Source organism: Nocardia barduliensis, assembly GCF_013315795.1.
In the GTDB taxonomy this organism is placed as follows: Bacteria; Actinomycetota; Actinomycetes; order Mycobacteriales; family Mycobacteriaceae; genus Nocardia; species Nocardia barduliensis.
Genome location: NZ_JABLTE010000024.1, coordinates 1 through 57083 on the forward strand (window position 1 = coordinate 1; position 57083 = coordinate 57083).

At 68.2% G+C, this 57083-nt stretch carries 53 protein-coding genes and 3 tRNA genes (1 of these 56 running past the window's edge); 30 read left to right on the plus strand and 26 right to left on the minus strand.

Translation table 11 applies throughout. From position 1 onward, the window contains the following. Positions 1 to 79: 79 nt before the first annotated feature. The 4 genes from HOV91_RS12880 to HOV91_RS12895 form a co-directional block, all read right to left on the minus strand. The gene (locus HOV91_RS12880) at positions 80 to 2110 is read right to left on the minus strand and encodes an ABC transporter ATP-binding protein (protein ID WP_174185615.1); all 2031 of its coding nucleotides are present in this window, start codon (positions 2108 to 2110) and stop codon (positions 80 to 82) included. 2 nt (positions 2111 to 2112) lie between these two features. Further along, complete coding sequence (locus tag HOV91_RS12885; RefSeq protein ID WP_174185616.1) at positions 2113 to 3924, minus strand: ABC transporter ATP-binding protein; 1812 nt, start codon at positions 3922 to 3924, stop codon at positions 2113 to 2115. 294 nt (positions 3925 to 4218) lie between these two features. Continuing rightward, entirely contained in the window at positions 4219 to 6147 is a 1929-nt protein-coding gene (gene fadD32, locus HOV91_RS12890; protein ID WP_174185617.1) for a long-chain-fatty-acid--AMP ligase FadD32, read from the minus strand. Between the two features lie 108 nt (positions 6148 to 6255). Further along, positions 6256 to 7506 (minus strand): KasA/KasB family beta-ketoacyl-ACP synthase, encoded by a 1251-nt coding sequence (locus HOV91_RS12895; RefSeq protein ID WP_174185618.1) that lies wholly within the window; start codon positions 7504 to 7506, stop codon positions 6256 to 6258. Between the two features lie 334 nt (positions 7507 to 7840). On the opposite strand from HOV91_RS12895, the gene HOV91_RS12900 reads away from it, so the two are divergent. The 7 genes from HOV91_RS12900 to HOV91_RS12930 all read left to right on the plus strand — a co-directional run bounded on the left by HOV91_RS12900 (position 7841) and on the right by HOV91_RS12930 (position 12578). Continuing rightward, positions 7841 to 8974 carry a DNA cytosine methyltransferase gene (locus HOV91_RS12900; protein ID WP_174185663.1) on the plus strand — a complete coding sequence of 378 codons (1134 nt, stop codon included), beginning with the start codon at positions 7841 to 7843 and terminating at the stop codon, positions 8972 to 8974. Beyond that, positions 8971 to 9399, plus strand: coding sequence for a very short patch repair endonuclease (locus HOV91_RS12905; RefSeq protein WP_174185619.1), 429 nt, complete (start codon positions 8971 to 8973; stop codon positions 9397 to 9399). The genes HOV91_RS12900 and HOV91_RS12905 overlap by 4 nt, the downstream gene beginning before the upstream one ends. A gap of 218 nt (positions 9400 to 9617) precedes the next feature. Then, positions 9618 to 10316: a DUF998 domain-containing protein gene (locus tag HOV91_RS12910; RefSeq protein WP_312884581.1), complete on the plus strand. Its 699-nt coding sequence runs from the start codon at positions 9618 to 9620 to the stop codon at positions 10314 to 10316. A 103-nt stretch (positions 10317 to 10419) separates the two neighbouring features. Continuing rightward, positions 10420 to 10812 carry a RidA family protein gene (locus HOV91_RS12915; RefSeq protein WP_174185621.1) on the plus strand — a complete coding sequence of 131 codons (393 nt, stop codon included), beginning with the start codon at positions 10420 to 10422 and terminating at the stop codon, positions 10810 to 10812. Positions 10813 to 10878: 66 nt separating this feature from the next. Then, positions 10879 to 11604, plus strand: coding sequence for a maleylpyruvate isomerase family mycothiol-dependent enzyme (locus HOV91_RS12920; protein ID WP_174185622.1), 726 nt, complete (start codon positions 10879 to 10881; stop codon positions 11602 to 11604). Between the two features lie 227 nt (positions 11605 to 11831). Next, positions 11832 to 12299, plus strand: a complete 468-nt coding sequence (locus HOV91_RS12925) for a TrmO family methyltransferase domain-containing protein (protein ID WP_174185623.1) — start codon at positions 11832 to 11834, stop codon at positions 12297 to 12299. 141 nt (positions 12300 to 12440) lie between these two features. Continuing rightward, positions 12441 to 12578, plus strand: coding sequence for a hypothetical protein (locus HOV91_RS12930; protein WP_174185624.1), 138 nt, complete (start codon positions 12441 to 12443; stop codon positions 12576 to 12578). A gap of 74 nt (positions 12579 to 12652) precedes the next feature. On the opposite strand, the gene HOV91_RS12935 is transcribed toward HOV91_RS12930, so the two are convergent. The 3 genes from HOV91_RS12935 to HOV91_RS12945 form a co-directional block, all read right to left on the minus strand. Next, positions 12653 to 12725, minus strand: a tRNA-Arg gene (locus HOV91_RS12935). Positions 12726 to 12758: 33 nt separating this feature from the next. Continuing rightward, positions 12759 to 12848: transfer RNA gene (locus HOV91_RS12940), tRNA-Ser, on the minus strand. Positions 12849 to 12937: 89 nt separating this feature from the next. Further along, positions 12938 to 13645, minus strand: a complete 708-nt coding sequence (locus HOV91_RS12945; protein WP_174185625.1) for a dienelactone hydrolase family protein — start codon at positions 13643 to 13645, stop codon at positions 12938 to 12940. 117 nt (positions 13646 to 13762) lie between these two features. On the opposite strand from HOV91_RS12945, the gene hisC reads away from it, so the two are divergent. Further along, positions 13763 to 14836 (plus strand): histidinol-phosphate transaminase, encoded by a 1074-nt coding sequence (gene hisC / locus HOV91_RS12950; RefSeq protein ID WP_174185626.1) that lies wholly within the window; start codon positions 13763 to 13765, stop codon positions 14834 to 14836. Here the strand turns inward: hisC and HOV91_RS12955 are convergent. Both HOV91_RS12955 and nicT read right to left on the minus strand, forming a co-directional pair. Next, positions 14833 to 15783 carry an alpha/beta hydrolase gene (locus HOV91_RS12955; RefSeq protein ID WP_312884582.1) on the minus strand — a complete coding sequence of 317 codons (951 nt, stop codon included), beginning with the start codon at positions 15781 to 15783 and terminating at the stop codon, positions 14833 to 14835. The genes hisC and HOV91_RS12955 overlap by 4 nt on opposite strands. A gap of 194 nt (positions 15784 to 15977) precedes the next feature. Beyond that, positions 15978 to 17027, minus strand: coding sequence for a Nickel transporter NicT (gene nicT / locus HOV91_RS12960; RefSeq protein ID WP_498072311.1), 1050 nt, complete (start codon positions 17025 to 17027; stop codon positions 15978 to 15980). Positions 17028 to 17536: 509 nt separating this feature from the next. Here nicT and HOV91_RS12965 point away from each other — a divergent pair. After that, complete coding sequence (locus HOV91_RS12965) at positions 17537 to 18610, plus strand: nitric oxide synthase oxygenase (protein ID WP_174185665.1); 1074 nt, start codon at positions 17537 to 17539, stop codon at positions 18608 to 18610. An 81-nt stretch (positions 18611 to 18691) separates the two neighbouring features. Here HOV91_RS12965 and HOV91_RS12970 read toward each other — a convergent pair whose 3' ends face one another. The 4 genes from HOV91_RS12970 to HOV91_RS12985 form a co-directional block, all read right to left on the minus strand. After that, entirely contained in the window at positions 18692 to 18913 is a 222-nt protein-coding gene (locus tag HOV91_RS12970) for a hypothetical protein (protein ID WP_174185628.1), read from the minus strand. 498 nt (positions 18914 to 19411) lie between these two features. Next, positions 19412 to 19496 (minus strand) — tRNA-Ser (locus HOV91_RS12975). A 24-nt stretch (positions 19497 to 19520) separates the two neighbouring features. Then, complete coding sequence (locus HOV91_RS12980; RefSeq protein ID WP_174185666.1) at positions 19521 to 19931, minus strand: MarR family winged helix-turn-helix transcriptional regulator; 411 nt, start codon at positions 19929 to 19931, stop codon at positions 19521 to 19523. Positions 19932 to 20061: 130 nt separating this feature from the next. Beyond that, on the minus strand, positions 20062 to 21240 hold the full coding sequence (locus tag HOV91_RS12985; RefSeq protein ID WP_174185629.1) for an alpha-hydroxy-acid oxidizing protein: 1179 nt from the start codon (positions 21238 to 21240) through the stop codon (positions 20062 to 20064). Between the two features lie 131 nt (positions 21241 to 21371). On the opposite strand from HOV91_RS12985, the gene HOV91_RS12990 reads away from it, so the two are divergent. After that, complete coding sequence (locus tag HOV91_RS12990) at positions 21372 to 22376, plus strand: zinc-binding dehydrogenase (RefSeq protein ID WP_174185630.1); 1005 nt, start codon at positions 21372 to 21374, stop codon at positions 22374 to 22376. Between the two features lie 15 nt (positions 22377 to 22391). Here HOV91_RS12990 and HOV91_RS12995 read toward each other — a convergent pair whose 3' ends face one another. Beyond that, positions 22392 to 23594, minus strand: a complete 1203-nt coding sequence (locus HOV91_RS12995; protein ID WP_174185631.1) for a cysteine desulfurase-like protein — start codon at positions 23592 to 23594, stop codon at positions 22392 to 22394. Between the two features lie 241 nt (positions 23595 to 23835). Between HOV91_RS12995 and HOV91_RS13000 the strand changes: the two genes are divergently transcribed. From HOV91_RS13000 to HOV91_RS13030, 7 genes are all read left to right on the plus strand, one after another. Next, positions 23836 to 24441, plus strand: a complete 606-nt coding sequence (locus HOV91_RS13000; RefSeq protein ID WP_174185632.1) for a bacterial proteasome activator family protein — start codon at positions 23836 to 23838, stop codon at positions 24439 to 24441. A gap of 273 nt (positions 24442 to 24714) precedes the next feature. After that, a complete protein-coding gene (gene wzm / locus HOV91_RS13005) occupies positions 24715 to 25548 on the plus strand; it encodes a galactan export ABC transporter permease subunit Wzm/RfbD (protein ID WP_174185667.1) in 834 nt (277 codons plus the stop codon). 10 nt (positions 25549 to 25558) lie between these two features. After that, positions 25559 to 26395: a galactan export ABC transporter ATP-binding subunit Wzt/RfbE gene (wzt, locus tag HOV91_RS13010; RefSeq protein ID WP_043717973.1), complete on the plus strand. Its 837-nt coding sequence runs from the start codon at positions 25559 to 25561 to the stop codon at positions 26393 to 26395. Beyond that, entirely contained in the window at positions 26392 to 27420 is a 1029-nt protein-coding gene (gene glfT1 / locus HOV91_RS13015) for a galactofuranosyltransferase GlfT1 (protein WP_217440266.1), read from the plus strand. Before wzt ends, glfT1 begins: the two co-directional genes overlap by 4 nt. A 251-nt stretch (positions 27421 to 27671) precedes the next feature. Then, the gene (gene rsgA / locus HOV91_RS13020; RefSeq protein ID WP_174185633.1) at positions 27672 to 28718 is read left to right on the plus strand and encodes a ribosome small subunit-dependent GTPase A; all 1047 of its coding nucleotides are present in this window, start codon (positions 27672 to 27674) and stop codon (positions 28716 to 28718) included. A gap of 56 nt (positions 28719 to 28774) precedes the next feature. Beyond that, complete coding sequence (locus HOV91_RS39850; RefSeq protein ID WP_246350035.1) at positions 28775 to 29491, plus strand: hypothetical protein; 717 nt, start codon at positions 28775 to 28777, stop codon at positions 29489 to 29491. A 143-nt stretch (positions 29492 to 29634) separates the two neighbouring features. Then, positions 29635 to 30486, plus strand: a complete 852-nt coding sequence (locus HOV91_RS13030; protein WP_174185634.1) for an SDR family oxidoreductase — start codon at positions 29635 to 29637, stop codon at positions 30484 to 30486. A 116-nt stretch (positions 30487 to 30602) separates the two neighbouring features. Here HOV91_RS13030 and HOV91_RS13035 read toward each other — a convergent pair whose 3' ends face one another. Then, the gene (locus tag HOV91_RS13035) at positions 30603 to 32519 is read right to left on the minus strand and encodes a glycosyltransferase (protein ID WP_174185635.1); all 1917 of its coding nucleotides are present in this window, start codon (positions 32517 to 32519) and stop codon (positions 30603 to 30605) included. 134 nt (positions 32520 to 32653) lie between these two features. Then, positions 32654 to 33190 carry a GtrA family protein gene (locus HOV91_RS13040; RefSeq protein WP_312884583.1) on the minus strand — a complete coding sequence of 179 codons (537 nt, stop codon included), beginning with the start codon at positions 33188 to 33190 and terminating at the stop codon, positions 32654 to 32656. A gap of 144 nt (positions 33191 to 33334) precedes the next feature. Here HOV91_RS13040 and HOV91_RS13045 point away from each other — a divergent pair, with 144 nt between their 5' ends. Together HOV91_RS13045 and HOV91_RS13050 are read left to right on the plus strand one after the other, a co-directional pair. Beyond that, complete coding sequence (locus HOV91_RS13045; RefSeq protein ID WP_174185636.1) at positions 33335 to 34321, plus strand: glycosyltransferase; 987 nt, start codon at positions 33335 to 33337, stop codon at positions 34319 to 34321. After that, positions 34318 to 35913 (plus strand): DUF2142 domain-containing protein, encoded by a 1596-nt coding sequence (locus HOV91_RS13050; protein WP_246350036.1) that lies wholly within the window; start codon positions 34318 to 34320, stop codon positions 35911 to 35913. Before HOV91_RS13045 ends, HOV91_RS13050 begins: the two co-directional genes overlap by 4 nt. A gap of 57 nt (positions 35914 to 35970) precedes the next feature. Here HOV91_RS13050 and rfbB read toward each other — a convergent pair whose 3' ends face one another. Beyond that, positions 35971 to 36987: a dTDP-glucose 4,6-dehydratase gene (gene rfbB, locus HOV91_RS13055; protein WP_174185637.1), complete on the minus strand. Its 1017-nt coding sequence runs from the start codon at positions 36985 to 36987 to the stop codon at positions 35971 to 35973. Positions 36988 to 37293: 306 nt separating this feature from the next. Between rfbB and HOV91_RS13060 the strand changes: the two genes are divergently transcribed. Continuing rightward, complete coding sequence (locus tag HOV91_RS13060; protein WP_174185638.1) at positions 37294 to 38004, plus strand: DUF8020 domain-containing protein; 711 nt, start codon at positions 37294 to 37296, stop codon at positions 38002 to 38004. A gap of 324 nt (positions 38005 to 38328) precedes the next feature. Here HOV91_RS13060 and HOV91_RS13065 read toward each other — a convergent pair whose 3' ends face one another. Further along, positions 38329 to 39318: an alpha/beta hydrolase gene (locus tag HOV91_RS13065; RefSeq protein ID WP_174185639.1), complete on the minus strand. Its 990-nt coding sequence runs from the start codon at positions 39316 to 39318 to the stop codon at positions 38329 to 38331. Between the two features lie 227 nt (positions 39319 to 39545). Between HOV91_RS13065 and rfbA the strand changes: the two genes are divergently transcribed. Beyond that, positions 39546 to 40418: a glucose-1-phosphate thymidylyltransferase RfbA gene (gene rfbA / locus HOV91_RS13070; protein WP_174185640.1), complete on the plus strand. Its 873-nt coding sequence runs from the start codon at positions 39546 to 39548 to the stop codon at positions 40416 to 40418. Between the two features lie 2 nt (positions 40419 to 40420). After that, complete coding sequence (locus tag HOV91_RS13075) at positions 40421 to 40969, plus strand: dTDP-4-dehydrorhamnose 3,5-epimerase family protein (RefSeq protein WP_174185672.1); 549 nt, start codon at positions 40421 to 40423, stop codon at positions 40967 to 40969. Positions 40970 to 41256: 287 nt separating this feature from the next. On the opposite strand, the gene HOV91_RS13080 is transcribed toward HOV91_RS13075, so the two are convergent. Beyond that, on the minus strand, positions 41257 to 42723 hold the full coding sequence (locus tag HOV91_RS13080; RefSeq protein ID WP_174185641.1) for an MFS transporter: 1467 nt from the start codon (positions 42721 to 42723) through the stop codon (positions 41257 to 41259). An 85-nt stretch (positions 42724 to 42808) separates the two neighbouring features. Between HOV91_RS13080 and HOV91_RS13085 the strand changes: the two genes are divergently transcribed. Beyond that, on the plus strand, positions 42809 to 43237 hold the full coding sequence (locus HOV91_RS13085) for a MarR family winged helix-turn-helix transcriptional regulator (protein WP_174185642.1): 429 nt from the start codon (positions 42809 to 42811) through the stop codon (positions 43235 to 43237). A 20-nt stretch (positions 43238 to 43257) separates the two neighbouring features. On the opposite strand, the gene HOV91_RS13090 is transcribed toward HOV91_RS13085, so the two are convergent. Then, a complete protein-coding gene (locus HOV91_RS13090) occupies positions 43258 to 44133 on the minus strand; it encodes a helix-turn-helix domain-containing protein (protein WP_174185643.1) in 876 nt (291 codons plus the stop codon). 208 nt (positions 44134 to 44341) lie between these two features. Further along, positions 44342 to 44902: a DUF4282 domain-containing protein gene (locus HOV91_RS13095; protein WP_174185644.1), complete on the minus strand. Its 561-nt coding sequence runs from the start codon at positions 44900 to 44902 to the stop codon at positions 44342 to 44344. A 430-nt stretch (positions 44903 to 45332) separates the two neighbouring features. Between HOV91_RS13095 and HOV91_RS13100 the strand changes: the two genes are divergently transcribed. From HOV91_RS13100 to HOV91_RS13110, 3 genes are all read left to right on the plus strand, one after another. Beyond that, a complete protein-coding gene (locus HOV91_RS13100) occupies positions 45333 to 45812 on the plus strand; it encodes a hypothetical protein (RefSeq protein WP_312884584.1) in 480 nt (159 codons plus the stop codon). A gap of 189 nt (positions 45813 to 46001) precedes the next feature. Next, positions 46002 to 48188, plus strand: coding sequence for a molybdopterin-dependent oxidoreductase (locus HOV91_RS13105; RefSeq protein WP_174185646.1), 2187 nt, complete (start codon positions 46002 to 46004; stop codon positions 48186 to 48188). A gap of 232 nt (positions 48189 to 48420) precedes the next feature. Next, positions 48421 to 49053, plus strand: a complete 633-nt coding sequence (locus tag HOV91_RS13110; protein ID WP_174185647.1) for a pyridoxamine 5'-phosphate oxidase family protein — start codon at positions 48421 to 48423, stop codon at positions 49051 to 49053. Positions 49054 to 49089: 36 nt separating this feature from the next. Here the strand turns inward: HOV91_RS13110 and HOV91_RS13115 are convergent, their stop codons facing one another. Beyond that, positions 49090 to 49935 carry an SDR family NAD(P)-dependent oxidoreductase gene (locus HOV91_RS13115; protein WP_217440273.1) on the minus strand — a complete coding sequence of 282 codons (846 nt, stop codon included), beginning with the start codon at positions 49933 to 49935 and terminating at the stop codon, positions 49090 to 49092. Between the two features lie 104 nt (positions 49936 to 50039). On the opposite strand from HOV91_RS13115, the gene HOV91_RS13120 reads away from it, so the two are divergent. Continuing rightward, positions 50040 to 50684 carry a TetR/AcrR family transcriptional regulator gene (locus HOV91_RS13120; protein ID WP_174185648.1) on the plus strand — a complete coding sequence of 215 codons (645 nt, stop codon included), beginning with the start codon at positions 50040 to 50042 and terminating at the stop codon, positions 50682 to 50684. 26 nt (positions 50685 to 50710) lie between these two features. On the opposite strand, the gene HOV91_RS13125 is transcribed toward HOV91_RS13120, so the two are convergent. The 4 genes from HOV91_RS13125 to HOV91_RS13140 form a co-directional block, all read right to left on the minus strand. Beyond that, positions 50711 to 51331, minus strand: coding sequence for a DUF3558 domain-containing protein (locus tag HOV91_RS13125; protein ID WP_174185649.1), 621 nt, complete (start codon positions 51329 to 51331; stop codon positions 50711 to 50713). A gap of 22 nt (positions 51332 to 51353) precedes the next feature. Continuing rightward, positions 51354 to 51842, minus strand: coding sequence for a hypothetical protein (locus HOV91_RS13130; protein WP_312884585.1), 489 nt, complete (start codon positions 51840 to 51842; stop codon positions 51354 to 51356). Further along, complete coding sequence (locus HOV91_RS13135; RefSeq protein ID WP_174185650.1) at positions 51839 to 53086, minus strand: type VII secretion target; 1248 nt, start codon at positions 53084 to 53086, stop codon at positions 51839 to 51841. The genes HOV91_RS13130 and HOV91_RS13135 overlap by 4 nt, the downstream gene beginning before the upstream one ends. A 260-nt stretch (positions 53087 to 53346) precedes the next feature. Further along, positions 53347 to 53865 (minus strand): GtrA family protein, encoded by a 519-nt coding sequence (locus tag HOV91_RS13140; RefSeq protein WP_312884586.1) that lies wholly within the window; start codon positions 53863 to 53865, stop codon positions 53347 to 53349. Positions 53866 to 53983: 118 nt separating this feature from the next. Between HOV91_RS13140 and dprE1 the strand changes: the two genes are divergently transcribed. From dprE1 to HOV91_RS13155, 3 genes are all read left to right on the plus strand, one after another. After that, complete coding sequence (dprE1, locus tag HOV91_RS13145) at positions 53984 to 55471, plus strand: decaprenylphosphoryl-beta-D-ribose oxidase (protein WP_246350038.1); 1488 nt, start codon at positions 53984 to 53986, stop codon at positions 55469 to 55471. Continuing rightward, positions 55468 to 56229 (plus strand): decaprenylphospho-beta-D-erythro-pentofuranosid-2-ulose 2-reductase, encoded by a 762-nt coding sequence (dprE2, locus tag HOV91_RS13150; RefSeq protein WP_174185651.1) that lies wholly within the window; start codon positions 55468 to 55470, stop codon positions 56227 to 56229. Before dprE1 ends, dprE2 begins: the two co-directional genes overlap by 4 nt. A gap of 272 nt (positions 56230 to 56501) precedes the next feature. Further along, positions 56502 to 57083, plus strand: partial view of a galactan 5-O-arabinofuranosyltransferase gene (locus HOV91_RS13155; RefSeq protein ID WP_246350047.1) — the beginning only. Its footprint extends 1320 nt past the window's final position; the window shows 582 of its 1902 coding nt (coding positions 1-582); its start codon is at positions 56502 to 56504; its stop codon lies off the right edge, out of view.

Genomic DNA, 57083 nt, shown 5'->3' on the forward strand with positions numbered 1-57083 from the left:
GCTCTCGGGGTCGGGGGCTGGGGTCGTCACGTATCTACCGTAAGCGACACCCAGCCCCGGCCCGCACAACCGCCGCCCATCACACGAGCGACTCCCGCCATGCCGCGTGCAGGTCGGCGAACCGGCCGGTTCCCGCGATCAGGGCTTCCGGGGCGCCGTCCTCGACGACCCGGCCGGACTCGAGCACCAGCACCCGGTCCGCGATCGCCACCGTGGACAAGCGGTGCGCGATGATCACCGCCGTGCGGCCGCGCAGCACGGTCTCCAGCGCCCGCTGCACGAGCCGCTCGCTGGGAATATCCAGGCTGGAGGTGGCCTCGTCCAGGACGATCACAGCGGGATCGGCCAGGAACACCCGCGCGAACGCGACCAGCTGCCGCTGGCCCGCCGAGAGCCTGCCACCGCGCTTGCGCACGTCGGTGGCGAAGCCCTCGGGCAGCGCTCGCACGAAGTCGTACAGACCGACGGCGCGCGCCGCGGCGAAGACCTCGTCGTCGGTGGCCTCCGGCCTGCCCAACCGGATGTTGTCGGCCACCGAACCGGAGAACAGGTAGGACTCCTGGGTGACCATGACCACGTTGCGGCGCAGATCGGCGTCGGACAGGTCGCGCAGATCGACGCCGTCCAGGGTGACCACGCCGCCGGAGGGGTCGTAGAACCGCGTCAGCAGCTTCGCCAGCGTCGACTTGCCCGCACCGGTCGCGCCCACCAGCGCGATCACCTGCCCCGCCGGGATGTCCAGGGTGAATTCCGGCAGCACCGGCCGGGTCCGGCGATCGGGCTCACCGGAGGCTCCCGCGTCGCTGGACGGCGCTGGCTGGGCATCCTGCGAGGTCCGATCACCCGCCGAATTCCCAGCGGACCGACCCGCCCCACCGGCAGGCGCATCGCCGACGGAGGCACCGGAAACGGAATCGGCCGTGGACGCCGTGCCGTAGCCGAACCACACCCGCTCCATCCGCACCGCGCCGGACGCCTTCTCCAGCGCCACCGGCCGGGCGGGCTCGGGCACCGACGGCTCCTCCTCGAGCACGCCCGAGATCTTCTCCAGCGCCGCCGCTGCGGACTGATAGGCGTTGAACACCTGCGCCAGTTGGTCCAGCGGCCCGTAGAACTCGTTGAGATACAGCAGGTAGGCCGCGAGCACGCCGACCGCGAGATCGCCTTCGATCACCCGCCAGGCTCCGACCACGATGATGACCAACGTGGTCAGGTTGCCGAGCAGTTTGGTCAGGCCCGCGTAGTCACCCATGCCGCGCATGGCCGCGGTGGTCGCGTGCCGGTATTCGGCGTCCTCGGTCGCGAGCACCGACTCGTTGCGCTGCTCACGGCGGAACGCCTGCACCGCCCGCATGCCGCCCATCGACTCGACGAACTGCACGACCACCTTGGCGATCGCGGCGCGCGTGCGGCGGTAGCCCGCCCGCTGCCTGCGCTGCGCCCAGCGGGTGACCACCACCAGCGGGACGAATCCGGCCAGCACGATCGCGGCCAGGGCCTGGTCGAGGTAGATCAGCAGCGCCGCGATGGTGAGCACCGACAGGATCGCGCTCAGCGCCTGGTTGAGCGCGCTTTCCAGCAGTTCCTGCAGCGTCTCGATATCGCCGGTGAGCCGCGCGACCACCTTGCCCGAGGTGTACTTCTCGTGGAAGGCGACGCTGAGCCGCTGCACATGCGTGAACGCGCGCACCCGCAGGTCGAACAGCACGCTCTGACTGAGCCTGCCGGACACCCGGAGGAAGGAGAACGTGCAGACCACACCGAGCAGGACCGAGCCGAGGTAACCGGCCACGCTCCAGGTCAACGGCGCCCAGTTTCCCTCGACGCCGCGTGCGATGCCGGTGTCCAGCGCGTGCGCGACGAACAGCGGCGCCGACACCATCGCGATGTTGTCCAGCACGATGAGCACCAGTGCGAGCGCTGCGAGCTTGCGGTACGGCTTGACCAGGTCGAGCAGCAGCCGCCGGGAACGTCCGGCCAGCACCAGGTTGCCGGTCTCGGTGACCGCTTTGTCCTCGCCCGCGATGCCGCGCCAGTCCGCCGCCCCTTCCGCACGTGTCGCGACAGTCTCCGGCGCATCGTCGTCCGAGACGGTGGTCGGGGTACTCATCGCTACTCACCTCCCATCAGTTCGCGGTAGCTACGGCTGGTACGCAGCAGTTGATCGTGGGTTCCCTCGGCGACGATCCGGCCGTCGGCCAGCACCGCCACCCGGTCGGCCAGCGCGGCCGTGGACGGACGATGCGCGACGAGCAGCGTCGTCGCGTCGGCCAGCACGGTGCGCAGGCGAGCCTGCACCCGCTCCTCGGTCTCCACGTCCAGCGCGGACAGCGGATCGTCGAGCACCATGATCTGGCCGCGCATTCCCCCACCCGCGCCGGTGAGCACCGCACGAGCCAGCGCGAGACGTTGCCGCTGACCGCCGGACAGGCTCAGGCCCTGCTCGCCGATCCTGGTGTCCAACCCCCAGGGCAGGTCGTCCACGAACTCGGTGGCCTGCGCGACCTCCAGCGCCCGGCGCACATCGGCGTCCGTGGCGGCCGGATCGCCGAGCGCGACGTTCTCCCGCACGCTCGCGGAGAACAGCACCGGGTCCTCGAACGCGGTCGACACCAGCGAGCGCAGATCGGCGACCCGCATTGCCGCGATGTCGATACCGTCGATGGTGATCGCGCCGCCGGTCACGTCGTACAGCCGCGGGATCAGGTTCAGCAGCGCCGTCTTGCCGCTGCCCGTTGCCCCGACCAGCGCGACCGTCTCGCCGGGCCGCACGCGCAGCGACACATCCCGCAGCACTTCATCTTCGGCGTCGGGGAAGGCGAAATGCACACCCTTCAAACGCAATTCGCCCCGCACATGCTCCGGCAAATCCACTGGCTCGGCCGGATCGGTGATGTCGATGGGCGTGTCGATGATCTCCCAGTACCGATCGGCCGCGGTGCGCGCGTCGTTCAGTTCGGCGAGCAGGAAGCCGGTCCAGATGATCGGCCACTGCAGGAAGGTCGCCAGCGTGATGCCCGCGATCAAGGTGCCGAGCGTCATCGTGCCGTGTGCCACGGCGTATCCGCCGTAGCCGAGCGCGAACGCGATGGCCAGTTGCGGCAGGCTCACCATGCTCGACCACAGCGTGGCGTCCAAGCGCGCTTTCAGCAGTTCGGTCTGCCGCAGCTCGTGCGCCTGCGCGGTGAAACGGCGGCCGAAGAACACGCCGCGCCCGAACGCTTTGAGCACCCGCACGCCCTGCGCCGATTCCTCGGCCGTGGTGGCCAGGTCGCCGGACTGGTCCTGCGAACGCCGGGAGGCCACCGCGTACCGGCGCTCGAAGCGAATGCAGACGATCACCAGCGGGATCGAGACGATCGCGAAGATCAGGCCGATCGGCGGGTTCAGCCCGATCAACACGAGCAGGCCGACCGGGATGATCACCATGTGGATGAGCAGGAACGGCCCCGCGAAGGAGACGAACCGGCGCATGGTGGCCAGGTCGTCGATCGCCCGCGACAGCAGCTGCCCCGACTCCCACGCGTCGTGCCTGCCGATCGACAGCGCCTGTAATTTGCGAAAGATCTTGGCGCGCAGCGTTATCTCGAAGCGAGTGGCGGGCGCGGCGATCAGCCAGCGGCGTCCCCACACCCCACCGGCCTCCAGCAGGCCGAGCGCCAGGACCACGGCCACCGGCCCCAGCACGCCCGCGAAATCCCGGTGGGCGATCGGGCCGTCGATGATCCGCGCGATCATCAGCGGGATCACGATCGCCGTCAGCCCGGCGAGCAACGCGAGTCCGCTGGCGGCGAGCAGGATGCCGACATGCGGACGCAGATAGGGCCAGAATCGGCGCAAGGAATGCAATCGACCCGTGGCGGCGGGCCGTTCCGCTCTGTCGGCCTCCGGTTCGGCCGACGAAACGTCCAGTGCGACAGACAAAACTCCCCCTCGAGGTACGTGACTGGCGGCGGAGAGCGAGACCTCCGGCGATGTTCGCACCGGGGTCCGACATTCCAGGGTCGCACCGCAGCGTGCGTCGACCAACCGATTTTCCGGCGGTGCGAACGCATCCGTGCTGGACAGCGCGCTCGGCGCGGTGACGGGTTCGACACTCACGCACCCAGCCAACAACCTGAAGCGACCTCGAGGTCAAGCCACGCGGATCAGAACCCCGCTACCTCGACCACGGCGGTGACGCTCCCCGCGCCACCGAAGCTGCCCGGACCTGTGGCTCTAGCCGACCACCACGGTCTCGGACTCCCACTCCTGCGGCGCGTCCGGGAAGTCCTGCTGCTGGTGGCCGCCGCGCAGCGTGCCCTCCAGATAGGCCGCACGGCACGCCCGGCGGGCGATCTTGCCGCTGGACGTGCGCGGAATCGAACCCGCGGGCACGAGCAGCACGTCGCGGACCATGACGCCGTGGCGCCGCGCGATCGCGGCGCGCACCGTGTCGGCCACCGACTCCGACTCGAGCTTCCCGGCGCCGGTATTGCGCTCGGCGACGATCACCAACTGCTCGGAGGTGTCCTCGGCGTCGAACGTCAGGCCCGAGTGGCTGCCCTGTTCGAAGACGAGCGCGGGCAGTTCGTTGGCCGGCACCGAGAACGCCGCGACGAAGCCGGGGCGCAGCGCCGTGCTGGATTCCTGGGCGGAGAACTCGAGATCCTGCGGATAGTGATTGCGACCGTCGACGATGACCAAGTCCTTGACCCGTCCGGTGATGTACAGCTCCCCGTCGAGATACGCGCCGAAATCGCCGGTGCGCATCCAATTGGCGTCCTGCCGCGTGCCTTCCGCGTGACTGCCCTCGGGCAGGCGTGCGGCCAATTCGGCGCGGAAGGTGGCCTCGGTCTCCTCGGGACGGCCCCAGTAACCGATGCCCATGTTCTCGCCGTGCAGCCAGATCTCGCCGACTTCGCCGTCGCCCCGCTCCGTGCCGTGTTCCGGGTCGACGATCACCGCCCACTGCGACCGCGCGACGTACCCGCAGGACACCTGCGCGATGGCGTTGTCGGCGTCCGCGGCGACCTCGACCATCCGCCCGGCGTTCAACTCGGTCCGGTCGACGTAGACGACCTTCGCCTTGTCCTCCGCCCGGGTGGCGGAGACGAACACCGTCGCCTCGGCCATGCCGTAGCAGGGCTTGATCGCCGTCTCCGGCAAGCCGTACGGCGCGAACGCCTCGTTGAACTTCTTCATCGACGACACCGAGACCGGTTCGCTGCCGTTGATCAGCCCGATCACGTTGGAGAGATCCAATTGCTCCCCCGGCTTGGGCTTGCCCCGCGCCGCCGCGTGCTCGAACGCGAAGTTCGGTGCGGCGGCGAACGTCCCGGCGCCGTCCGAGGCGGCGGCCAGTTCCTTGATCCAGCGGTAGGGGCGGCGTACGAACGCGCTCGGCGACATGATGGTGATGAACCCGCCGCCGACGGTCGGCAGGATCACGCAGAGCAGGCCCATGTCGTGGAACAGCGGCAACCAGGTGACCCCGCGGGAATGCTCGGTGACGCCGATCGCGTCGATCATCTGCAGCAGATTCGTGCCCACCGCGCGGTGGGTGATCGCCACGCCGGTGGGGGTCCGGGTGGACCCCGAGGTGTATTGCAGGTAGGCGACGCTGTCGATGTTGATGTCCGGGCGCGTCCAGGAGGCGCCGACGCTGTCCGGGATCGCCTCCACCGCGATGATCCGCGGACGCCGCGGCGGCGGCAGGTGGCGGAAGAATTTCCGCACGCCACCGGCCGCGGAGCCCACCGTGAGGATCACGGCGGGGGCGCAGTCGCCCAGCACCGCGTGCAGACGGTCGGTGTGGCCGTGCTCCTCCGGATCGAACAGCGGAACCGCGATACTGCCCGCGTACACCGCGGCGAACAGCGAAACGACGTAGTCGAGCCCTTGCGGAGCGAGGATCGCCACCCGATCGCCCGGCCGGGTGACCTGTTGCAGCCGGGCCGCCACCGCCCGCAGGCGCACACCGAACTGCCGCCAGGTGAGTTCGTGGTATTCACCGTCCCGTTCCCGGGAATAGTCGATGAAACGGTAGGCGAGGTCGTCGCCGTTCTCCACGCTGTGCTTGTCGACGAAGTCGATCAGGGTCTTGTCCCCGCGGATCTCGATATTGCCCTGATCATCCAGATAGTCGTCGAAAGTTTCGTCGATCATCGCCTTATCCTTTTCCAGCGCACAGACACTCGGGCCGTGCAATGACACCGAACACAGGTCGATAACGAAGCGTCGGGAAGGCTAGCAGGTGTCCCGGCCACCTGGCGGTCAGTAGCGGCCGAAGGCGAGCGCCACATTGTGCCCGCCGAATCCGAAAGAGTTGTTCAGGGCGTAATCGATACGGCCGGGCCGGGAACCACCGCGTACCACGTCCAAATCGATCTCGGGATCCAGCTTGTCCAAATTCAGCGTGGGCGGCACGATCTCGTCCCGCACGGTGAGCACGGTGAGCACCGATTCGAGCGCGCCGACCGCGCCGATGGAATGGCCGAGGGCCGATTTGGGCGCGTAGACCGACGGGTGGTCGCCCACCGCTCGGCGGATCGCGCGCGCCTCCGCCGTGTCGCCGATCGGAGTGGCGGTCGCGTGCGCGTTGACGTGCGTGACATCGTCCTCGGCCAGCCCGGCCGTCCGCATCGCCCGCGTCATCGCGCGCGCGGCGCCGGTGCCATCGGGGTCCGGGGCGACAAGGTGGAAACCGTCGGAGGTGATGCCCGCGCCCATCAGCCGGGCGTGGATGGTCGCCCCGCGCGCCTTGGCGTGCTCCTCGGTCTCCAGCACCATCAGCGCGCCCGCCTCACCGAAGACGAAGCCGTCGCGGTCGGCGTCGAACGGGCGCGAGGCGCACTTCGGCGCGTCGTTGCGGGTGCTCATGGCACGCATCATGGTGAACGCCGCGATCGCCAAGGCCTGGATGGAACCCTCCACGCCGCCGGTGACCACCACGTCGGCGTCGCCCATGACGATCATCCGCCACGCGTTGGCGATCGCCTCCGCACCGGAGGAGCAGGCCGACACCGGCGTGGTCACCCCGGCTCGCGCGCCGAGTTCCACCGCGACGCAGGCCGCGGCGCCGTTCGGCATCACGGCCTGGACGGTGTACGGCGAGACCTTGCGGTAGCCCCCGTTGTGCAGCTTGTCCCGGGCGTGGATCATCGCCTCGGCACCGCCGAGCCCCGTGCCGACGGACACCCCCAGACGGTGCTTGTCCACCTCGGGGCTGCCTGCGTTGCGCCAGACCTCACGCCCGAGCACGAGGGCCAGTTGCTCCACATAGGAGAGCCTGCGAGCCTCCGCCACGTCCAGGTAAGTGGTGGGCGGAACCTTGAGATGCCCGCCGATGCGGACCGGCAGCTCGAATTCCGCGATGAAATCGTCTTCCAGGACGTCGATGCCGCTGTCGCCGTTGAGCAGGCCCTTCCACGTGGAATCCACGTCACCCGCGATGGACGTGGTCGCCGCGAGGCTGGTCACCACCACAGAGGGGAACTGTCCGTTTTTCGTGGAAGGCATCTGCATGTTTCGCTCACTTTCCCTAGCGTCGCTCTGGAAACTTCGTCGAGCAAAAGCAATGCGCGAGCGCCACAGGATCGTGGGCGGCCCGCACGGATGGCACTGGAGCGCAGGCGGAACGGCCGGTCATCACGTCCGTGTGCGACCACCCTTGTGCATTATCGGAAACGCGCACCGATCGCACTGCGTGACACGCGGACGGTACCAGGTGCCGGAGACGATGGTCGCCTACTTGGGGGATCACCCCGGACGACTCGAGTAACCTGCTCCCCGGGCACGGGACGCGCGGGCGGCGTCCGGTGTGGACGCGAGAAAGGGAAGGTCGTTGACGGGCGCGCGGATGGTCGGGCTGTTCGCCGGGATCGGCGGACTCGAGCTCGGCCTCGGCAGGCACGGCTGGCACACCGAACTGCTGTGCGAGATCGAGCCCGGCGCCCAAGGCGTGCTCGCCGCCCGTTTCCCGGACGTACCCCTGCATGCCGACATCACCCGGCTGCGCGCGATCCCCGCGGGCACCGAGCTGGTCGCGGCCGGATTCCCGTGCCAGGACCTCTCCCAGGCCGGGCGCACCGCGGGCATCACCGGCACGCGCTCGGGTCTGGTCGACGAGGTGTTCCGGCTGGTGCGCCGCAAGCGCGGCCCACGCTGGCTGCTGATCGAGAACGTGCCGTTCATGCTGCAACTGGGCCGCGGCGCGGCCATGCGGCACATCACCGGCGCGCTCGAGGAACTCGGCTACACCTGGGCCTACCGGGTGGTGGACGCCCGCGCTTTCGGCTTGCCGCAGCGCAGGCAGCGAGTGCTGATGCTGGCTTCCCGCACCGAGGACCCGCGCGCGGTGCTGTTCGGCGAGGACGCCGGTCCGCGCACGATCGGCGATCCCGAGGTCGATCCGTGCGGCTTCTACTGGACCGAAGGGGTGCGCGGGCTGGGCTGGGCGGTGAACGCGGTGCCGACGCTGAAGGGCGGCTCCGCGCTCGGCATCGCCAGCCCGCCCGCGGTGCGGCTGCCGTCCGGGGAGATCGTCACGCCGGGCATCGCCGACGCCGAACGCCTGCAGGGCTTCGACGCGGGCTGGACGGTGCCCGCGACCGAGGTGCCCGGCGTGCGGAAGGGCCACCGCTGGAAGCTGGTCGGCAACGCGGTGAGCGTGCGGATGGCGGCCTGGGTGGGGTCGCGGCTGGCCGCCCCGCTCGATCCGATACCCGGCGATCAACCCCTGCCTCCGGGCACGCCGTGGCCGGTCGCCGCGTGGGGGCACGGCGGTGTGGCCTATCGGGTGCCGGTGTCCACCTGGCCGGTGCACGAGCCGTACGAGGACCTCGCCCACTTCCTCGCCGAGGCACAGTTGCTCTCCGCCCGCGCCACGGCCGGATTCCTGCGCCGCACCACCATGGGCAGCCTGCGTTTTCCGCCCGGTTTCCTCGCCGACGTGGAAAGCCATCTGGACCGGATGGGCGGCTGGGCGGCATGAACCGGCGGCCCACCACCGACGCGGTGACCAGCGCGCGGATGGCGCGCCAGCGGCGCACCGGAACCGATCCCGAACTCGCCCTGCGCCGGGAGCTGCACCGCCGCGGTCTGCGGTATTTCGTCGACCGCGCACCGATCCGCGGGCAGCGCAGGCGCGCCGACCTGGTGTTCCCGCGGCGGCGGGTCGCGGTCTACGTGGACGGCTGTTTCTGGCATCGCTGCCCGCAGCACGCCACCGATCCGAAGAACAACGCCGAGTGGTGGGCCGCCAAACTGGCAGGCAACGTCGCCCGCGATCGAGCCACCGACGCGGCGCTGATCGCGGCGGGATGGCACGTGATCCGCGTCTGGGAGCACGAGGACCCCCTCAGCGCGGCCGACCGCGTCCAAGCGGTGCTGTCAGCGGTGTCGCACCCGCACGAGTGAACGAGGGGCGTGCGCGGCCAGGTAGCCGGACATCACCATCACCGTCATGACCGCGATTCCAGCGGCGGCAGTCGCGAATCCGAGCATGGGGACCTCCTCGAGTTGCAGCTGACGTCCAGCGTGCCGGGCGAAGCTGACAAGACCCTGTGTCCCGGATGGTAACGACATGTGCGGCCTGCCGCGGTCCGGCGCGCTCTAGCAACCAGCACAATGGGGACGTGACGGGTGGCGCGGAGATCGCCGTACGGCGCGTGCGGCCGACAATACTGCTGGTCGCCGCGGCGATCGCGCTCGCGGGGCTCTGCTATTCGTCCTGGGTTCTGCAATTCGCGCTGCCGATCGACATCGACCCGGTCGATACGTTCCTCAGCGAATTGGACGCGGAAGGAAAGCCATACCGGGAGGTGTTCGCCACGGCGGACCTGCTCGCCGGGGTGATGCTCATGCCCGCGGCACTCGCCGGGTGGTTGTCGTTTCCGCGGCGCAGGCTGACCACCGTCGGCTGGATCGCGCTGTTCTGCTTCGGCACGGCCACCATCTTCGACGTCCTGCTGCCGCTGCGTGACTGCGCTCCCGGCGAGAGTGGATGCGGCGGTCCGAGCGAACTGTTCCCGCAGTTGCGTCAGCCGCACGCGTTGACGAGCACACTGGCCGTCACTTCGATCGCGATCGCCGCGTTCGCGTTCAGCCTCGCTGCCTTCCGCTACCGGCACTGGCGGGTGCTGCGCGAATTCGGTGCGGTCGTTTTGCTGATCGGGTCGCTGGCGACGGTGTGGATGCTGGTCGCCGACAACCTGCCCGGCAACTACGCGTTGGGGATCGCCCAGCGTATCCAGGTGGGGGCGATGTCGCTGTGGTTGATCGCGCTGGCCGCGGCAGTGATCGCGGAGGGGCGGCAGCCGGCCGAGCAGGGCTGATTTCGGGGTCGGCCCAGCCAACGCCGACCGACCGAAGGCGGGGGGTTGGAACCCCAGCTGTCCGCCGAGTCGCCGTGCCGAGCGCCGTGCGATGCTGTCGCGCATGAGTGATCGCGTGAACATCTCCTCGGGTTCGGAGTTCGAAGACATCGTCGGCTACTCGCGGGCGGTCCGGCTCGGAAATGTCATCGCGGTCAGCGGGACGACCGCCTCCGCTCCCGGCGGCACGGCGGTCGGCGGCGACGACATCGGCGAGCAGACCAGGGAAACCCTGCGGCGCATCGCCTCCGCGCTCGAGGAAGCGGGCGCGAGCCTGGCCGACGTCGTGCGCACCCGCATCTTCGTCACCGATATCGCGCGCTGGCCCGAGGTCGCCGAGGCGCACGCGGAGGTGTTCGGCGCGATCCGTCCCGCGACGGCCATGTACGAGATCAAGGCGCTGATCACCCCCGCCCTGCTGGTCGAGATCGAAGCCGACGCGATGGTCGGCGGGTAGGCGAGATTCCCGAACCCGGCCCGTCGCGCGCGGCGAGCCGGGTTCTCGCTCGCTAGGGTCGAAACCGTGACCACCGCCGCCTCGCAGACCCCCGTGCAGCTCGACACCGTCGCCGAGGCGACCACCCGCCTGCTCGACACCATCCGCGGCCTCGACGAGCGCGCCGTCACCGAACCGTCCGCGCTGCCCGGCTGGACCCGCGGCCATGTCCTGGCCCATCTCGCCCGCAACGCCGACAGCCTGGTGAACCTGCTGCTGTGGGCACACACCGGCATCGAAATCCCCCAATACGCCAGTGCTTTCCTGCGTGACCACGACATCGAGGCGGGCGCGTCCCGTCCACTCCCCGAACACCTTGCCGACAACACGGCCGCCACCACGCGTTTCCTCGCCCTCGCCCGCTCACTCACCGGCGACGCCTGGCGAGCACAGGTCCGCACCCGGCAGGGCCGCCCGATTCCAGCGGCCGAAGTCCTCTGGATGCGCCTGCAAGAGGTGGAGATTCACCACGTCGACCTGGACGCGGGTTACCGTCCCGCCGACTGGCCCACGTCCTTTGTCGCCCGCATCCTCCCCCAGGCCACCGCCGACCTCACCCGCCTCACCGCGGATAGCCCGCTCGAGCCATTCACCCTCCGCGCCACGGACTCCGACTACACCGCCACCATCGGCACCGCCTCCCCCACCCACACCATCTCCGGCCCGGCCTCATCCCTCGCCGCTTGGCTACTCGGCCGCGACACCGGCTCCGACCTCACCGGCGACCTGCCGCCCCTTCCGGCCTGGAAGTAGCCCCCGGCGAGCGGCACACCGCCGCGGCATCGGCCGGACCGCTCCGGTCAACGCAAGGAAGACGCGCCTGACAGTTGCTCGGCGACCCTCGATCGTTAGCCGAGCATCAGCGTGAGCCACCTTCATGTCGGTTTCAGTACCAAATATGTCGTTTCCGACAGTATGCTCGGCCGCCCGAGGCAACTAGCGTGATGTTTGCGCCGCCAATGGGAAGTAGGACAAGGTCAATGGCAGACGAAGTGTTCGAGGTAGCGCCAGTTGCCCAAGTCATTGGTGGTCGCCGCGAAGCTACGGACGATCACTGGGGTACCGAGGCGATCATCCGTATCGATGATCGGCGGTTCACCGTGAAGTCGGTGCAAGGCTTGGAGGAGTTCAGCCATCTCGAGATCGTGTTCCGGTTCCGCCTGACCGACCCCACGGATCTGGGTTTCGGTGGTTCCCGTGCACGGGATAAGCCGACATGGCCGGAGATCGGCATCTTCGGCCATCGGGACATGCCGCGCATCAACTGGCTCGGGGTATCCCGCGCCCGACTGCTCCGAGTGGACGGCCTGGACCTCCACGTAGCTGACCTGGACGCGGTAGACGGCACACCCGTGTTGGACATCCAGCCCTGGTTTGCCCAGTGCGGTCCACGGGGAGACATCCGGCAAGCCCGGTGGTCCACCGAGACGCTGGACAACTATTCCTAAACCGCACGCGCATACGCGCACTCGTCGGGCAGGCGGGCTCATATCTTCGGGATCGGGTCCGCCTCCATGCCGAAGCCCTGCCTTCGTATAGAACAGGTGACGAGTCTGCGGACGCAGATACACCGTGTACGGGCCAGCTCTGTGCCGGATCAGCGCGCGTGTCGTTTCCGTGGCACGGCTGCGCCACAGGTCGATCACCGTGACGACGGGCACTACATGGACGTGATCGACGCCGTGCAGCGCGACGCGGTGACCGGGATGGACGCGCTGTTCGAGTGACATTGTCGTCAAATGGTGTCGTCACAGATGCGAGAAGGCCCCTCCGCTGATACCGGAGGGGCCTTCTACCTGCGTGCGCCCGAAGGGATTCGAACCCCTAACCTTCTGATCCGTAGTCAGATGCTCTATCCGTTGAGCTACGGGCGCAGGTGTTATTCAGTTGTACCGGTTTCCCGGGTGTGGCGGAGGCGAGAGGATTTGAACCTCCGGTCCCCGTGAAGGGACAACTCATTAGCAGTGAGTCCCATTCGGCCGCTCTGGCACGCCTCCTGGAGCCTTCTCTTCCGAGGGCACCGGTCCTTTCGAACCGCCGAGCCAAAAGGTTACAGGAGCTACCGTCCAGATCACAAAACGGCTGGTCAGCGCAGGTTACTGTCGAACCAGTCGAAGATTCTGGTCTGCGAATCGACGGTCTCGTCGCCGTCGTCCGCCTCGGAGGTGTCGGCGCGGTGGTGCAGGCCGGGGTAGGTGACGACCAGGCTGGCGACGGCGGCGCGAGCGGTCGCGTCGCGGAGTTCGTCCACCTGAGCGGGCGGGGTGGCCGGGTCGTCCACGCCGAACAGGCCGAGCCACGGAGCCTGCAGGTGCGGGGCGGCCCGCACCAGGGCGTCGGCCTGGTCGGTGAGCGGCTCGGTGATGCCGGGCGACGCGACGCTGACCGCGGCGCCTATCGGACGGTTGGTCGCGACCAGGAACGCGGCGGTGCCCGCCGTGTCGAACCCGAGCACGCCGATGGTGTCGGGGAACACCCCGCGCCGGGTGAGCCAGTCGAAGCAGGCGTCGAAATCTTCGAACAGTTCGTCGCCGAAGACTCCACCGCCCGGTTGGCGGCCGCCCCGATGGAACAGTTTGGGCGCGACAACCGTCCAGCCCTCGCCTGCCAGCGCGTCCATCAGGTCGCGTAACGCGCCGGTGAACTCGCCGGACTCGTGCAGCAGCACGATTCCGCCGCGGGCGTTTCCCTCTGGCTCCACCACCGTGATGGGCACCTGCCCACCGCTGGCCGGCCGCTCGTCTTCCTGCTCGCTACCCCGCAGCGGGGCCATATCGTCGTAGGTGCCCGACATGAAACCAGCGTAGGGCGAGTTGCTGATCTTCGGTAGAAATTGCACGTGAGGGCCTATAGCCCAGAGAATTTCCGGTACGCCGCCTGGCCCCTGCGCGGCGCCGATTAGGGTTGGAGTGTGACAGCGCAGATCCGGCCGGACCTCGAATCGATCCCGGCGTACACCCCCGGCCGCAGCAATCCCGGCGCGGTCAAGCTGGCCAGCAACGAGACGACCGTCCCTCCGCTGCCCGCGGCGGCCAAAGCCATCGCCGAGGCGGCCGAGCTGGCCCACCGGTATCCGGACAACCAGGTCACCGGGCTGCGGACGGCGCTGGCCGAGTTCCTCGGGGTCGGCTTCGAGCATGTCGCGGTGGGCTGCGGCAGTGTCGCGCTGTGCCAGGAGCTGGTGCAGATCACCTGCGCGTCCCCGTCCGACGAGGTGCTGTTCGCCTGGCGCTCGTTCGAGGCGTACCCGATCGTCACCAAGGTTGGCAACGCCACGGCCGTGCAGGTACCGCTCACGGCGGGTCAGGTGCACGATCTGGACGCGCTGGCCGCCGCCGTCACCGAGCGGACCAAGTTGATCTTCGTCTGCAATCCGAACAACCCGACCGGCACCGCTGTCGGCAAGGCCGAGCTGGTCCGGTTCCTGGACGCGGTGCCATCCCACGTGCTGGTGGTGCTGGACGAGGCGTACTACGAATACGTGCGGCTGGCCGATCACCCCGATGGCGTCGAGATCGGCCGCACCAGGCCCAATGTGGTTGTGCTGCGCACCTTCTCCAAGGCATACGGCCTGGCCGGGCTGCGGGTGGGCTACGCGGTGGGCGACCCGGCCGTGATCACGGCGCTGCTGAAGGTGCACATCCCGTTCAGCGTGAACCGGCTCGCGCAGGCGGCGGCGATCGCGTCGCTGGAGGCCCGCCACGAATTGCTGGACCGCACCGACCTCCTGGTCACCGAACGCGAACGGGTGCGCGACGCGCTGGTCGCCGCCGGGTACGCGGTGCCGCCGAGCGAGGCGAACTTCGTCTGGCTGCCGCTGGGCGCGCGCAGCGCCGAGTTCGGCGAGGCCAGCGCGTCCGCCGGGGTGCTGGTGCGGCCGTACGGGACCGACGGGGTGCGCGTCACCATAGGCGACCCGCACGAGAACGACCTGTTCCTGAGCTTCGCCGGTGCGCCGGAGGTGCTCGCGCGTTTCCTCGGTTAGCGGACGCCGATCGCGGGCGCGATCGTGGGCCAGGACAGGGCCAGCTCGTCTTCCCAGTACGGCCAGGAGTGCGTGCCGGTGGCCCGGAAGTGCGCGGTGACCGGGATGCCGAGGGACCGCAACCGGTCGGTGAGCCGCCGGGTGCAGGCATTGGTCGCGGCCTCCAGCGGGCCGCCGAACGTGATGGCGCTGGGCAGGTCGACGTTCGGGGTCCCTGGCACGTCGTGCACGCCGGGCAGGCCACTGCCGACCGACAGGTAGATCGTCTTGCCCCGCAACGCGTCCGCGTGCAGGGTGACGTCGTGCGCAAGCCAGGCGGGATCGTCCTGCTTGCCGAACATGTTGTCCGGCTCGCCCATGTAGGTGGCCACCACGGCCCGCGCCTGCGCCTGGCCGATGTCGGTGCCCATCGAGAAGCAGCCGCTGTGCGCCGCGATCGCCTTGTAGAGGGACGGCTGGCGGAACGCCAGCATCATCGCGGCCTCCGCGCCCATCGAGACGCCCATGACCGCGTTGGTGCCGTTGCCGTCGAACCGGGCGTCGATCAGCGGGGGCAGTTCCTTGGTCAGGAACGTCTCCCACTTGTTGGTGCCGAGCACCGGGTCGGGCTGCTGCCAGTCGGTGTAGAAACTGGCCGGACCGCCGACGGTGAGCACCACGTTGACGTCCTTGTCCGCGTAGAAGCGGTCGGCGTGCCCGAGTTCGGTCCAGTTGTTGCTGTCGGGGCTGGCGCTGCGTCCGTCGAGCATGTAGACGGTCGGACGCGGGTGCGACTGGTCGCGCGGCAGCAGTACCTGTACCTCGACCACCCGGCTCATCGCGGGCGAGGCGACGAAGACCCGCAGCCACCGATCGTTGATCGGTTCGACGCGCTCGATCCGCGGGGTGGAGGGTTGCTTACTGGTCGGCTCGGCCGGACCGGGGCCGTCCGAGGACCCGGTGTTCACGGGCGGAGGCTTGCCAGGCGCCGCAATGACTTGAGGGGCGCCGAACCCCACCGCACCGGAAACAAGTGCGGCGCTTATCAGGGCGTTGGAAACCCAACGCCGCACGCCCCGCCGAGACAGCATGCGACCCATCCTGCCAGAGCCACCGAGGGCGGGTGGCAGGCCATTGCCATGTCGATGCCGGTGCGCGGCGCTCACCGTGCGGCCAATCCGTCCTGCCAGCGCCGCTCCACTCCGGCGAACCGCCACACCGCGATGGCGACCGCCCAGGTGAGCACGAACAGTCCCACGATGATGTAACCGAGATCACCCAGATCGAGATTGCCGATCCAGGCGACGATGCCGGATTCGACTTCGAGCTTCTCGGCGAAGATCGAGACGATCTCCTGCCCGCCGATCAGCAGCGCCACCGCGACCGACAGGCCGGTGATCACCAGGTTGTAGTAGATCTTGCGCACCGGCGCGGCGAAGGCCCAGTCGTAGGCGAAGCTCATGAACGAACCGTCCAGCGAGTCGAACAGCGCCATGCCCGCCGAGAACAGCACGGGCAGAACCAGGATCGAATACCAGGGCAGCCCGGTCGCCGCCGCGCCGCCCGCGATCACCAGCAGTCCGACCTCGGTGACGGTGTCGAAACCGAGCCCGAACAGCACACCGACCAGGTACATGTGCCTCGGCCTGCGCACCAGGCCGAGCACCGGCCGCAGCACCCGGTTGAGCAGGCCCCGGCTGTCCAGCTGCCGTTCCAGCTGCGCCTCGTCGTACTCGCCACGGCGCATCTCCCGGAACACCCGCCAGATGCCCACCAGCGACGCCAGATTGAGCAGGCCGATCAGGATCAGGAACGTGCCCGACACACTGGTGCCCCACAGGCCCGTCCAGCGTTGCAGGGCCGAATTCTCGTCCTCCAGGTCGGACGCCAGCGCCCGCACGCCGAACGCGAGCAATGCCACGAGCACGACGACCACGCTGGAGTGGCCGAGCGCGAACCAGAAACCGACAGTCTGGACTTTCCGCTTCCCGTTCTCCGCAACCAGCTTCCGCGTGGTGTTGTCGATCGCGGCGATATGGTCGGCGTCGAACGCGTGCCGCATGCCGAGCGTGTACGCCGTCACCCCGAGACCGACACCGAAGACGGCGCCCTCGATCACATACTGCCCCGGCACGACGAACAGCAAGAGCGTGCCCCAGCCGAGGATATGAAGTGCTACTACGGTGGCCGCCATACCGATGACACTGCGCACGAGCGAACCCCTCCACCCTCGAAAAGCAAATCATGTCAACGATACTCGACAGGGCCGATTCCGCTCTCCGCCTTCGGGCGATCCAGCAAATCCAGCAAATCATGGCACACCGTCAGCACACCCGCCGTACGCTGGGCGTCGGTCCATTTCCGGGTATCGAGCCAGGACGGGCATGATCGCGTATACATCGCACTGGAGCCGAGGTCACCCGGCCGTTCTCGGGCACACCGAGCGGACCGGCCGCTCGGTTCGCAGTCGCGACAGTCCATCGAGACTTCGTTTATTTGTCGGACAGAGGCTATTTCGTGGCATCTGTCCCGGCCGCCTTCGTGGGCTACCCGCCACACAGCCGGTGCCCGCTGCGCTCGCGCGCTGATTCTCTGCTCGACCAACTGTTTCAGCACCGCACCTATGCCCGACCGGAGAAAACCGTGAATCCAGTGTCACCAGTCTCCTCGATCGAGAACGAATCGAATCCGCAGCCTTTCCCGCCCGATCTGCCACGCCGGATGCGGGAGTGCGACGAGTTCTTCCGGCTGCCCGAACTGGGGCACCTGAATCCCCAGCGCAGGCGCAGCGCGCTGGAACAGCTCGAGCAGACCGGCGCCTATCCGCAGACCGCCGAGGAGATCCTGATCGGAGCCAAGCTCGCCTGGCGCAATCACGCCCGATGCGTGGGTCGCAAGCATTGGCGCTCCCTGAAATTGCTCGACGCCCGGCGCGTGCGCACGGCGCGTGAGCTGGCCGAGGTCTGCTGGCAGCATCTGCACATGGCCACCAACGGCGGCGCCATCCAGTCGATGATCACCGTCGGCCCGCCGCGGCAACCGGACGGTCGCGAGTTCCGCATCGTCAGCCCGCAGATCATCCGCTACGCGGGCTACCGCAACGGGGACGGCACGGTCACCGGTGACGCCGCGAATGTCGAGCTCACCGAATTCGCGACGCGGCTCGGTTGGCGCGGCGCCGGAACGCCTTTCGACATCCTCCCACTGTTGATCAGCACGCCGGACGAGCCGATTCGCTGGTTCGACATCCCGCCCGAACTCGCGCGCGAGGTGGAACTCGAGCACCCCGAGTTCGAGTGGTTCGCCGGACTGGGTCTGCGCTGGCACGCGCTGCCCGCGGTGTCCGACATGAACCTCGAGATCGGCGGCATGACATATCCGTTCGCACCGTTCAACGGCTGGTACCTGGGGGCGGAGATCGGTGCGCGCAACCTCAGCGACACCAACCGCTACAATATGCTCCCGCTGATCGCGGAGATGATGTGCCTGGACACCAGGTCCGAGCGCAGCCTGTGGCGGGATCAGGCCCTGGTCGAGCTCAACCGCGCGGTGCTGCACAGCTTCCGGAAGGCGGGCGTGTACATCGTCGACCACCACACCGTGGCCAAGCAGTTCTGCGATCACGTCAAGCGCGAGGAAGCCGCCGGCCGCGCCTGCCCCACCGACTGGTCCTGGATCAACCCGCCCATTTCCTCCGGGCTGACCCCTACCTTCCACCGCTACTACGACCCGCCCGACCTGGACATCCGGCCGAACTTCGTCCGCAGGGACTTCGGGGCGAACGCGACACTGTGACCGCCCCGCGCGGGGCGCGGGAGACAGTAGGGCTTTCGGAAACCGCCTGCCGAGCGCAGGCGGTTTCGGAAAAGCGACCGACTATGTGCGCTGCCAGTGCCAGCCTTCTCGATCGTTGTAGGTGCACACCCAGCCTTGCCCGCTGTATCCGGGGCCATCGTAGGACTTCCAGTTCGCAGTTTCCTTGGTGCACGCGATGTGCGTGGGATATGCGTTGGCGCTCGGTGCCGCTAGCGCCGACGACCCGGTGACGACCGCCGCGGCGGCAAGAATGAATGGGACCTTCTTACGAAGGGTGGTCATGAATCCTCCCCAGAATATGCGAGTTACTCGGTCATCAGGCACCTGCCACAACAGCCGGTTCGACTGCTCGGCGAAAGACCGGAATTTCCCGGAATCCGTCGCCCCACCGCAACTGCCTGAAACCGTTTCCATTACTCATCGACCGATGCGCAACCGCGCAATACATGGCCGATCACAAAGACACTTGCCGTCATCCCCCTTTCCCCGTCGACCATCTTAGGGACGGAGGCGCGAAAGAGCCAGCCGCTCCACCGCTTTCACCACGGGGAAGCTCCGTGTCACAGCCCTGGGCCACACGACTGCCCTGGACCGTCTCCGCGCGGTGTCCGTCCCAGGCTCGCCACCTGCCACGACGACAAACCGACCACCTGGGGAGCAAGCCCCGAGTCGAGCGAACCACCTGCGGCCGACGTTCGGCCGATGCGGACGCAAATCGGAACCGATATCAGAAACCGCAGGTCGGCACCTGGCTTCGGGCTCACCCGCGGTCTTCGGATGCGGAGACGGAGGGATTTGAACCCCCGGTCGCTCTCGCGACGCTCGCTTTCAAGGCGAGTGCATTCGGCCGCTCTGCCACGTCTCCAGAGACCTGATCGTAGCGGACTCCTCAGCGGGAGCGCTTACCGATTTCCTCGTCGACGCGACCGAAGACCTCGCCGATCACCTCGAGCTGGGCCGGAGCCAGCAGGTCGATGAAGTGGCGGCGGACAGCTTCGACGTGGCCGGGAGCCGCGGCTTCCAGGCGGCGCATGCCCTCCTCGGTGAGTTCGGCGAGCACACCGCGCCCGTCCTCCAGGCAGGTGTTGCGCCGGACCATCCGCTGGGCCTCCAAGCGCCGGATCTGATGGGTCAGCTTGCTGCGCGAGGACAGCACGCCGTCGGCCAGCTCGCTCATCCGCAGCGAGCGGTCGGGAGCCTCGGAGAGCAGCACCAGGATCCGGTACTCGGCGACGGTCAGGTCGCTGTCGCGCTGCAATTGACGATTCAACGCCGTCATCAGGCGCTGGTGACCGTCCATATAGGCGCGCCAGGCGCGCTGCTGTGCCGGGGTGAGCCAGCGGGGCTCGGCCAGGACGCGACCGCTCGGTTCGGGATGCACGAGGCCATTCTAAGCGCGGCGAACTGCGGAAATGAGCGGGTATCGCAGGTCAGCGCACCGTGGACAACAGCGCGCGACTCACCGCGGCCGGGTTCGCGCAGCCGGACAGGCCGAGCGCGGAGTCGAAATCCGCGAGCAGCACGCGCAGCGCGTGCCGAGCGCCCGCCGCGCCCGCGAGGCCGAGGCCGTAGGCCCACGGTCGCCCGTAGAGCACCGCCTTCGCGCCCAGCGCCAGTGCGACGAGCACATCCGAACCGGTGCGCACACCGGAGTCGAACAGCACGTCGGCCCGGTCGCCGATGGTGGCGACCACCGCGGGCAGCGCGTCGAGCGCCGCGATGGAACCGTCCACCTGGCGGCCGCCGTGATTGCTCACCACGACCGCGTCGGCGCCGGCATCCACCACCTGGCGCGCGTCGTCGGGATGCAGGATGCCCTTCACCGCGATCGGCAGATCGGTCCACTCGCGCAAACGTGCGAGGTCGGTGGGCCGCAGCGTGTGGTTGCCGAACAGTCCGACCCAGGTGAGGATGGCCGTGCGCATCGCGTCCTCGCTCTCCTCCGGCGCCGCGGGCAGCTTGGCCCGGAACACCGGATCGGACAGGTAGTTGGCGATGCCCTTGCCGTGCAGGAACGGCAGGTGCGCCTGCTCCAGGTCGCGCGGCCGCCACCCGAGGGTCGGGGTGTCGACGGTGACCACGATCGCCGAGGCACCGGCCCGCTCGGCGCGCCGGACGAAGGAGCAGGCCAGCTCGTCGTCCGCGGGCCAGTACAGCTGGTACCACCACGCGCCTGCCGCCGCGCCGACGTCCTCGATGGTCGAGGAGGCCGCGGTGGACAGCACCGTGCCGATACCCAGCTCCTTGGTCACCTCGGCCACGATCACCTCGCCGCCCTCGTGCAGCAGTTCGAGCACCCCGATCGGCGCGGTGAGCACGGGCGCGGCCAGCTTCGTGCCGAGTACCTCCACCGACAGATCGCGGGCGCCGGGCCCGGTGGAGCCGCGCAGCATCCGCGGCAGGAGACGGTAGCGCTCGAAGGCCGACCGGTTGGCGGCGGCGGTGCGCTCCGCGGACGCACTGCCCGCGACGTAGGCGAAGGCGGCCGGATCCAGCCGCTCCTGCGCCAGCGACGCCAAACCCGCGGCGGTCATGGGCAATTCGGGCCGCACGCCACCCAGTCCGCCCAGATAGATCTCGTTCTGAAAATCGATGAAGCCGCCGCTCACCACCGGAACGGTAGTCCGTGCCGCCGGTCACCGCAGGCGGCTTGCCGGATTGCCCGGCGCGGCCGCGGCCCGGAGGGCGACTCGAGGGGGGCAGCGCGCAGCCGTCCGTCCGGGCGGAGCACTATGGCACGGTGCGTGCGATAGATCTGAACGGTTTCGGCGGACCCGAGGTGATGTCATCGACGGAGGTGCCGGATCCGAAGCCCGGACACGGCGAAGTGCTGATCGAGGTGGCCGCGGCGGGCGTCAACCGCGCCGATCTATTGCAGCGTCAGGGCCACTATCCGCCCCCGCCCGGCGCCAGCCCGCTGCTGGGGCTCGAGTGTTCGGGCGTCATCGCCGAAATCGGCGACGGAGTGCGGGAGTGGGCGGTCGGCGATCGGGTCTGCGCGCTGCTGTCCGGCGGAGGTTATGCCGAACGGGTCGCGGTGCCCGCCACCCAGGTGCTTCCGGTTCCGGACGCCCTCGACCTGGGCGCGGCGGCCGGGCTGCCCGAAGTGGCGGCGACCGTGTGGTCGAACCTGGTGATGACGGCCGATCTGCGAGCCAACCAGCTGGTGCTGATCCACGGCGGCGGCAGCGGGATCGGCACCCACGGCATCCAGGTCGCCAAGGCCCTCGGCGCGCGCGTCGCGGTGACCGCCGGTTCGGCCGAGAAGCTGGCGCGCTGCGCGGAACTCGGGGCGGACGTGCTGATCAACTACAACGAGGACGATTTCGTCGCCGTCGTGCGCGCCGAGCGATCGGGCGCGGGTAGCCCCGGCGCGGACGTGATCCTCGACAACATGGGCGCGGCCTACCTGGGACGCAATGTCGAGGCGCTGGCCGAGCACGGCCGCCTCGTGGTGATCGGCATGCAGGGTGGCCTGACCGCCGAGCTGAATCTGGGCGCACTGCTGCGCAAGTGGGGCACGGTCCACGCCACCAACGTGCGCGCGCGGCCCGCGACCGGCGTCGGCAGCAAGGCCGAGATCGTCGCCGAGGTGCGCAGGCAGCTGTGGCCGTTGCTCGCCGACGGGACGGTGGCGCCGGTCATCGCCGCCGAGCTGCCGATCGAGGAGGCCGCCGAAGCGCATCGGTTGCTGGACTCCGGCGAGGTGTTCGGCAAGGTGGTACTGCGGGTGCGGGAGCTCTGAGCGCGGCGACGCCGCTCACTCCAGCGCCAGCAGTGCCCTGCCCAGCTGATCGATCTCGAACTTGGTGGTGTAGGGCGCGAGGCCGATGGTCACCGCGCCGCCCTCGTCGTTGACGCCCAGCGCGTCCAGCAGCCTGCTGCCGCCGTGCACGCCGCTCACCGTGCCGATCCGGTTGTCGGCGAGCTTGGCCGCGACCTTCTCCGCCTGCATGCCCGCGAGCGTGAAGCTGACCGTGGGAATGCGGGTGGACGCGCGGCCGATCACGGTGAGGCTGGGGATCGAGTCCAGCATGCTCATCAAGTGCTCGAAGAGCTGATCGTGGTAGTCCTGCAGCGAGGTGATCGACATCTCCAGCCGCTCACGCCGGGTGCCGTGCGCCCGCTCGTCCAGTCCGGCCAGGAAGTCGATCGAGGTGGTCAGGCCCGCCAGCAGCGCGTACTGGTGTCCGCCGACCTCCAGTCGTTCGGCGCCCTTCGCGTAGGGGTTCAACGACATGGACGGGATCCGGTCCAGGAACGCGGGGTCGCGGAAGACCAGCGCGCCGATCTGCGGACCGCCCCATGCCGGTGCGCTCAACGCGACGACGTCGGCGTTCAGTTCATCGATGTCGATCAGGGCATACGGCGCGGCGCCGAACGCGTCGGCCACCAGCAGGCCGCCCACCTCGTGCACCCGGTCCGCGGCCACCCGCACGGCGGGCGCCGAGCCGACGATCGGCGAGGCGGCGGTGAGCGCGACCAGCCGCGCGGTGGGCCCGATCAGTTCCTCGAACTGCCAGGACGGCATCTCGCAGGTCTCGATCTCCACCTCGGCCCAGCGCACGTGCGCGCCGTAGCGGTTGGCGATGCGCAACCAGGGCGCGACGTTCGCCTCGTCGTCCAGCCGGGACAGTACGATGCCGGTGCCGAGGCCGAGGCGGGAACTCAGCGATTCGGCGAGCCAGGCCAGCAGGACCGCGCGGTCGGGGCCGAGCACCACACCCGCCGGGTCGCCGCCGACCAGGTCGGCCACCGCCTCGCGGGCGGCGTCCAGAATCGCCGCGCTGCGCACGGCGGCGCCGTTGCGGCCGATATGGGAAAAGGAAGAGGTTCGAAAACCCGTCGATACGGCGCGGGATACCGCGTCCGGAACCAGCATGCCCGCTTGCGGGTCGAGATGGATCCAGCCGTCGCCCAGGGACGGTATCAGGCCCCGAACCCTCGCGACGTCGTAAGTCATGCTGGCCACTCTAAGGGCAGCAGGCGAGCCTGTGTAACCGCGTTCCCCTCCACATCGTGGCGGGAGCACAGCGACCTGGGACTCAGCATGGCGACCGACTTTCGACAAATCCGAACCACACGACCCGAACAGAATAGAACGCCTGCCCCTTCCGGCGACGTGGACCGGCGACGCGCGCCGCACCCCCACCACCGGACCACCGGCTTAGCGCGTTCGAACCGAACACGACATGATAGGGACCATGACGCACTCGGATGAGGCACCGGACCACATCGTCGTTGTCGGACCCGACGGCAGGCCGTTGGCCATTCCGGCGGCAGCCGGCTCGGAGGCGCCCCTCACCGCGCAGGTGGTGACCGACGACAGTGACAAGGACACGTCGGACGACCGCGACGACTCCGGCGAATCACTCGCCGACATGGTCGAGCAGCCCGCGAAGGTGATGCGGATCGGCACCATGATCAAGCAGTTGCTCGAGGAGGTGCGAGCGGCTCCGCTGGACGAGGCCAGCCGCAATCGCCTCAAGGAGATCCACAAGTCCTCGGTGCGGGAGCTGGAGCAGGGCCTCGCCCCCGAACTGCGGGAGGAACTCGAACGGCTCACCCTGCCGTTCACCGACGACGGCGTTCCGACCGACGCCGAACTGCGGATCGCGCAGGCGCAGCTGGTCGGCTGGCTGGAGGGCCTGTTCCACGGCATCCAGACCGCGCTGTTCGCCCAGCAGATGGCCGCACGCGCGCAGCTCGAACAGATGCGGCAGGGCGCGTTGCCGCCCGGCATCCACGCCGTCGACCCGCGCGGCGGCCAGTCCAGTCACGTGACCGGCGGTTCCGGCCAGTACCTGTGAGACCGTCGACGCGCGTGTGCCGCACGGTGATGGGATGCCGCAGGGGTAGTCTCGTGCACCGTGCCCGCCGCTGCCGCTCGCTCCGACTCGGTCTCCGACCCGGGATCGGTGCGCCCTGAAGAGAGCTCAGTTGGTTCCGATGACCAAGCGCGTTCAGATGACAGTTCGCCGACCTCCCCGGCCGAGCACACGACGCCTTCCGGCGACGACTCGCAGGAGGCTCCGGTGAGCGCGGCCACACCGGAGGCGCAGACCCTGCACGCCGGCGCCACCATGGCGAAGATCGTGCCGGACTCCCAGACGTTCCGGCGCGCGTTCCAGGATTTCGCGGGCGGGTTCGCCCAGCGCGAGCTGTGGCTGTCGCTGGGCTGGCAGGACATCAAGCAGCGCTATCGCCGGTCGGTACTCGGCCCGTTCTGGATCACCATCGCCACCGGCCTGCAGGCCATCGCGATGGGCGTGCTGTACGCGGCCCTGCTCGGCCAGCCGCTGCGCGAGTACCTGCCGTACGTGACGGTCGGGCTGATCATCTGGAACGTGATCAGCGCGAGCATCCTGGAGGGCTCGGAGGTCTTCATCGCCAACGAGGGCCTGATCAAACAGCTGCCCTCCGCGCTGAGTGTGCACGTCTACCGGATGGTGTGGCGGCAACTGCTGTTCTTCGCCCACAACATGGTCATCTACCTGGTGATGCTCGCCGCGTTCGGCGTCTGGCGCCACCTCGGCGTGGCAAGCCTGATGGCGATCCCGGCGATCCTGCTGATCTTCCTGAATTCCATGTGGGTGTCGATCGTGTTCGGCATCTTCAGCACCCGCTACCGCGATATCGCGCCGATTCTCGGCAGCACCACGCTGATGCTGTTCGTGCTGACTCCGGTCATGTGGACGACCAAGACCCTGGAATCGCAGATCGGCGACGGCGACCGCGCGAAACTGGCCGAAATCGTGCCGACGTTCCACTATCTCGAAATCGTCCGGGCGCCCCTGCTCGGCGAGCCGCAGGAACTGCGCCACTGGGTGATCGTCGGCGCGATCACCCTGGTCGGCTGGATCGTGGCGATCTTCGCCATGAAGCAGTACCGTTCGCGCGTACCGTACTGGGTATAGGAGCGCCCCGATGAGTCGTGTGAGTATCGAGACCCAGGAGGCGTGGGTCGAATTCCCGATCTTCGACGCCAAATCGCGGTCGTTGAAAAAGGCGTTCCTCGGTAAAGCGGGCGGCGCAATCGGGCGCAATCAGTCCGACGTCGTCGTGGTCGAGGCCCTGCGTGACATCAATCTCTCGTTGCGGGAAGGCGACCGGGTCGGCCTGGTCGGGCACAACGGCGCGGGCAAGTCGACGCTGTTGCGCCTGCTCTCCGGTATCTACGAGCCCTCGCGCGGCAGTGCGCGCATCCGCGGACGGGTGGCGCCGGTGTTCGACCTCGGCGTCGGCATGGATCCGGAGATCTCCGGCTACGAGAACATCATCATCCGCGGCTTGTTCCTCGGGCAGACGCGCAAGCAGATGTTGTCGAAGATCGATGAGATCGCCGATTTCACCGAGCTCGGCGAATACCTGTCCATGCCGCTGCGCACCTATTCCACCGGTATGCGGGTGCGCTTGGCCATGGGCGTGGTCACCTCGATCGATCCGGAGATCCTGCTGCTCGACGAGGGCATCGGCGCGGTGGACGCGGAATTCATGAAGAAGGCCCGGCTGCGGTTGCAGTCGTTGGTGGCGCGTTCGGGAATCCTGGTCTTCGCCAGCCATTCCAACGAATTCCTCGCGCAGCTGTGCGATACGGCGCTGTGGATCGACCACGGCCAGATCCGCTTGCGTGGCGGCATCGAAGAAGTGGTGCGAGCCTATGAGGGGCCGGAGGCGGGGAATCACGTCGCGACGGTGCTGCGCGAGATGGAAGCCGAACGGGCCGGTGCTACCGAACGAGAATTGGAGAAGAATCAGGCATGAGTGAGCCGACCGGGCAGGACACCCCGATCGACGAAGGGGCGCAGGCCCGGATCGGCTCCGTGCCGGAGCAGGCCGCCGAGCTCGACGCCTCCGCCTCCCCGTCGGCGGCGAAACCCGCTGCGGAGGACAACGATTCGCAGCCGCGCGTCGTGGCCGTCGTCGTCACGCACAAGCGCCGCGAGCTGCTCGCCGAGTCGCTGAAGGTGGTCACCTCCCAGTCCCGGCCGGTGGATCACTTGATCGTGATCGACAACGGCAACGAGCAGGAGGTCGCCGACCTGGTGCGCGACCAGCCGGTGGAAGCCACCTATCTGGGTTCGGCGCACAACCTCGGCGGCGCGGGCGGGTTCGCGCTGGGCATGCTGCACGCGCTTAGCATCGGCGCGGACTGGGTGTGGCTCGCCGACGACGACGGCAGGCCGGAAGGTCCCGACGTGCTCTCCATCCTGTTGGACTGCGCGAACCGGCACGGCCTGGTCGAGGTCTCGCCCGTGGTCTGTGACATCGATGAACCCGACCGCCTGGCCTTCCCGCTGCGCCGTGGCGTGGTCTGGCGCAGGCTGCGCTCGGAGCTCGGCGACGAGGACTTCCTGCCCGGCATCGCCTCGCTGTTCAACGGCGCGTTGATCTCCGCGCAGGCGGTCGACGTGATCGGCGTGCCGGACCTGCGCCTGTTCGTGCGCGGTGACGAGGTGGAGGTGCATCGCAGGCTGGTGCGCTCCGGGCTGCCGTTCGGCACCTGCCTGCAGACGGCGTACCTGCATCCCAACGGCGCGGCCGAGTTCAAGCCGATCCTCGGCGGCCGGATGCACACGCAGTACCCGGACGACCCGGTGAAGCGCTACTTCACCTACCGCAACCGCGGCTACCTGATGTCCCAGCCGGGCATGCGGAAACTGCTTCCCCAGGAATGGATTCGTTTCTCCTGGTTCTTCCTTGTCACCCGCCGCGACCCGGCCGGCCTGCGCGAATGGTTCCACCTACGCTCACTGGGCCGCCACGAGCAGTTCGGCAAACCCGACTAGTCGCTGCCGGGTCGTCCCGGCAGGGACCGCCGGAATCCGTGCGGTCGGAAATTCGGTTGTGCGCGACGGGGACAAGTGCGAAAGTGGGTGGACTGCGAGAGCGGAAGGAGGTGTGGACCGTGACGAGGAACGTGCGGATTGTCGTGTCCGGGCGAGCTGACCTCAGTCGCGCCGCCACACGAAACTCCACCTCACTCTCCGCTCGCTGAACCCTGGTCGGGTTCAGCGCCCGACGAAGGATTCCATCCACCATGGTCGACTACGACCTGCTCGTCCCTTACGGCTGGACCGAAGCCGTTTCCGCCCATTACGCCTCGATGATCGAGGAAGACTGTGTGCCCGCGCGAGTGATCCGCATGGATCGCAGTGAATGCGACGTGGCCACGCCGAACGGGCTCGCTCGCGCCCGCTGCCCGCGCCCGGATGCCGAAGTCAGCGGTTTGTGCACCGGCGACTGGGTGACCGTCGACGCCGCGTCGGCGGTGCGCGGTCTGCTTCCGCGCCGATCGGCGATCATGCGGTCGTCGGCGTCCGGCCGCTCGCAGGGCCAGGTGCTGGCCGCCAACGTCGACACCGTCCTGATCTGCACCGCCGCCGACGGTGATGTGGACCTCGGGCGGATCGAGCGCATGCTCGCGCTGGTCTGGGAGAGCAACGCCCAGCCGATCGTGCTGCTCACCAAGGCCGACGCCGCGACCGACCTACCGCTTGATGAGGTGCGCGCCATCGCGCCGGGCGCTGCCGTGCTGGAGGTGAGCGCGAACACCGGCCTCGGGCTCGAGGTGCTCACCGCGATGCTCGACGGCACCGTCGCGCTGCTCGGACCCTCCGGTGCTGGGAAGTCGACTCTCGCCAACGCGCTGCTCGGCGCGGAGATCTTCGCGACGAACGCGGTCCGCGACGCGGACAAGAAGGGCAGGCACACCACGGTGCACCGGGAACTGCGCCCGCTGCCGGGTGGTGGCACCCTGATCGATACGCCCGGGTTGCGCGGTGTCGGATTGTGGGAGGCCACCGAAGGTATCGAGAAGACCTTCAGCGATATCGAATCCCTTGCCGCTCAGTGCCGTTTCGGCGACTGCGCGCACCGCGGCGAGCCGGGCTGCGCGGTGCGGGCGGCGATCGAGGACGGCGAACTCACCCAGCGCAGACTCGACAGCTACCACAAGCTGGCGCGGGAGAACGAGTGGATGCAGGCGCGCACCGACAAACGTCTGCAAGCCGAACGCGATCGGGTGTGGCGGGGCATCACCAAACAGCACCGCAAGATGTTCCGGGAGAAGAACTCGCGACGCTGATCGAGCAGGGGCACGGTAGGGTGCCCCTCGCATCGTTCGCTATCTGGGAGGGATAGATGAGTCATCCAGGCGGGTACCCGCCACACGGCCAGCAGCCCGGGCAATGGCCCGGGCAGCCGGCGTTCGGTCAGCAGCCGCCCGTCGGGCAGTACCCGCCGCCGCAGGCGCCCGCGCAGTACGCGCCGCCCGCGGGGCAGCATCCGAGCCAACCGCATCTCGTCCAACCCCAGGTCGGTCAGCCGCCGTACGGGCAGCCCGCGCCCCAGTTCGGGCAGCCCGCACCGCAATACGGCCAGCCGCAGCCATACGGTGCGCCGCAGCAGTTCGGGCAGCCGCAACCGTACGGGCAGCCGCAGCAGTTCGCTCCGCAGCAGGGCTACGGCCAACCCGCCGACCCGCCGGGCATCACCATCGATGCCTCGTACTCGGTCTGGACGTTCCTGCTCGCGCTGACCAAGCCGAAGATCCTGGTCAACGGCCAGCGGGTGCCCAACACCCGCTGGGGAGCCAACCACATTCCGGTCGGCCCCGGGCAGTACCACGTCCGGGTCACCACTCCGTGGTTGTTCGACATGGGTCCGGCGAACGTGACCGTGCCGATCGCCGACGGACAGGCCACCCGGTTCTACTACAAGGCCCCCGTGGTGATCTTCCTCAACGGCGCGATCGGACCGGTTCCGCAGAAGGCGCCGGGCATGCTGTTCCTGTACATCGTCTGGGCACTGGTCGGACTGATGTTCCTGCTGAACATCGTGCTCATCGCCTCGATCTGAGCCGAGAGAGGGCACCGGCACGCCGGTGCCCTCTCTTCGCACACCCTATGCAACTGGTTGCATAGGAGCGGGGTCTACGCTTAGTCTGCAAGCGCGTACAGCCGCGGGCTGCTGCCTGCGGCGGAAACGAAGGAGCAGGTCACATGACGGAACCGGGATCCAAGCCGCTGGCGGGCCGAACGATGATCATGTCCGGCGGCAGTCGCGGCATCGGGCTGGAGATCGCCAAGCGGGCCGCGGCCGACGGCGCCAACATCACCCTCATCGCGAAGACCGATCAGCCGCACCCCAAGCTGCCCGGCACCATCCACACCGCCGCCGCGGAACTCGAGGCGGCGGGCGCGCAGGTGCTGCCGTTCGTGGGCGACGTCCGCATCGATGATTCGGTGGCCGAGGCGGTGCGCCGGACTGTCGAGCGCTTCGGCGGCATCGACATCGTGGTGAACAACGCCTCCGCGATCGACTTGTCCCCCACGGACGCCCTGCCGATGAAGAAGTACGACTTGATGCAGGACATCAACTGCCGGGGCAGCTTCCTGCTGTCCAAGCTGAGCATCCCGCATCTGCGGGAATCGGCGAAGGCGGGGCGCAACCCGCATATCCTCACGCTGTCCCCGCCGCTGAACCTGGACCCGAAATGGGCGGGCATGGCGCTGGGCTACACCATCGCCAAATACGGCATGTCGCTCACCACCCTGGGGCTGGCCGAGGAACTCAAGGGCGACGGCATCGGCGTCAACTCGCTGTGGCCGCGCACCACCATCGCCACCGCCGCGGTGAAGAACCTGCTCGGCGGTGATGAGATGGTTTCCACCTCGCGCACCCCCGACATCTACGCCGACGCCGCCTACCTGGTGCTCACTTCACCCGGCAAGGAGACCAGCGGCAACTTCTTCATCGACGACGAGGTGCTGGCCGCTCACGGCATCACCGATCTGGACAAGTACCGCGTCACCCCCGGCGACGGCGAACTCACCACCGACCTTTTCCTCTGACAAGCTCGTCGCCGCGACGAGAACGCGTACGCGGTAACAGTTTCCGAAAGAGGGCCGAGTACCCCCGAGAGCGATCAGGGATCTGAACGCTACGTCGGGGGTACCCGCGGTTCGGCCTAGGCGCGCGGAGCGCCGGGCCCTTCGATCCCGTACAGCCGCTCCCAGTTCTCGCGGCTGGTCAGTTCCGGCATGGCGGCGCGGTACTGCTCCTGCAGAGCGGGCAGTTCCCGCCGCAACCGGCGCAGCACCCGAACCATCCGGCGCAGCAGCTGACGCGCGCGGGCCTTGTCGCGCCTGCGCACCCGGACACCGGACTGCGAGGCGTCGGTCACCACCACGTGATCGAACAGCGAGACGTGCCACCAGTAGGCGTCTTCCCTGGTGACGCCGATGATGCCGTGCTGGGTACGGCCCAGCCACTGGTTGATCGCGCGCTTGACCAGCACCAGCAGCGCGCGGCTGGGTTCCCCGCCGGCCCGGCGCAATTGGATGTCCGCCGAGCGGACCGGCGGCGTCGCGGCCGGGTGCTTGATCGTCTCGGGGTAGTCGGCCCGGCTGGTGCGCGCGGCGGCCAGCGCTTCGATGCCGCCGTCGCGCAGCACCTGCGGTCCCTTCAGGAAGTCCTCGATGCCCTGCAAGGTGGTGTGCACAAGGCCGTACTGCATCGCGACGAGCTGCTCGGACATCTCCCGGAACAGCTTGCGGGTGATCTCCTTCCCGTCCAGCTCGGTGTGCAAGGAGCCGACGATCAGCGAGTTGCGCGTGCTGAAGTAGCGCGCCCAGTCGTCGTAGTCCTTCCAGTAGAAGTCCGCGTGCCACACCGCGGCGTTGGGCAGCGTGACGGTGACGAAACCGTGCTCGCGCGCCCGGACGCCGTATTCCACGTCGTCCCACTGGAAGAAGATCGGGATCGGCAGGCCGATCTTCGCGACCACCTCGGCCGGGATCAGGCAGGTCCACCAGGCGTTGTAGCCCGCGTCCACGCGGCGCTCCTGGTTCTTCTTCAGCATGCTCGTGTTGCGCAGCGCCTTTGGCACCTTCTGGCCGTGCCGCAGCCGGTGCAGGTGCACCTCCTCGGCGCCGACGTTGAGGTAGTCGGGGTTGAGCAGGAACAGCATCTGCGCGCCGACCAGGGTCGGTTCCACGGTCAGGTTGGCGAACGCGTTGAGCCGCAGCACGGTTTCGGGTTCGCAGAGGATGTCGTCGTCCATCAGGATGACGTCGGCGTGCTCGTTCACCGCGGACACCTCGTACAGGCCGCGGGTGAAGCCGCCCGCGCCGCCGAGGTTCGGCTGACGCAGGTAGCGCAGCTTCTCGCCGAAGACCGGGACGACCTCCTGGTAGCGCGGCCGGTTCTCGACCAGATCGGTGCCCTGGTCGACGACGTACACCGCGTCGATGGCGGCCAGCACGACGGGATCGGAGGCCAGCGCGGCGACCGTCTCGGCGCAGTCCGCGGCGCGGTTGAAGGTGCAGATGGCGATGGCGACCGGACGCACCCGCTCCGGCGCGACGGCGGTCCAGGTCAGCTCCGCTATGCCGAGCGCGCCGCCGATGGCGTCGAACTCCACCCACAGCGCGCCGCCGTCGACGTACTGGTCGAGCGGGGCATTCAGCGTCACCGGGCCGCTCGCGTCGACCCGCGCGGTGTCGATGATCCGCCGGTGGCCCGCGATGTCGGAGGCCACCAGCCGGATCCGGGCCTTGGCGGCCACGTCGAGCACCATGGTGACCCGCACTTCGGTGACCGTGGTCCAGCGCTGCCAGTAGCTGGCGGCGAACCGGCCGAAGTAGGTGTTGGTGTGCGCGGTCGCGCCCTTGTCCAGGCGCAGCGTCTGGCGTTCCCGGTGCGCGCCGCCCTTCACCACGGCGTACAGCTCGTCGCTCACCTTCGCCGACGGGCCGGTGAAGATGCCGCGCTGTAACACGAGCCGGTCCGGCGCCCGATGGTCGGCGCGCAGCGCGGCAGGCGCCTCAGCGGCCGTCGAGCGATCGTTTGTTTCGGTAACGGCCTCGATAGCCGACTGATCCATGAAATCCTCGAAATTCTCATTGTGCCGGACGGGACAGACACGCCCCTCGATGCCTTCACGGCGGGGGTGAGGATATCAACCGCTGTGTGCGCTTGCCCGCCGTGCAGCAACGCCGACGTGTGGTCGAACCATTGCTAAACGTTCGCCGATTCGTTGTCGGTGGCGCTGCCATTGCCCGTGCGTGCCCCGGTGAAGACGAATTTGTCGTAGGCCCAGTACCGGAACACCACGGCCACGATCTGCCCGATCAACGTACCGGAAAGGTTGTCCGACAGCGGGCTGGACAGGTCGAGCACGTAGCGGGAAAAGCCGAGACAGCCCAGTTGCAGGCCGATCGCCACGACGTTGAACACGGCGTAGAGGAGGTACTCGCGTCCGGGATTGTCGGTCCGTTTGTGCGCGAAGGTCCACCATTTGTTGCCGAAATAGGTCACCACCGTCGCCACCGCGATCGCGATGATCTTGGCCGGTAGTGGGTAGTGATAGAGCACGCCCTCGCCACCCCAGAAGACCAGGAGGTTGTACGTGCCCGCGTCGACCAGGAACCCGATCGCGCCGACCACCAGGAAAGCCCCGCCTCTGCGCAGCGCGGTGAGCACTGCGCGACCGACCGTCGCGGTCTCCTGTGGCACTGACTCGCCCGCGGGTGCGGCGGACTCACTGGATGGCACCGCCCGACGGTACCGCAGGCTCGGACAACCGCCCACGACGGGAAAAACCGCTCCCGGGCACGGTGAGGTCGGCCACGCGCGGAAGGTGAGTTCCCTGTACCCTCCCCGTGTTCCCACATTCACCGATCGCGAGGATTGACCCGGGTGGACTCCACCGAGCTCCGTATTGCCGCCGTGGTTCCGTGTCACAACGAAGAGGCTTCGGTCGCCAAGGTCGTGGCAGATCTGCAGGCCGCCGTGCCGGGAATCGTCGTCTACGTCTACGACAATCTGAGCACGGACGCCACCGCCGAACGCGCACGCGAGGCCGGGGCGATCGTGCGGCACGAGCACACCAAGGGCAAGGGCAATGTGGTGCGCCGCGCCTTCGCCGACATCGAGGCCGACGTGTACTTGATGATCGACGGCGACGACACCTACGAGGCGTCCGCCGCGCCGCTGATGATCAAGACGCTGCTGGACGGCCCCTACGATCACGTGCTCGGCGTGCGCAAGCAGGACGAGAGCGGCTCGGCCTATCGCGCGGGACACGAAACCGGCAACAAGGTGCTCAACGGCGTGGTCGGGAAAGTGTTCGGCGAGAACGTCGAGGACATGCTCTCCGGCTTCCGGGTGTTCTCCCGCCGTTTCGTGAAGAGCTTCCCCGCGGTGTCCCGTGAGTTCGAGATCGAGACCGAGCTCACCGTGCACTCGCTGCACCTGCGGGTGCCGAAGACGGCGGTGCCGGTCGGGTTCCGGGATCGCCCCGCGGGCAGCGAGAGCAAGCTGCGCACCTACCACGACGGTTTCAAGATCCTGGCTCTCATCGTCGGGCTGGCCCGGCACGAGCGGCCGGTCGCTTTCTACGGTCTGTTCGGCACGCTGAGCTGGCTGGTCTCGATCATCCTGACCATTCCGATCGTCGTCGAGTTCTACAACACCCATGAGGTGCCGCGCTTCCCGACGCTGTTCCTCGGCTTCACGCTGCTGCTGCTGGGCAGTCTCGCCTGGACCGCGGGCCTGATCCTCGACGGCATCCGGCGTTCCCGCCACGAGGCCGCGCGCCTGGTCTACCTGCGCTACACCGCGGTCGGCGCGGACGACCCGCGGAGCACCGGCGCCGCCGCCCGTGCCGGCGAGGCCGGGCGTTGACGACCTCGGCGGATCCCACCGCGACGCCGGACAAGGATCTGGACGAGCCCGCGAACACGGCGCCACTACCCGCGACCGACACCGCACCGCTACCCGCGGTCGACGCCGACCCGGCGACCACTTCCGGCGCCGACCGGTCCACCGAAGGCTTCGCGAGCCGCGCGGTGACCCGGCTCGGCGGGGCGACGATCGCCTTCACCCTGCTTGCGACGATCTTCGGCGCGCTGTTCACCGTCCTCACCCCACCGTTCTGGGGTCATGACGAGATCACCCAGTTCGGTCGCGCCTACCAGGTCGCGCACGGCGGAATCCTGCCCCAGAAGATCCACGACGATCGCGGCATCGCCTACGGCGGCGACGTCCCGTCCAGCATCACGGTGCTGATGGGCTACGCGCTGAAGGACTACACCACCAACCCCGAAGAGCCGGACCCGATGGTGGGCGACCCCGGCCGCTACGACCAGTTGACGGGCGCCGCGGTGTCGGACGCCACCGAACCGGTCTGGTTCACCAATACCGCCGCCTACTCGCCGGTCCCCTATGTCCCGGCGGCCATCGGCATCCGTCTCGGCGAACTCTTCGGGCTCGACGTGGGCGGCCTGCTCCTGCTCACCCGCCTCACCGGACTGCTCGCCTACCTCGCGGTGGTCGGGTTCGGCCTGTACGCACTGCGCGCGCACCGGGTGCAGTGGCTGGCGTTCACCGTCGCCGTGCTGCCTATCGCGGTGTTCCAAGCGGGCACCGTCACCGCCGACACGATGACCAACGCGCTGGCCATCCTGGTCTCCGCGCTGCTGGTGAAGGCCGTGTTCCTCGGCGAACGCCTGGGCCGGGCGGAGATCGGCGCGCTGCTGGCCGCGACGATCCTGCTGCCGGTGAGCAAGCCGACCTACGTGCTGCTCGCACTGCTGGTGGCGCTGGTACCCGCCGACCGGTTCGGGTTCAGCGGCTGGCGGCGCGGTATCCCGTGGGCCTTCGCCGCCACCGGCGCGCTCGCCTTCGCGGTGTGGATGAAGATCGCGGCGCCGACCGGCGACGGCATGGGCCTGATGCGTCCGCCGCACCAGTGGCACTCGGTGCGCCCCGGTGATCAGCTCAGCGGCATCCTGCGCGATCCGCCGCAGTTCGTGCACGTCTTCGGCGAGAGTATCGCGCTGCGCGACCAGCGCTGGTTCAGTCAGTTCTTCGGCGAACTCGGCTTCGCCTACGTCGACGTGCCCGCACTGTCGATGCTGGCCTGCCTGCTGGCTTTCGCGGTGAGTCTCGGTGTCGCCGAGCGGATGACCGCCCCGGCTTTCCGCCGCACGCTGCTCGTCGCGCTGACCATGGCCGCGAGCGTCGCGATGATCTACGTGACGCTCTACATGTCGTTCACGCCGGTGGGGTACTACATCATCGACGGCGTGCAGGGCCGCTACTTCGTGCCGCTGGCGATCGTCACGTTCGCCGTGCTGCTGCGCTGGATGCCTCTGCGGCTCACCGATTCCGCGGGCAAGACCCCGTCGATGGGTCCGGCCGTCACCGTGGTCGTCGCGGCGAGTGTGGCCTTGATCGCGGCTGCGGCGAAGTATTACACCATCGTCTGGGGTTGAGCGAGCGAGAATTTCGGCGCGGCGACGCGGGGCTGGTCCCCCGGCGCCGCTGCCGTCTCAGTCTCCCGTCGCGCTGAGCGTCCGCTCGCCTGCGGCGAGGTAGGCCCGCTCGGTGGCGGCCTTGTACGGGCGCCACCAGTCTTCGTTGTCCCGGTACCACTGGACGGTCGCCGCCAGACCGGCGCGGAAGTCGGCGAAGCGCGGCCGCCAGCCGAGTTCGTCGCGCAGCAGGGTCGCGTCGATCGCGTAGCGCTGGTCGTGGCCGGGCCGGTCGGTGACGTGGTCGAAATCATCGGGGTCGCGGCCGAACTCCGCGAGGATCATCCGCACCACGGACTTGTTGTCGAGTTCCCCGTCGGCGCCGATCAGGTAGGTCTGCCCGATCCGGCCGCGCAGCAGGATCTCCCAGACGGCACGATTGTGGTCCTCGACGTGAATCCAGTCGCGCACTTGGTGCCCCGCACCGTAGAGCCGGGGACGCACCCCGTCGATCAGGTTGGTGATCTGACGGGGGATGAACTTCTCCACGTGCTGGTAGGGACCGTAGTTGTTGCTGCAGTTGGAGAGGGTGGCCCGCACGCCGAACGACCGGGTCCAGGCACGCACGAGCAGATCGCTGGAAGCTTTGGTGGCCGAGTAGGGGCTGGACGGGTTGTACGGGGTGGTCTCGGTGAAGGCCGGGTCCGCCGGGGCCAGGTCGCCGTAGACCTCGTCGGTCGAGACGTGGTGATAGCGCACGTCGTGCCTGCGCACGGCCTGCAGCAGCGAATAGGTGCCGACGATATTGGTCTGCACGAACGGCCACGGCTCGGCGAGGGAGTTGTCGTTGTGCGACTCGGCGGCGAAGTGCACCACCGCGTCGACGCCGCTGACCAGTTCGTCGACCAGGTCGAGGTCGGCGATGTCACCGTGCACGAAGTCGACACGGTCGGCCACCGGGGCGAGCGAGGCCCGGTTCCCGGCGTAGGTCAGGGCGTCGAGGACGGTGACGGTCGTATCCGGATGGTCGGACACGGTCTGCTGGACGAAGTTCGCGCCGATGAAACCGGCGCCGCCGGTGACGAGCAATCGCACCCCATGACTCTACGTGGGGCCGGTGCGCCTCGGCGACGGACTCGAAATCCCGTGCGGCCGAGGGCCGCTCCAGGTTTTAGATCTGTGACGTTCGTCTCATTGACTTCCCACCGAGAAGAACTCACAGATTGGTTCACTGGGGAAAACCCCGGTCAGCGCCTACATTTCCGCGGCCCCACCAAGCCGCAAGTCTCGACGGTGAACAAAATTTGAATAAACAGTCACAACGGGTTCACCACGCGTTAGCTGGTCTAGATTTTGCTCGTCTAGTCCCCTCCGAACGTTCCAATCGAGGTTCGAAACAAAATGCTGATGAGGAAATTCGCCGCGACGTCGGCACTGCTGATCGCCGCTCTCGGCGTCACCGCCGGCACCGTGAACGCGGCTCCGGGCACCGAAGCCGACAACGGCGCGGTGAACTTCACCGCGCACACCACTGACACCCAGTCCATCATCACGACCGATGCCGGTTCCATGGTCGTCGAGGATGGCACCTTCAAGGTCAAGGCCGCCAACGGTGATGTCCTCACCGGCATGCCGCTGACCTTCCGGGTTGACGAGTTCGAGTTCCCGATCGCTGCCGAGATCGCGGACCGCACCGCCACCCTGACCCCGCAGTTCGACCTGGCGCACGCGACCTACAAGCCGGTCGCCCTCCCGTTCGAGGACAAGGCGCCGTGGAAGAGCGAGTACGACCGTGAGGTCGCCGCGTTCAACCGCTTGAAGGACACCATCTCCACCGGTGCCGCCATCGGCACCCTGGTCGGCGGCATCGGCGGCGGCGCCGTCGGTTGTGTCCTCGGCGGCATCGCCGGCGCCACCGTGGCCTCGGCGACGATCGTCGGCCTGTTCGGCCCGTTCATCCCGGCTGCCGCCATCGGCTGCCTCGGTGGCATCCTCGCCGTCGGCGCGCTCGGCACCCTCGCGGGCCAGCTGCTGATCACCGCCCCGGTCGCGATCGGTGCTGCGATCCAGTACTTCACCACGATCAACCAGCCGTTCACGCCCGCCAAGTAATTCCAGGCTGAACGCACACAACTGAATCGAAAAGCCGAGCCCCGTCCGCGCGACCACGCGGACGGGGCTCGGCGTTATTCGCTTGCCCAGCGAAGGTGAACAAATGCTGAACAAAATGGAACCAATGCGATTTTCTTGCACGCTGACCTGCGCTATCAAGGACAGATAACTTCGATCAAGAATTTATGGTTCCTGATCGCGGGCGGCATACGCCGAAGAGCGCGCCACGCTCGGCGACCACACCGGTCGGCCTGGTGCCCCGACAGGACGCGAGCCCCGTCCCGGCTGACTGCGGAACGAGGCTCGCCTCGGAAGGCCGGGCGGTCAAGCCGTCCGTGCCTGCTGGTCGTCCTCGATGCGGGCCCGCACGAATCGCGAAACCCGCGCCAGCGCCGCCCTGCTCTCCGGCAGGCCAGGCGCGATGCTCATGAAGGCGTGCACTTGGCCGCGCCACAGTTCCAGCGTGTTCGGGACACCCGCCGCGGTGAGCCGCTGTGCCATCAGCTCGGAATCGAACCGCAGCACCTCGTCCTCGGCGGCGATCAACAGCACCGGAGGCAGCCCGGACAGCACCGCGTTGACCGGCGACAGGCTCGGATCGAGCATCCCGTCGACCTCCGCGCCGATGCGCACCACGGCCGCCAACGCCGACAGCGGGATGTACGGATCACGCGTGACGTTCACATAGTCCCGCTTCGCCGCGTAATCCAGGTCCAGCAGCGGGCTCAGGCCGACCAACCCGGCCGGTGCGGGCAGTCCCGCCTCCAGAGCGAGCAGGGCGGTCGCGAAGGCGAGGAATCCGCCCGCCGAGTCGCCCGCGAAGACGATCCGCGCCGGGTCCGCGCCGTGGCGCAGCAGCCAGCGGTAGGCGGACAGACAGTCCCGCACCGACTGGGTGATGCGCGTGCCGGGCAACTGGCGGTATTCGACGTTGATCACGGGCAGCCCGGTACGGCGGGCCAGGCTCGCCGCGACCGGACGGTGGCTGCACGTGTCGCAGATCGCGAAGCCGCCGCCGTGCATGTACAGCACCGCGCCATGGCGCAGCGCCCGCGCCGCGCCGGCCGGGCGGATGATCTCCAGGCGGATACCGTGCAGCGACACCTGCTCGCGATCGACGCCGTGCGGCCGCGGACGCAACCGCGCCAAGCCGCTCACCGTGGCGGCGCCCAGCGGAATGGTCGTCCTGGTGACCGGGAAGGTGCGCAGCACCGGCCGCACCACGCCCATACAGGTGGCCAGCAGCAGACGCGATTGCGCGCTGGGGCCCTTCGGATTCATCACCACGCCGGGCTCGCCGTGTCTGGTCGCCATCGCGCACCTACCTCGAACTGGCGCGCCGATTCACGACCGGACCGAGGTCGCCCAGGCGAGGTGTCGGCGCTGACATCTCACACAGTGTCTATTCAGAACACCATGCGCATCGTGACCTATGCAACAGAATCGCCCGATACGGGTCGTGGCGAAACGCTCGTGACCGAATCGAGGACTACTCGGAACCTCACCGAATCCCGGCGCCGTGAAACTGGCAGACTCCAAGCATGCGCGGAATCATCTTGGCGGGCGGTACCGGCTCCCGGTTGCACCCGATCACGCGCGGGGTGAGCAAGCAGCTGGTCCCGGTCTACGACAAACCCATGGTCTACTACCCCCTTTCCACGCTGATGCTCGCGGGGATCAGGGACATCCTGGTGATCACCACGCCCGAGGACGCCGCGGCGTTCCGACGGCTGCTCGGCGACGGCGCGCAGTTCGGTCTGTCGCTGAGCTACGTGGTTCAGCCCGAGCCGGACGGCTTGGCCAGGGCATTCGTTCTCGGCGCCGACCACATCGGCACCGATCGCGCCGCACTGGTGCTCGGCGACAACATCTTCCACGGGCCGGGCCTCGGCACCAGTCTGCACCGCTTCCACGAGATCGACGGCGGCGCGGTGTTCGCCTACTGGGTGTCGGACCCGACCGCCTACGGCGTCGTAGAGTTCACCGAGGGACGTGCGGTGTCCATCGAGGAGAAGCCGAAGGCGCCACGGTCCAACTACGCCATTCCCGGGCTGTACTTCTACGACAACGACGTGGTGGAGATCGCCCGTTCGCTGCGGCCGTCGGCGCGTGGCGAGTACGAGATCACCGACATCAATCGCGCCTACCTGGAACAGGATCGGCTGAGCGTGGACGTGCTCGCCCGCGGCACGGCCTGGCTGGACACCGGCACCTTCGATTCCCTGCTGGACGCGGCCAATTACGTGCGCACCATCGAGGAGCGGCAGGGCCTGAAGATCGGCGTCCCCGAGGAGGTGGCCTGGCGGATGGGCTACATCGACGACGATCGGCTGTGCGAACTCGCCGAACCGCTGGTGCGCTCCGGGTACGGCCGCTACCTGCTGGATCTGCTCGAACGCGGACGGGACTGGTGAGCATGGAGTTCCGGGAACTCGCGGTTCCGGGCGCCTGGGTGGTCACCCCGCGTCAGCACGGTGACGATCGCGGCATGTTCCTCGAGGGGTTCAAGGCCTCGGAGTTCGAGAAGGCGACCGGGCGGGCGTTCGACCTGCGGCAGGTGAACTGCTCGGTGTCGGCGGCCGGGGTGCTGCGCGGCATCCACTACACCGAGGACCCGCCCGGTCAGGCCAAGTACGTGACCTGCGTGCGTGGCGCGTTCCTCGACGTGGTGGTGGACCTGCGCCCCGGCTCGCCGACCTACGGACGCTGGGACAGCGTGCTGCTCGACGACGTCGACCGGCGCTCGGTGTTCCTGTCCGAAGGGCTCGGCCACGCGATCCTCTCCTTGGCGGACGGATCCACGGTCACCTACCTGTGCTCACTGGAATACCAGCCCGAGTTCGACCACGACATCGATGCGTTCGATCCCACCCTGGGCATCGAGTGGCCGCGAGTGGGGCGGGACGGCAAAGAGCTCACCTTCATCCGTTCCGCGAAAGACACCGCTGCCCCGCCCTTCTCCTGATCCACCGAGAGGCGGGCCGGCGCGGCCCCGACCGAGTTCAGGCCCGCCCGGGGCCGCCCATCGGCACGACTGACCTCACGCAGCCGAAACCCGTGCCAGGCCGGGCGGGGCGAGGCAGCCGCACACCCGTTCCGACCCGCGTCAGGATCGGCAAGGCGAGGGCAGCGCATCGAAGCCACGGGCGAACGGCGGTAACCTGCGCCGGAGCCGTTCGGCGGGCGCATACGCGAGCGCCGCCACCAGGTGCGGTGACGGCGCTCGACGGCCAGGCGGTCAGGATCAGGCGGTCAGGCGACGAGTTCCAGCTCCTTCGCCTCGTCCGCCGCGCGCTCCTTGGCGCGGAAGCGCGGCGCGAAGGCCAGCAGGGCGACGAGCGCGCCGACGATGGACACGCCCGCGGCGAACTCCAGGCCCGGCCGGTAGGTGTCGAGCATCCCGGCGGCCGAGATGTCGGCGTGCGCGCCGGAGGCGATGATCGCCGTGGTCACCGCGAGCACGATGGCCGCGCCGACCTGCATGGAGGTCTGTAGCACGCCGGCGGCGAGGCCCTGCTCGTCGTCATCGATGCCGTTGGTGGCCTGGATGTTGATGGCCGGGAAGCCGACCCAGCCGATGCCGATGAGCAGCACCGCGGGCAGCAGCATCGTCAGGTAGGAGGGCGCGGTGTCCAGCCGCAGGAACAGCAGGTAACCGACGGCCATCACGACCATGGTGACCGCGATCACCGGCCCCGTGCCGAAACGATCCACCAGCTTGTCGGAGAAGAACGCCGACAGCACGACGAGCAGACCCACCGGCAGCAGCGCCATGGACAGCTTCAGCGGCGACCAGCCGAGCGTGTCCTGCATGTACAGCGTCACGATGAACTGCCAGCTGAAGTAGGAGCCCGCCACCGCGACGATCGCGAGGCTGGCGCGGACCAGCGAGGACTTGCGCAGGATGCCCAGACGCACCAGCGGGTAACGCACCCGCTTCTCCACCGCGACGAAGCCGGCGAACAACGCGACGACCGCGACGAACGAGCCGACGGTGCGTGCCGAGTTCCAGCCCACTTCGGGCGCGGCGACCACGGTGTAGACCAGCAGCAGCATGGCCGCGGTGGACAGCAGCGCACCCAGCAGGTCGTGTCCGCCTTCCTCGGCAGGCTTGTCCTTGGGCACCAGCACGTAGGCGGCGGCCAGCGCGGCGAGCGCGATCGGCACCGGGAGCAGGAACGTCCAGCGCCAGCCGACACCGGTCATCAGGCCGCCGAACAGCAGACCCATGGAGTATCCGCCCGCGCCGAACACCGTGTAGATGGACAGCGCCTTGTTCCTGGCCGGTCCCTCGGCGAAGTTGGTGGTGATGATGGACAGTCCGGTCGGCGCGGTGAACGCGGCGGCGAGGCCCTTGACGAAGCGGGTCAGGATCAGCAGCGGACCGGAGCTGACCAGACCGCCTGCGAGCGAGGCGACCGCGAAGACCGCGAGCGCGATCAGGAAGACCTTGCGCCGCCCGAGCAGGTCGGCGGTGCGGCCGCCGAGCAGCAGCAGACCGCCGTACCCGAGTACGTAGCCGCTGACCAGCCACTGGAGGGTCGAGGTGGACAGATCGAGTTCCGCGCCGATGGACGGCAGCGCGACTCCGATCATCGAAACGTCGAGACCGTCGAGGAACAGCACGATGCACAGCGTGATCAGCATGCCCCAGAGCCGGGCTGACCATCTGGTCGGATCGGTCGCCGCGGCGGCCGAGAGCGTGGCTGGTGAAGTCATGCGGAGGACATTACATGCGCGTGCATTAAATGCCAACACATTTAATGCGGTTGCATGGACATGCCCTCGCCACTAAGATGGGGCCATGTCGAAGCCGACCACCGCGGACCCAGCCCGGCGCACCGTCGCGCCGACCGGGCTGGTCGAAGAGTGGCGCGAGCTGCTCGACCGGCACGCGACGGTGAGTTGCGCACTCGAGAAGGCGCTCCAGAACGGCCATCACATCGGCCTCAGCGAATTCGAGACGCTGGATCGACTGGTCGACGCGAACTGCGGCGACTACCGCATGAGCGATCTGGCCAACGACATCTACCTCAGTCAGAGCGCACTGTCGCGGGCCGTCGCCCGGCTGGAGCGCGACGGCCTCGTCCGGCGCACGATGTGCGCGCAAGACCGCCGCGCCGTGTTCGTCTGCCTCACCGAGAAGGGCCGAGAAGTCTACGAACAGGCCCTGCCCACACACCGGGCCGTCCTGAGCGATACCTGGGAGCTGCCGGGTCCGCCGAAGTGCTGATCAGCGCGAACGGCCGCAGGTCACAGCGACCGGAGGGCGGCATCGACGCCTTGGCGCAGGTCGACCGCCATCGCTTCGATGTTCGCGAACGCCGCGCGGAAGCGCGCGATCTCGTGCTCTTTGTCCACGTAGATCGGTCCGGTGAACGCCTCCACGTAGACCACCGGCGGTTCGGACGGCTCGCCGGAAGGCGCCTCGGGGAAATCGAGCAGCACGAACCGGCCTGAGGTCATCCCGTCGTGATAGCCGCAATCCATGGGCACCAGCCGGATCCGCACGTTCGGCAACTCGGCCATACGGTGCAGCCGGTCGAGTTGCTCGGCGAACACTTCCGGGTCGCCGATCCGCCGCCGCAGCACCGCCTCGCCGATCAGGGCGTCCAGCCGCAGCGGCGCGTCGGCTCGGGTGACCAGCGCCTGCCGGGCCTGTCGTAGGCGCACTCTGCGGTCGAGTTCGTCGGCGGACAGCTCCGGATGCGCCGCGGCGAACACCGCGCGGGTGTAGCCCTCGGTTTGCAGCAGTCCCGGGACGAGTTCGTTCTCGTAGGTGGACAGCCGGGTGGCCGCCTCCTCCAGCCCGATGTAGACGTCGAAGCCCTCCGGGATCACGTCGCCGTAGGCGGTCCACCACCCCTTCGCCTTGGTGTCGCGCGCCAGCGCGCGCAGCGGTTCGAGCAGATCGTGCGGCGCGCCGTAGACCTTGCACATCGCCTCGACATCGAGACCGCGCAGCGAGGTCTGACCGGTCTCGATCCGCCAGATCTTCGCCTCCGACCATTCCAGCTGCTGCGCGGCCACCCGCGTGGTCATCCCGGCCCGATTGCGCAGATCACGCAGCTGCCTGCCGAGCTGTCGCCGCGGCATGGTCGATCCGGTCGTCCCCTGTGGTAAAGCCATGCTTCCCCCCTGTCTCGCCGTACACCGGCCGCACCGTGAACCGTGCTGGATCTGCGACGCGGCCGCCTCTCCGGACACCCGTGGTGGATCTGCGGGGTATCCGAACAGCATTGTTCACAGTGAAACTCGCATGGGTCACGGTGGGTGTCTCAGCCAGGCCGGTGGCTCCAGCGAGTCAAACCCCTTCCGCGCGGCGCGTTTTCGTCTCCTACCTGCGCGGGTTTCCCTTGCGGAAGCGCCAGAACTGCACCGCCCGAACGTCTTCGGACAGTTGGTTGACCGGCTCGGCCACGTCCGACAGCGCCTGGAACAGGTCGTCGGCCAGCTCGCTGATGTGCTCCACCCTGGTCGCCAGACGCTCGGCGTTCACCAGGAACTCCAGCATCAGGCGGACGGCGGCCGCGATGGTCAGCCCGAGCGGAACGCCGAGCACCGCGGCGAGCACGCCCAACACCGCGGATACCCGCCACGCCGACACCGTGAGCGTGATGGGGACCGCGACGGCGAACACCAGCCCGAGCATGTAGGCCAGCGGCAAGAGCGTCCGGGTGGCCGGGCGGTGGAACTGCACATCGAGCAGGGCGCGCGCGGCCGCGGCGCTCCACTGGACGAACGCGCGCGGACTGCGGAACGGCTCGGCGGGCTGGTCCTCGTCGGCGGCCCCGGACAACCGCTTGGCCGCCGACTCCTTCCACGCGATCCAGCGGGACTCGGCCTCGTACTCCTCGTCGTCCGCGGGCGCACCCGTGTCGTTGGATTCGTCACTCATGCCGGGTCCTCCTCCGGGCCTGACGCCCATGCTGTGTCCTCCTCGGCATGCGCGGGTCCTGCGTGGTCACGCGGGCTGCCGCCTCCGGCCTGACGCCCATGCCGGAATCCTCCCTGCCCGGGGCGGGCGGATCCAGCCGGAAACGCACTCGACCGGGATCTTTTCGTACCAGCAACATCGTGCACACCCATCCACAGCGATCTCGCAGCTTCGGCACAGCGAGGGGCCAGGTCCGCGGCCGAAAGTAGCTGCGTGGCAAGCCTGGCGAGCCACCTCGGGATGCCCGGCCGAAGGTGGACGAACCCCCTCGGAAATGAGACGTAGGCGACACTCCGGAAATTCTTTCGGAGAACCCGTAACGTCCGCGGCGGCCCCCGGCGATACGACCCATGAATGCAGGACCCAGAGATACCGGGGAATGGAGAAGACAGTGCGCACCACGTTTCCGACTTCCGTCACGGCGGCCGAACTGACCGCCGCTGCGCAGGACTACAACCAGCGCGGGTGGACGGTCGCCGAAACGGCCAACGGTCTGAGCCTGATCACCGACGACGACCTGTCCGGCATCGAGGTCACCGGCGAACTGGCCGGCGAGGTCCGCCGCTTCCTGCGCGCGAACAACCTCTCCGGTGCGGTGATCGAGATTCCCGGCCCGGAGCGTCGCGAGATCCACCTGGTCACCGGCGTCCGCAAGGCCGCGATGGCGCTGCAGGCGCTGCGCGAGGCCGGTGCGACCGTGTACACCGACGGCGCGGGCATCCCGCTGCCGCCCACCCATCTCTCGGCCGGTTCGGCCTGCTGGGGCGTCGCGCCCGCCGAGGCCCGCTGGGTGCCGCCGGTCGTCGCGATCGCCGCGGCCGTGCGCGCGGCCACCGCGTCGCGTCGCGCGAAGCTGACCATCGCCTGCTGAGCAACGCGCCCCTGATCGAGTTCACCTGCTGATCGCGGGCCGGGGCCGCGCTACCCGGCCTGTTTGCGACCGGTATCCGTCCCGGCGCTCCGGATCCCCACCCCGGAGCGCCGCCGGGTACCGGTCGTTCGGCGTTGTCGATATCAAGCGTTCTCTTTTCAGTTTCACCGCTGGACGACAAGATGGGGTATGGCCCCGATCACGCAATCGCGCAATCTGCTGCGGACCTGCCCGCTCTGTGAGGCGGTCTGCGGCCTGGAAATCACCCTGGATCCCGACGACCACGTGACCTCGGTCCGCGGCGACCGCAGCGATCCCTTCAGCAAGGGCTTCATCTGCCCCAAGGGGGCCAGTTTCGGCCACCTCGACGAGGACCCGGACCGGGTGACCGAGCCGCTGATCCGCGATCGCGCGACCGGCGCTCGGCGCAGCGCGACCTGGGACGAAGCCTTCGACTACATCGCCGAGCGCTTCCGCGCCGTCGTGGCCGAGCACGGAAACCAGTCGGCCGGGGCCTACTTGGGCAACCCCAACGCGCACACCGTGGCAGGCACGCTGTACCTGCCGATGCTGCTGCGCGCGCTCGGCACCAAGAACATCTTCTCGGCCAGCACCGCCGACCAGATGCCCAAACAGGTGGCCAGTGGACTGATGTTCGGCGACCCGCTGACCGTGCCGGTACCCGACCTGGACCGCACCGATTATCTGCTGATGCTCGGGGCGAATCCGCTGGAGTCGAACGGCTCACTGTGCACCGCACCCGATTTCCCGGGCCGGCTGAAGGCGCTGCGCGGTAGGGGCGGTCGCTTCGTTGTGGTCGATCCCCGGCTGACCCGCACCGCCAAACTCGCCGACGAGCACCTGTTCATCCGGCCGGGCAGCGACGCCTACCTGCTGTTCGGCATCGTGCACACGCTGTTCGCCGAGCAGTTGACCGATCTGCGGGTGGAGGTCACCGGCCTGGACGAACTGCGCACGGCCGCCGCGGCGTTCGACCCCGAGACGGTCGCGGCCCGCACCGGCGTCCCCGCCGCCACGATCGTGCGCCTGGCCCGCGAGCTCGCGGCGGCGCCGACCGCGGCCGTGTACGCCCGCATCGGCACCTGCACCGCGGAATTCGGCACGATCACGCAATGGCTGGTCGACGCGATCAACGCGCTGACCGGCAACCTCGACTCTCCCGGCGGCGCGATGTTCGCCACCGCCGCCGCGGGCGGCATCCCGCGTACCAGGCCGTTCCGCACCGGCCGCTGGACCAGCCGAGTGCGCGAACTGCCCGAGGCGATGGGCGAACTGCCCGTCGCCACGCTCGCCGACGAGATCATCACGCCCGGCGCGGGCCAGATCCGCGCGCTGGTGACCGTCGCCGGGAATCCGGTGCTGTCCGCGCCGAGCGGCGCCCGCTTGGACGAGGCGTTCGCCCAGCTCGACTTCATGGTCAGCGTGGACCGGTACCTGAACGAAACCACCAAGCACGCCGATGTGATCCTGCCTCCCCCGCGTCCCACCCAGTCGGCGCACTACGATTTCGCGCTGCTGCAATTCGCCGTGCGGAACTACACCCGCTACTCCCGCCCCTTGGTGCCACTGGGCGATCGACCGTCCGAGCCCGGCGTGCTGGCTCGTCTCGCCGCGGCGCTGACCGGCAGGCCGCACAACGGCTCCGACGGGGTCGATCCGCTCACCGCCGTGGACGAACTCGTCATCGCGGGAATGCTGCACAAGGCCGGGTTCGCGCAGCGGCGCGGCGATCTGATCGGCGAGAACAGCACCGAGCAACGCATCGACCTGATGCTGCGCCTCGGACCGTACGGGGAGTGGAACGGCGGCACGCTCAACCTGCAAGTGCTGCTGGACAACCCGCACGGCATCGATCTCGGCCCGTTGCAGCCCCGTCTGCCCGGCGTGCTTCGCACGGCGAGCGGCCGGGTGGACCTGGCCCCTCGGCCACTGCTCGACGACGTGGAACGGATGCGAGCACGACTGTCCGACGCCGCACCGGAGATCGTGCTGATCGGACGGCGGCAGCTGCGGTCCAACAACAGTTGGATGCACAACATCGCCCCGCTGGTGAGCGGATCGAATCGCTGCACACTGCACATCAATCCGGCCGACGTGGCGCGGCTCGGACTCGGTGACCGAGCGGTGGTGAAGTCGGCCGCCGGGACGCTGACGGTTCCGCTGGAGCCGACCGAGGCCATCATGCCTGGCGTGGTGAGCCTGCCGCACGGGTGGGGTCACGCCGACAGCGGGCAGCGCGTGGCCCGCGCGCACGCGGGCGTCAACGCCAATGTGCTCACCGATGATTCGGTGGTCGACGCGCCGTCCGGAAACGCCGTGTTCAACGGGGTTCCGGTTACGCTGGCCCCTGCCTGAGGCACCGCACTTCACTTCCGCAAATCCCGACCGGCCGGAAATAATTCCGGCCGGTCGGCTCTTAGCTAATCTATGGAAATCTTTGCGTCGGAAGCGAATCACGGGCACTGTCTCCGTGGATTCCGACGTTTTGCCGCGTGCTTCTCATCTAAAATTGTCGCGATCTCGGTACGACCGCGGTTCAACGTCGAGCCTGGTGGACCCCGGATTCCGGCGACCAGAGGGGGCGGCAATGCCCGGTGCACACAACGGCAGCGACGGAGAGCGTGAGCTGCAAGAACGGTACGGAACACAGGATCGAGCCCAGCGCTTCTACGACGATCAGGTGCTCGATCGGCTGAATCCGGCGATGATCGAATTCATCGGCCGGATGGATATGGCGTTCATCGCCACGGCGGACAAACACGGCGAATGCGACGCGACTTTCCGTGCCGGGGTACCCGGTTTTCTGCACGTCATCGATGAACGCCGAATCGCCTACCCGGAATACCGTGGCAACGGCGTGATGGCCAGTCTCGGCAATATCCTGGAGAACCCGCACGTCGGGATTCTGCTCATCGATTTCGTGCGCGACCTCATCGGACTGCACATCAACGGCTCGGCACACATCGTCTCCGACCCGGCCCTCCGTGGCGTCGTGACCGACCTGCCCCTCAACCACAAGGGCCGTGCCGCCGAGAACTGGGTGGTGGTCGACGTCGAGGAGGCCTACATCCACTGCCGCAAACACATCCCCCACCTCATCCCCGCCCCACGCGCACAACGCGAGTGGGGCACCGACAACATGCGCGCCAAAGGCGGTGACTACTTCGGCGCGAAGGCGGAGAAGGACGAACTGGCCGAGACGTCGATCAGTGGGTTCTGAGAGGCGGTAGGCGCCGAGCGCGTGGAAGAACGGACGCTATTCGCCGCTGGTTCGCGTGCGAAGCAGATCAGCGGTGATTCGCGCCAGTCGGTCGGCGGCTTCGGGGTCGAATGGACGGCTGTGGACGTCGACCGGGTCGTCCTGCATGAACGCGCTGAGTCGTGCGGTCGGCGGGTGGTCGAGGTGACGGAGGATGCGAGTGAGAGCGGCTTCCACCGGTTGGCCCCGCTTCCGCATGCTCGCGACCAATTCGGCACTGGCGGCGTCGTATTGCCCGGTGAAGCCGGTCGCCGTCAGTCCGGGGTGCAACAGGACATATCGAATCCGGCTGTCGGGGTAGCGCCGAGTGAAGCCCACCGCGAGGAGATCGCTCAGCTTCCCGCATTGCCGCATGACCGCATCGGGATCGTAGGACTCGGCGAACTGTAGGTCGTCCCAGCGGATTCCGGCGAGGTCGCCGCCGGGGCCGGACAAGTCGAGGATCACGGGAGCGTCCGCCCGGTCCAACTGGGTCGCGAGGCCGTGCCCGAGCAGGTACCTGCTCAGATAGAACAGCGCGAAATTGGCTTCGAGACCTTCCGGGGTGACGAACCGCGTGGCGCGGTAGTAGCGCGCGCCGAGCACGAGCGTGTCCACCACCTCGTGCGCCGCCGTGATCCGCTCGATCACCCGCCGGTTCTCCGCGACCGAACTCAGATCCGCCCGGATGAACTCGATGCGCGCGTCGGCCCCCAGTTCGACGGCGGCATCCACCATCGCCTGCCCTTTGGACGCGTCGGTGCCGATGACGACGACCTGATCGCCGCGACGCAGGTAGGTCAGCGCCAGCGCCTTCCCCATGCCATCGGTCCCGCCGGTGATCACCACTGTTTTCACGGACATTCCCTTCGAGTAGAACTACTCCTAGACTAGCCAGTCTAGACTCAACAGTCTGAATATGAAGACTTAAAAGTCCAACTCGCTGGTCCGATGGTTATGATGACCGCATGACCGCGTTGCAGACGTCCGGGAACTGGCAAACGCCGTCCCGTGGCCGGATCGACAAACAGCAGGCCGTCTTGGCCGCGGCGTTCACGGTCTTCGCGCGGGTGGGGTACGCGCAGGCCCGGGTGGATGACATCGCCGCCGAGGCCAAGGTCGCCAAGGCCACCGTCTACAACCACTTCCACGACAAGGAGTCCCTGTTCCGCCAAGCGGTGCACTCACTTTCGCGGACCGCACTCGCGGCGAACCTGGGCGTGATCGAGCAGCTCGAATCCCCCGGCGACGATCTGCCCGCTCGCTTACGAGAAGTCGGGCTGCAATTGCTCAGGTGCTATTGCGCCGAGGAATCGCGTGCGTTGCGACGGCTGGTCTCCGCCGAAGCCACGCAATTTCCGGATCTGATCGATCTCGTGACCGAGGTCTCCCGTCGCACCACCGTGGCACTCGGCGATCGGCTCGCCCGGCTGTCGCTGGCCGGTCGGCTCGGCATCGATGATCCCGAGATGGCGGCCGGGCAGTTCACCGCACTGCTGGCCGGTCCCGCGGACGGTCTGCTCCGGCTCGGGACATCGCCTATCCCCGACACCGAACTCCGCTACCTCACCGACTCCGCGGTGGCGACCTTCCTCAAGGCATTCGGCCGCTGAGTACCGCTTTCGCGACAGGTAGCGGACTACTTGTCACCGAGCGCGGTAGCGAAGGTGGTGGCTACTTCGCGGATCTGGTCGCAGGAGGCCGGAACCGGAACGACGCCTGGAACGGCCGTCAATCCGATCTCCAACGTTCCGTCCGTGGAATCGATCGCCGCGTAACAGGCTCCGGGAAGCGCGGGCACCGTGTACAGCGCGGCCTCTCGCCCGTTGACGGCATCGGTCGCGAAGACTGTGTACTCGTCGGAACTCTTCACCTGCTCCAAGGGTGTGTTCGTAGCGTGCACCGTGACGCTTCCGCTGATGACTTTCCGACCGTCCACGAGCGCGATTCGACGGAACGAGCATCCGATCGCGGTCAGAAGATCGGTGACGACCTCACCGGCGGATCGCTGACGTGTTGCCGGATCGAACCCGGCGCGGGCGACCAGCTCATCGCTCACCTCGAAGCAAGGATCGAACCGCACCGGCGTCTTCGAGTCCGTTTGCACCGGTGCCGGTGATACGGAAGCGGCCATCGACGGGGCCGAAGTGGTCGACGTCGATGGACGGCTCGCCGCCGTGTCGTTCGATTCCCCGGGAGCGCAGGCGGTCAGCGCGGCGAGCGCGAGCAACGCACTGCCGGTGGTGCGGAATCGCTTCACGATCGCATCCCCGCTTCCGCTGTCACACCAGCCATGACTTCCCCGTGGGGTAGTCGTCGAAGTCGTCGGGCCAATCGCTGGGGCCGACGACATCGTCACGCGCAGTGGTTCGGCGCAGCGGCGGCGGCGTGGACGGCGGGGGTGGCGATGACGGGGGCTGCGGCGGCTCAGGGTCCCACTTCCACTCGAATTGTGGAGAGTTCTTCAGCTCCGCGACCTCCGGCGGCACCGGTCGCGCCAGCTGTTCGATGTCGCACCATCGGCACTCGCCCTCGCGAACGCGCTCGGCGTAGGCCTGCAATGCGGCAGAGGCGCCGGGCGCTGCCGCGAGATTCGACATGAATTCGTCGGTCACTTCGGTGACTTCGTGCAGCAATGCGGCTACATCGAGGTTCTCCAGCTGGATTCGCGCGGTTCGCAGATCGTCCACCGCGTTCATGACGTTGCGGACGAGCGCTTCGACGGCAGGGTCCAGGTTCGGCTCGCGCATGCTGCCCCATTGCGATTTCACGCGTCCTCCCAGGGTTTTCCGCCGGAGCCGATCTCATACGATTCCTTCGGCCGATTCAACGTGTCGTCGACCTGGGCTATCTTCGATAGGTCGGTGGCGACGGCCGTCGCCTTGGCCGCCTTCTCCAACTTGTCGGTGAACGGCGCGATGACCTCGTTCAGCTTCTGTTCCGCGCCCTCCTTCAGCTGTCCGACCGGGTCTTTGACGTACTCCAGCAGTCGCTTGACTTGATCGACGAGCTTCTGGATACCGACGACCAGATCTATCGCCTTCTTGACGATCTCGAAGATCTTGATGCCGAGATTGACGATCTCGTAGAGCTGGCCGACGGCCGGAATCTTCCTGGCGATCGTCTTGAACACGCCCTTGACGCTGGTGAAGTCGATCTGGTCGTTGAGGATGTCCCACAGCTTGGTGAGGATGGTCTTGACGGCCGACCTGATCTCGTCGGCGACGACCCCGAGCACATCGCTGATGATCCGGCCGACCGGGCCCTCCCATTTCATCGCGGCGATCTGCCGGTTCGCCCAATCGTTGAACGAGAGGGCGGCTTTGCCGTTCCAGTGGGAGTCGACTTTCTTCAGGCCCGCTTCCAGGTTGTCTCCGCAAGCCTCCATGCCGTTTCCGGCCGCCTTGTAGGCTTCGCCGATCCGCCGGACCTCGCTCCAGTTGCCGGGGATCGGTTCCAGGCACTTGCCGAGCGGATCTATCTCGTTGCCGGCCGTGCGGGTGATGCTCTTGATCGATTCGTTCACATCACCGAGCACCGGAGCCACCTCGCCGATGAGTGCGACGGTGTCCTCCTTGTTCGACTGCGGTTCCTGCAGCTCGAACGCTTTCGTCTTCGGGTAGTCGACCGGCGAGACGTAAGCCGCGGTGGACCCCTGCGCCTCGACATCGGCGCTCACCGGGGCACCCGCCGCAACCGGCCCGCTGAAAGTGTTCTGGTTCAGCGCGGTGTAGTTCTTCTGGTCTCGGTCGTGGTACATCCACGCCGCTTTGTTGAGCTCGGTGCCGGTGGACGTCGTAGCCGTGGCCATTTCGGCCATACGCTGCTGCGTCGCGGTGGCCGCTTCTTTGATCGGTGCGATCAACTGGTCGATGATCGGCCCTTGGAGCCAGTCGGCAGGCATGCAGTGCTCACCGGCGAATTTCGCCGCCGCAGCAGCGTCGTCGCCGACCGCGCCGACCAGCTTGCCGAGACCCGCGATTTCCCCGGGTTCCGCCAGCAACTGCTCACCCATTGCGCACGTCCAGCCATGACCGGCGATCGGAAACCGCCAAAGCTGTTGCGCTGCAAGACCTTCTCATGGAAAACCGTTTGCTCACCGCGTGCGGCACAGCGATCACTCCCCTCCTGGAACTCCCGGGCTGGGATGCTAGGGCGGCTGAAAACGGGTGTCAATCGCTACGTTGCCGCCGCGACGACGAAACCGCTGCGGTGAGCCAGCCGATTGCCAGGTCGCGGAGATCGCGGAGCGCGAGTCGGCCGCAACCGCGCCGCTCAGCGGATCTTGAAGATCACCAAGCGCTGGACGACGAAGTTGATGACGGTCGCGGTGCCCTGGGCGACGACGAAGGCCAGCGGCTGCCGCCACCACTGCTCGGGCAGGGTGAAGTAGAGGAGTGCGTTGATGCCGACCTGCACCGCGAAGGTCACCGCGTAGAGGGCGACCACCGCGAGGAAGCGGGCGCGGCTGGGCGGGGCCTGGAAGGTCCAGCGGCGATTGATCAGGTAAGCCGTTGTGGTGCCCGCCACGAAGCCGATCGACTTGGCCAGGTTGACCGGGAGGCCGACCAGGTTCAGCAGCAGGCTGTAGAGCCCGTAGTCGACGACGGCCGAGAACCCGCCGGTGAGGGTGAACCGGATGATCTGCGTCTTGAGGTCGACCTCGGTGCCGTGTTCGGCTCGGGACCCTGCGTGTTCGCGCACGCTGCCTCCTTCGGGCCCGTCGCTCGCGCCGGCGGGCTCGTCGACCAGGGGCAACTCCGCCGGGAGCGGCAGGTGGGGTTCGGCTTGCACGCCGACGAGCGTAGCGCCGACCGGGGAATCACCGGGATTCGGTTCTGAACCGCCGGGTACGTGACTACCCATGGGTAGAGCGACCCCGTCCCCATCTGGCGTCATACCTGTAGCCTCTATGCCGATGTCCACGAAAGCTCCGACCGCCACCAAGACAACCGGGAACGACAAGGGCGCCAGCGTCACGAACGACGGCCCGGCCGCGGGGAACGCGTTCAGCCTTCCGACGCGCACCCGCACGTTGACCGGGTGGGGTCGCACCGCACCCACCTCTTCCGAAGTGCTCTCGACCAGCGATCCCGAACTGATCGCCAAGGCAGTCGCCATGGTCGCCGAGGACAACGACGGCAAGCCAGCCCACCTGCGGCGCGGCGTGATCGCCCGCGGCCTCGGCCGCTCCTACGGCGACCACGCGCAGAACGCGGGCGGCCTGGTCGTCGACATGACCGCGCTGAACAACATCCACCGCATCGACCGCGACACCCGCATCGTGGACGTGGACGGCGGGGTCAGCCTGGACCAGCTCATGAAGGCCGCGCTGCCGTTCGGCCTCTGGGTGCCGGTGCTGCCGGGCACCCGCCAGGTGACCATCGGCGGCGCGATCGCCTCCGACATCCACGGCAAGAACCACCACAGCGAGGGCAGCTTCGGCAACCACGTGCGCTCGATCGATCTGCTCACCGCCGACGGGCAGGTGCAGCACATCACGCCGAAGCGCAACGCCAAGCTGTTCTGGGCGACCGTCGGCGGCAACGGGCTCACCGGCATCATCCTGCGCGCGACCATCGAGATGGTGCCAACGGAGACCGCCTACTTCCTCAACGACGGCGTGAAGACCACGACCCTCGACGAGACCATCGCCGCGCACAGCGACGGCAGCGAGTCGAACTACACCTACTCGAGCGCCTGGTTCGACGTGATCAGCCCGCTGCCCAAGCTGGGCCGCGCCACGATCACCCGGGGCAGGCTGGCGAAGCTCGACGAGCTGCCCAAGCGGCTGCGCAGCAAGCCGCTGAAGTTCGACGCGCCCCAGCTGATGACCGTCCCGGACATCTTCCCGAACTGGACGATGAACAAGCTGACGCTGATGTCCATCGGCGAGGCGTACTACCGGATGGGCGGCAACTACACCGGCAAGGTGCAGAATCTGACGCAGTTCTATCACCCGCTGGACATGATCGCGGAGTGGAACCGCGGCTACGGCTCCAACGGCTTCCTGCAGTACCAGTTCGTGGTGCCGACCGAGGCGGTCGAGGAGTTCAAGCGGATCATCGTCGACATCCAGGCGTCCGGGCACTACTCGGCGCTGAACGTGTTCAAGCTGTTCGGGCCGGGCAACCAGGCACCGCTGAGCTTCCCGATGCCGGGCTGGAACATCTGCGTCGACTTCCCGATCAAACCGGGCCTCAACGAACTGGTCGGCGAGCTGGACCGGCGGGTGCTCGAGTTCGGCGGGCGGCTGTACACCGCGAAGGATTCGCGGACCACCGCCGAGACGTTCCACCGGATGTATCCCCGGATCGATGAGTGGATCAAGGTCCGCAGGAGCGTCGACCCCACAGGCGTATTCATGTCCGATATGGCGAGAAGGCTGGAGCTGCAGTGATCAATGCCGTTGGCAACCCGCAGTCGATTCTGCTGCTGGGTGGCACCTCGGAGATCGGCTTGGCGATCTGCGCGGAGTACCTGAAGAAGGGCCCCGCGCGCATCACCCTCGCGGCGCTGCCCGCTGATCCGCTGCGTGAGGACGCGGTCGCGCAGATGAAGGCCGCGGGCGCGAGCCAGGTCGACGTCATCGATTTCGACGCGCTCGACACCGATGGCCACGCCAAAGTGATCGACGCCGCGTGGGACGCCGGCGACGTGGACGTCGCCATCGTCGCCTTCGCGCTCGACGGCGATCCCGAGGAACTGTGGCAGAACCAGGGCAAGGCCGTGCGGGTCGCCCAGGTCAACTACACCGCGGCGGTTTCGGTCGGCGTGCTGGTCGGCGAGAAGATGAAGGCGCAGGGCTTCGGGCGGATCATCGCCCTGTCCTCCGTCGCCGGTGAACGGGTGCGGCGCTCGAACTTCGTCTACGGGTCGACCAAGGCCGGTCTGGACGGCTTCTACCTCGGCCTCGGCGAAGCGCTGCGCCCGCACGGTCCCCGCGTGCTGGTGATCCGGCCCGGGATGGTGCGGACCAGGTTCTCCGCGCACGTCAAAGAGGCCCCGCTCACCGTCGACAAGGAAGACATCGCGGTGCTGGCGGTCTCGGCGTCGCAAAAGGGGAAGGACCTGGTCTGGGCGCCGGGAGCCTTCCGCTACGTGATGATGGTCCTGCGGCACATCCCGCGCTCGATCTTCCGCAGACTGCCGATCTGACCCTCGGCGAACGAGCTCGACTTTGTGCCCGCGCGATCGGTGATCGCGCGGGCACCTATCGTCTGACGGAGTGGACCCTGTGAACCCGGAGGCGCCATGCGAGTAATCCCGTGCGACGTGCGCGGAGCGGTCCGTTGAGCACGGCGACCGCGGCGGGCGAAGCGCCGCCGCGTCCCGCCGATCCGGCCCCGCCGCCGGGGCGGACGGCGCTGGTGGTGCGCCAGGTCGCCGCCGGAGTCGGTGAGGCCGTGCTCGCCGCGGTCGTCGCCGCGATGGTGGCCGCCGCCGGGCTGGTCGCGTTCTCGATGGTGCAGTGGCCCGCCTTCAACTCCTCGAACGTGACCCGGGCCCTGACCACGGTCGGGCAGGTCGGCGCGGCGGTGCTGCTCGCGGTCGCCATCGCGCTGCTGCGGCTGCGCAAGTGGCCGTGGGCGGCGAAACTGCTGTCCTGGGTGGGCCTTTCGACGTTCGTCACGTTCACCCTGGGTATGCCGCTGGCGGCGACGAAGCTGTACCTGTTCGGGGTCTCGGTGGATCAGGAGTTCCGCACCGAGTTCCTCACCCGGCTCACCGATTCCGCCGCGCTGCGGGACATGACCTACGCGGATCTGCCGTCGTTCTATCCCGCGGGCTGGTTCTGGATCGGCGGCCGGGTGGCGAACCTGCTCGGCATGGACGGCTGGGAGGTCTTCAAGCCGTACGCGATCGGTTTCCTCGCGGTGGCCGCGGTCGTCGCGCTGGTGCTGTGGTCGAAGCTGATCCGCGCGGACTGGGCCGTGGGCGTCACGGCGGCGAGCACGGCGGTCACGGTGGCCTACGCCGCGCCGGAGGCCTACAGCGCCGTCATCGTGCTG

Bases quoted from the DNA above. Each gene is read 5' to 3' on its own strand.
- HOV91_RS12915 (WP_174185621.1), top strand. From the start codon at position 10,420: ATGAGTGATCGCGTGAACATCTCCTCGGGTTCGGAGTTCGAAGACATC.
- HOV91_RS12945 (WP_174185625.1), bottom strand. From the start codon at position 13,645: ATGTCGGGCACCTACGACGATATGGCCCCGCTGCGGGGTAGCGAGCAG.
- HOV91_RS13085 (WP_174185642.1), top strand. From the start codon at position 42,809: ATGTCGAAGCCGACCACCGCGGACCCAGCCCGGCGCACCGTCGCGCCG.
- rfbA (WP_174185640.1), top strand. From the start codon at position 39,546: ATGCGCGGAATCATCTTGGCGGGCGGTACCGGCTCCCGGTTGCACCCG.
- HOV91_RS13090 (WP_174185643.1), bottom strand. From the start codon at position 44,133: ATGGCTTTACCACAGGGGACGACCGGATCGACCATGCCGCGGCGACAG.
- HOV91_RS39850 (WP_246350035.1), top strand. From the start codon at position 28,775: ATGAGTCATCCAGGCGGGTACCCGCCACACGGCCAGCAGCCCGGGCAA.
- HOV91_RS13000 (WP_174185632.1), top strand. From the start codon at position 23,836: ATGACGCACTCGGATGAGGCACCGGACCACATCGTCGTTGTCGGACCC.
- HOV91_RS12980 (WP_174185666.1), bottom strand. From the start codon at position 19,931: ATGGACGGTCACCAGCGCCTGATGACGGCGTTGAATCGTCAATTGCAG.
- HOV91_RS13120 (WP_174185648.1), top strand. From the start codon at position 50,040: ATGACCGCGTTGCAGACGTCCGGGAACTGGCAAACGCCGTCCCGTGGC.
- HOV91_RS13035 (WP_174185635.1), bottom strand. From the start codon at position 32,519: ATGGATCAGTCGGCTATCGAGGCCGTTACCGAAACAAACGATCGCTCG.
- HOV91_RS13080 (WP_174185641.1), bottom strand. From the start codon at position 42,723: ATGACTTCACCAGCCACGCTCTCGGCCGCCGCGGCGACCGATCCGACC.
- HOV91_RS12965 (WP_174185665.1), top strand. From the start codon at position 17,537: ATGCGGGAGTGCGACGAGTTCTTCCGGCTGCCCGAACTGGGGCACCTG.
- fadD32 (WP_174185617.1), bottom strand. From the start codon at position 6,147: ATGATCGACGAAACTTTCGACGACTATCTGGATGATCAGGGCAATATC.
- HOV91_RS13135 (WP_174185650.1), bottom strand. From the start codon at position 53,086: ATGGGTGAGCAGTTGCTGGCGGAACCCGGGGAAATCGCGGGTCTCGGC.
- wzm (WP_174185667.1), top strand. From the start codon at position 24,715: ATGGCGAAGATCGTGCCGGACTCCCAGACGTTCCGGCGCGCGTTCCAG.
- HOV91_RS13105 (WP_174185646.1), top strand. From the start codon at position 46,002: ATGGCCCCGATCACGCAATCGCGCAATCTGCTGCGGACCTGCCCGCTC.
- HOV91_RS13075 (WP_174185672.1), top strand. From the start codon at position 40,421: ATGGAGTTCCGGGAACTCGCGGTTCCGGGCGCCTGGGTGGTCACCCCG.
- rsgA (WP_174185633.1), top strand. From the start codon at position 27,672: ATGGTCGACTACGACCTGCTCGTCCCTTACGGCTGGACCGAAGCCGTT.
- HOV91_RS13110 (WP_174185647.1), top strand. From the start codon at position 48,421: ATGCCCGGTGCACACAACGGCAGCGACGGAGAGCGTGAGCTGCAAGAA.
- HOV91_RS13065 (WP_174185639.1), bottom strand. From the start codon at position 39,318: ATGGCGACCAGACACGGCGAGCCCGGCGTGGTGATGAATCCGAAGGGC.
- HOV91_RS13095 (WP_174185644.1), bottom strand. From the start codon at position 44,902: ATGAGTGACGAATCCAACGACACGGGTGCGCCCGCGGACGACGAGGAG.
- HOV91_RS12905 (WP_174185619.1), top strand. From the start codon at position 8,971: ATGAACCGGCGGCCCACCACCGACGCGGTGACCAGCGCGCGGATGGCG.
- HOV91_RS12995 (WP_174185631.1), bottom strand. From the start codon at position 23,594: ATGACTTACGACGTCGCGAGGGTTCGGGGCCTGATACCGTCCCTGGGC.
- HOV91_RS13115 (WP_217440273.1), bottom strand. From the start codon at position 49,935: ATGTCCGTGAAAACAGTGGTGATCACCGGCGGGACCGATGGCATGGGG.
- glfT1 (WP_217440266.1), top strand. From the start codon at position 26,392: ATGAGTGAGCCGACCGGGCAGGACACCCCGATCGACGAAGGGGCGCAG.
- HOV91_RS12900 (WP_174185663.1), top strand. From the start codon at position 7,841: ATGGTCGGGCTGTTCGCCGGGATCGGCGGACTCGAGCTCGGCCTCGGC.
- dprE1 (WP_246350038.1), top strand. From the start codon at position 53,984: ATGCCGATGTCCACGAAAGCTCCGACCGCCACCAAGACAACCGGGAAC.
- wzt (WP_043717973.1), top strand. From the start codon at position 25,559: ATGAGTCGTGTGAGTATCGAGACCCAGGAGGCGTGGGTCGAATTCCCG.
- HOV91_RS12895 (WP_174185618.1), bottom strand. From the start codon at position 7,506: ATGCAGATGCCTTCCACGAAAAACGGACAGTTCCCCTCTGTGGTGGTG.
- HOV91_RS13030 (WP_174185634.1), top strand. From the start codon at position 29,635: ATGACGGAACCGGGATCCAAGCCGCTGGCGGGCCGAACGATGATCATG.
- HOV91_RS13060 (WP_174185638.1), top strand. From the start codon at position 37,294: ATGCTGATGAGGAAATTCGCCGCGACGTCGGCACTGCTGATCGCCGCT.
- HOV91_RS12880 (WP_174185615.1), bottom strand. From the start codon at position 2,110: ATGAGTACCCCGACCACCGTCTCGGACGACGATGCGCCGGAGACTGTC.
- HOV91_RS12925 (WP_174185623.1), top strand. From the start codon at position 11,832: ATGGCAGACGAAGTGTTCGAGGTAGCGCCAGTTGCCCAAGTCATTGGT.
- HOV91_RS12970 (WP_174185628.1), bottom strand. From the start codon at position 18,913: ATGACCACCCTTCGTAAGAAGGTCCCATTCATTCTTGCCGCCGCGGCG.